Here is a 57,671-nt window from a genome sequence, read left to right as displayed (position 1 = left end):
CCTCCTGTTTAATTGGTGCTAAGTTTAAGCAGTCCACGTCAGGACACTTACCAAATATTCGCTTCATCCCAGCGATAATTAACTATAGAAACAGAATCATTTTTCAAGCAACCAGGCAGTTGAGAGCCGACTCAAGTAGAAAGACCCACCTATGAATCTAACGGAACTTAAAAATAAATCCATCAACGAACTTGTTGATTTAGCAACTAACATGGGCCTCGAAAACATGGCCCGCACACGCAAGCAAGACATCATATTCTCTATACTGAAAGCGCACGCCAAAAGCGGCGAAGATATTTTCGGTGATGGTGTGCTTGAAATCCTGCAAGATGGATTTGGTTTCCTGCGCTCGGCGGACTCTTCCTACCTAGCTGGCCCAGATGATATCTACGTTTCACCCAGTCAAATACGACGTTTTAACTTGCGTACCGGTGACACTATTTCCGGTAAAATCCGTCCTCCCAAAGACAGTGAACGTTATTTTGCCCTGCTAAAAATCAGCCAGGTTAATTTCGACAAACCCGAAAACTCCCGCAATAAAATCCTGTTTGAAAACCTCACACCATTGCATGCAAACGAACGTTTGCGCATGGAGCGTGGTAACGGCAGTACAGAAGATATCACCGCGCGAGTTCTGGATTTAGCGGCACCAATTGGTCGTGGCCAGCGTGGTCTGATTGTGGCTCCGCCTAAAGCGGGTAAAACCATTTTATTACAAAATATTGCCACCTCTATCTCAGCCAATCATCCCGAGTGTCAGTTAATCGTATTATTAATTGATGAACGCCCGGAAGAAGTGACAGAGATGCAGCGTATGGTAAATGGCGAAGTTGTGGCTTCAACTTTTGATGAGCCGGCGAGTCGCCATGTGCAGGTTGCCGAAATGGTAATTGCCAAGGCCAAACGTTTAGTTGAGCACAAAAAAGATGTGGTGATCTTACTGGATTCCATTACACGTTTAGCACGTGCTTACAACACCGTTATTCCATCATCAGGTAAGGTATTAACCGGTGGTGTGGATGCCAACGCGTTGCACAAACCCAAACGTTTCTTTGGTGCTGCACGTAACGTAGAAGAAGGTGGCAGCCTGACTATTATCGCCACAGCTTTGGTTGATACGGGTTCGAAAATGGACGAAGTTATCTACGAAGAGTTTAAAGGTACAGGTAACATGGAACTGCACCTGAATCGCAAGATTGCCGAAAAACGTGTATTCCCTGCGATTGATTTCAACCGTTCAGGGACTCGCCGTGAAGAGTTACTAACCTCGCAGGACGAACTGCAGAAAATGTGGATCCTGCGTAAAATCGTGCACGAAATGAGTGAAATTGACGCGATGGAATTCCTAATCGATAAGTTGCAAATGACTAAAACTAACGACGAATTCTTTACCGCAATGCGTCGCCAAAAAAGTTAATTTGCATTAGAAATGCAGGTAAAAAAGGCGCCAACCGGCGCCTTTTTTATTTTAGTTAACAGCTAAACGTGCTCACTATGCAGGTTATTAATGAGCTTATCTTCAAACTCAAAACGTTCTTCCAGTAACTGACCTAAATTTGATAACTCAACATCAAAATTTTGTGCATTGGCGTCACTGTCTAATTCTGCATATTTATCGTTAAATGACAGTGCTGCATCCGTTGACTCTGCAATCTGTGGATAAAGCTGATCAGCCAGCTCTTCACCTTCCGATAGCTTTTCATACACTTCAAAATATCCGGCAGACAGATAATCCATTAATAAACCACAAAATTCGGAAATGCGTTCTTTATCCGGTAAGGCGTTTGCAGCTTTATCGTAAGGAGGTAAACCAGCCAGTTCACAATACATCACCAGTAACAACTGCCTTTCAGCCAGCCAGTTATCTATTGCATTATGCGCGCCACCCCATTTTTGTTTTGCTTGTTCCACACCTGTTAACATCTACATCTCCTAAACTATGTTAGCGGCTAATTTTAAATTACATTGGAAAGTGAATATCAGTTTACAACATTGCGGGTTACTATCTGTTCTGACAGATTTTAATATTCGTGAATTCCTTTACCTTATATAAAGATAGCAGTAAGAATGATTATTCAAAATGTAAATATTCAAACCCAACAGCCTGCCTGGTGGTTTATTTTTTCTCACAATCAATTATTGCAAATAGAAACCGCCCCCGGCGTACCAAATTTACCCGCTTCATTACTTGATTATGCCAGTCATCACCTGGAACAGGTAACCCAAATTGGCGAATATCAGGGGCATCCTTGTTATTTAATTGATATGGAAGGTGAACAACCGGAAATTGAAGGTACCGAATGGTTATCTTTGCGCCACTTTCTTATGCGTAATGATCAGGAATTATTTCAGATTGCCGCCCGGGCATGGCAGGTGGCGGTTTTTCTCAGAACCCATCGTTATTGTGGAAAATGCGGTTCAAGAATGCATCGTATTGATTGGGAGCTCGCCACCCAATGTCCATCCTGTGAGCACCGATGTTATCCAAGAATATCGCCCTGCATTATTGTCGCAATTAAAAAGGGGAATCAAATTCTGCTGGCACAAGGTCGTCATCACCAACATGATATGTACTCAACTCTGGCAGGTTTTGTTGAAAGTGGTGAAAGTCTCGAACAGGCTGTGCATCGCGAGGTGATGGAAGAAGTGGGAGTGGAAATTGGGAATTTACGTTATTTTTCAAGCCAGCCATGGCCGTTTCCGCACTCATTAATGGTTGGTTATCTGGCAGATTTCAAGGCTGGAGACATTAAAGTTGATGGCCATGAAATAATCAAAGCCGATTTTTTTGACTTTGATAACTTACCCTATACTCCACCGCCTTTCTCAATAGCAGGACAGCTGATTAAAGCGACTATTGAAGGAAAATAATAAAAAGCCGGTGGAGTCACCGGCTTTGATTTGTTTTAAACATTATTTTTTAATTTTAACCGGACGTTGCCAGCCATCAATATTGCGTTGCTTGGCTCGAGCGATGGCCAGTTGTTCATCTTCAATATCTTTAGTCACAATGGAACCTGCTCCCACTGTAGCGCGTTTGCCCACTCTGACAGGCGCAACTAAAGCAGAGTTTGAACCTATAAAAGCGCCATCATCAATCAGGGTCTTAAACTTATTCGCACCATCATAATTACAGGTAATAGTACCAGCGCCAATATTTACATTTTCACCCACCTCGGCATCACCTAAATAAGTTAAATGATTTGCCTTGGAGCCTTCACCTAAAATGGCTTTTTTCATCTCAACAAAATTACCCACTTTGGCTCTGGCTCTCATTACAGCGCCAGGACGTAAACGGGCAAAAGGTCCGATCAAACAAGCTTCACCAATTTCTGCCTGTTCAATAATACTGTTGGCTTCAACGACTGTATCATCTGCAATAACACAGTCTTTTAAGATACAGTTAGCCCCAATAACCACGTTGTTACCCAGACTTACCTCGCCTTCGATGATGACATTAACATCAATAAAAACATCCTGACCTGCGCTAAACTTGCCACGCAAATCAAAACGGGCAGGATCAGCAAAACTAACACCCTGTGCCATAAGCTCATCGGCTTTACGCATCTGATAAGCCCGCTCAAGTACCGCAAGTTGCTTTCGATTGTTTACCCCCTCTACCTCAACAGCAGTATCCGGATGGGCCGCTTTAATCACTTTGCCTTCGCTGGCAGCCATAGCAATGACGTCGGTGAGATAATATTCACCCTGAGCGTTGTCACTTTTAAGTAATCCCAACCAACGTTTTAAATCACTGCCACGCATCATCATCATGCCAGTATTAATTTCATTTATCTGACGTTGCTGTTCACTGGCATCTTTATGTTCAACAATCGCAACCACCTGTTCACCGTTACGAATTATGCGTCCCATACCGCTAGGATCATTTAAATGCACGGTTAGTAGTGCCAGATCAGAGTTCTTTTTAGTTTCTATCAGACGTTTTAAAGTTCCCGCCTGAATAAGGGGCGCATCTCCAACCAGAATCAATACATCTTCACTATCAGAAATGGCATCTGCAGCTTGCTGCACGGCATGTCCCGTTCCCAATTGCTCTTGTTGTAAGCACCAGTTCAGTTTATTGCCACAAATACTTTGCTTTAACTGATCACCACCATGACCATAAACTAAATGAATATTATCGGAATCGAGTTGTTGCACGGTATCAATGATGTGTTGCAACATGGGTTTAGCTGCGATTGGATGAAGTACCTTCGGCAAAGATGACTTCATGCGGGTTCCTTTACCCGCAGCTAAAATAACAACTGAAAAAGACATGTTTTATCCTTTATAATAAAAGCGCCAGACTATTGTAACCAGCCAGCAAAATTGTACCAGCATCAGTTTTTATTGGTTCAAAGATTCGCTGCATTACGCTTATGGATAAGTAAAACTTGCAAACCAGATTCTTTTCCTTAAAACGCATTAGTATTATTTATGTGGTAATTATCGCAGCGGTAGTCGTTGCCGCGTTCTGGCTGCTGAAGGATATAGTCGCCAACCAGAGTTACAAACAACAACAAGCCTTTTCTCCCATATTAACTCTGGTGGATCAGGAAGTACTGCGACCTGTACATATAGCCAAAGCACTGGCAACCGCCAGTGTGTACCAACCTTACTTCGATACACAGCAATTCTCCGACACACAGATTGTTAACCGACTGGCACAGCTGCAATCGCGCTTTGATCTCGGTTTTTACATAGCTAATGAAAATACCCGTAAACAATACAACTCTGATGGCGCTATTTTCGATTTAATTGAAGGAAAAGTGGGCTGGTATTTTGAGATGCAACAGGAACCGTCCGACTTTTTAGCCGTACTTGGCAAACGTGAAGATGTTCATCTGTATATTGACGTAAAACAATACGATGAGCAGGGTAATTTTATTGGTTTTGCCGGCGTATCCAAGAGCCTTCGCGAGTTCTTACGGGCATTTAAACGCTTTAATCAGGCTTATGGTATTCAGTTTGTTTTTGCCAACAATAAACAACAAATTTTATTAGCATCAGATCCACACTGGGCCCCGGATGCACTCAACCTGCATAAAATTGAACAACTTCCCTGGTATACAGAGTATCAACGTCAGCAGCAGACGTATTCCGAACGTACAAAGCTGCTCAATATGCCAGACGGGGATATTCTGATATCACAAATCACTATCGAATTGCTCGACTGGCAGCTATACATCATTAGTCCCATGACCAAACGTCAGTCGGAACTCAATCGCACGCTGATTTATTATCTAATTGCGTTGCTGGTCATTATTTATCTGAGTTATCGGTTAGTTCGTTACATTGTACGTGACTATATTCAGACCATTGACCAAAAAGCCAATTTCGATCCTTTAACTAACCTCGCGAACCGCCACTATTTGCAAGAAAGTTTTAATCAGATGCGTAAACGCAATAAGCGCGTAGGCATCATCATCGTGGATATTGACTACTTTAAACAAATCAATGACCAATATGGCCACAATGCTGGTGATTTAGCCCTGCAGATGGTTGCCCAGTGTCTGCAAAATACCACACATGATTCAGGACTTGCAGGCCGCTGGGGGGGGGATGAATTTATTGTCTTACTTGATGATGCTGATCTGAATGAAACAGTCAGAATGGCCAATCACATTCAGCATTGTCTTCAACAGGAAAAAATCTATTTAAGCCAGTCCAGTTTTGAAATTAAAGCCAGTTATGGTGTGACCTCAACAGAAAAACCGGGAAGTTTAGAAGAGTTAATTGAAATTGCCGACCGCGCCCTTTATCAGGCAAAAAATGAAGGGCGCAACCGAATTTGTTATTTAGCGGTCTGAAGACGTTTCCTTTGCCATAATCCGGTGGTCAGGCTCACGCCAAGCAAGATAGTCAGACCGCCCATGATCATATCCACACTAATCACTTCACCTAAAAAAAGTGCCCCCCACACAATACCAAATAATGGCACTAAATAAGCCACCGACACCGCTTTACTAATACCCACATTGGCAATCAAACGAAAATACAGAATATAAGCAAAACCTGTGCAGGCAATGCCTAATGCACAAATCTGCCACCAGGCTTTTGAAGAAGGGGCGGTTTCAGGCCAGGTGAAGACTGCAAAAGGCAATAAGATAATGGCAGAAAACAGCTGACTGCCGGTTGCAATCGCTAAAGAACGCACACCGGTTAAATAATGTTTAGTCATACAAACAGCCAAACCATACAAGGCTGTCGCACCTAAGCCGGCCAATACAGGCAAGGCAATATTTTCAGTAAGCTGTCCGTGATCCCCACTCACCAAAACCACTACGCCGCTAAACCCTATCACCAAACCAACAATCGCAGAACGGGTTAAGCGTTGTCCGAGCCAGAAAAAGGCGATAATGGCCGCAAACATCGGTGCACAAGCATTAATAATCGAGGTGTATCCCGCCCCCAGAGTCAATGTTGCAAAAGCAAATAGACAAAATGGAATAGCGGTATTAACCAGTCCTACCATACAAATAGCTTTCCAGTGCAATACACAATCTTTAACCTGACGGGATACCAGTAAAAATGGCAACAAAAACAAAGTCGCTATTGCTGTCCTCAGCATAATCAGCGCCACTGGTCCAAATTGTGGCGACGCTTCACGCATAAATAAAAATGATGCGCCCCACATCGCAGACAATAAAATTAATTCCAGCGTGCTAATGGTGTTCATGCTTGTTCCAGGTTGAGTAAATAGGCTTTTCGTTCTAGTCCACCAGCGTAACCGGTCAGATTGCCATTAGCACCGATAATACGATGACAAGGCACAACTATCGATAATGGGTTTTTCCCGTTAGCAGCTCCAACAGCTCTCGCTGCTGCTGGCTTACCTATAGCGTTCGCTATATATGCGTAACTAACAGTATCACCAAATGGAATCGTGCTTAACGCCTGCCAGACGCGCTGCTGAAAATCGGTACCTTTGGCAGCTAAAGGCAAATCAAAGGTGCGTCGTTTTCCATTAAAATATTCATTTAATTGACGACATGCTTCATCAGTCAGGTTACTGGGAGATACTTTCTCTGGCTGGCTATCGACAAATAAAATACTATGCACGCCGGTTTCAGAGGCTTTTATTTCAAGTTTGCCAATTGGGGTCTGCAGAAAATCGATGTTCATGCCTGATTCCATAATTGTAAGGTTAAATAACTGCGCCAGGGCGCCGCATTATCCGCTTCAAACTGCATGTGTTCAGTTTGTTTCTTAATTACCAAATCACCGCCGAGATAAATATCGGGATTTGATAACCCACGCATTTTTGTGTAATCCACCGTCCAGGGACCGATTCCCTTAATTGAAAGCCATTGCTGCACATCCGCATCGGGCTGTTCAACGCAAAAACCCGCCAGCGCTTTTAAAGTTTCGCGTCGTGCATTAGGCATACGTAAAAAACTTAAATCGGCTTCTTTTATTTGCTCTGCTGTCGGGAAAAGTTTTCCACGGGCGGTTTGCTCACCCAAGGTGTCGACCAGCAAAATTAGTTGATTTATCGCCGCCGTTACCGATACCTGCTGCCCCAACACAGCACGGCAACCCGCTTCAAAAGCAGACCAAACACCAGGTAAACGTAAGCCATGTAATAACTTATCCACTGGAAAGCCCGTTTTTAATAATTGCTGTTCAATGACTGACATGTCTGCATCCAAATCAAATAGACGTCGTATATTGGCCAGCAGGGGTTTTAAACAGCTTAAATCCGTTAGCTCAATTTCAAGAGAAAAACTGTTCCGTTGTGGCTGATGTGTCGCTTTAAACCACCCCTGTGTTTGTGCAAATCGAAACAATCTTGCATAACTTTTTTCATCTACCCACTCACTTCCCGCTACCGCCCGGCGTGCAAGAAAATCACGCATGTGTGCCCAGCAATAAGGCGGACGATATGGCATTTCAAGAACAATAATTCCTGTTGGTACATTACTAGCTTTACGCCTTAATTGACGTGGGGTTAAACGTAGACTGCGTTGCATTAACTCCTGCAATCGCCTTGCTGATTGCAACCCCGTGCTTTGCGCAACCTGTTCAACCGACATAGTCGTTTCCTGCAACAATTTTTTGGCGAACAATAACTGCTGATTGAGCTGAAACTGTTTAGCAGTTAACCCTATTTTGCTTTTGAATAACTTGCGCAGATAACGATCGCTAATACCCAGTTTCTCCGCAATATTTTCAATGCTTAGATGTGGATAGTCCGACAATAATCTCAGTGCCCGTTCCACTGTGGTATCTATGCCTTTCCACGCATAAGAATGAGGGGCGCTGTCAGGGCGGCAGCGCAGACAGGGACGATATCCGTGCTCTAATGCCTGGCTGGCCAATTCAAAGTATTCAACATTCGACTCTTTAGGTAAACGTGCCGGACACACCGGCCGGCAAAAAATGCCGGTAGATTTCACCGCAATAAAAAATTGCCCATCAAATCGCGGGTCACGAGTCAATCTTGCTTGCTGATAATGAGATAATGCACACATAGGGTTAATCTAAAAAGACCATGTACATTAGTGTATCTGCTATTGCAGTAAAATATGCGCGTAAAACGGAACTGACTTCGAATAAATATAAAAAAGCCCTGTGCATTTGAATACACAGGGCTTTTCTTATTAAGAATAATTATTTTTTTACCGGTTTAAGGTAAGTGTAGCCAGCCAGACACGCTTCATAGAAGTCAGTCCATTTCACGCCTTCACGCGGTTTAATATCGCCACTGGCAACACGTTTATCAATCATGCGTTTTACATCCTGCGCCATGGCGGTGGGGTTATACTGCATAATCGATAACACATCTTCTACCGACGAACCACGCACAAACTCTTCAATATAAAAGTCTTCCGGATCATCATCATAACTGAATATATGAACTTCATTTAAGCGGCCAAACAGGTTATGCATATCACCCATTACGTCCTGATAGGCGCCGGTTAAAAACAGACCGATAAAATAATCTTCACCCGGATTCAACTTATGCATTGGGATCACATCAGCTAAACCGTTATCACTAACAAACTGATCGATTTTACCGTCACTGTCACAGGTAATGTCTACCAATGAACAGTTAACCGTTGGACGCTCGTTCATGCGAGTGAGTGGCACAACAGGTAAAACTTGATCTATCGCCCAGGTATCGGCGGCAGACTGGAACACTGAGAAGTTGCATAAATACTGTGACGACAGGTTGTAATCCAGCTCCTGCATTTCCTCAGGTACAAACTCCTGTGTACTCACTTTCATTTGTACCTGTTGCATTATCTGCCAGTAGAGCGTTTCTATTTTGGCTAGCTCTTCTAAGCCCAGTACACGCAATTTAAACGCATCAATTCCCTGCTCTTTATATTGCGATGCATCATTAAAAATTTCCTGAATATTATCGGCTTCCGGCAATGAATCAGCCAAATCACGCATGTTGGTAACAAATACGTGTTCATCTTCCTTATATGAGGTATCCAGATTACCGCTCGAACTTTTAATTTCGCCCACAATTTGTGTCACCACACAACTGTGGTGTGCGGTAATGGCGCGGCCACTTTCGCTGACCAAATTAGGATGTGGCACATTTTCCAGATCACAAACTTCTTTGATGCCGTAAACAACGTCAGCAACATATTCCTGCATGTTGTAATTACGCGATGAATCATTGGTGCTTTGACTGCCATCATAGTCAATGCCTAATCCACCACCGACATCAACATATTCCAGTGGCACACCCATGCGATATAACTCTGCATAAATGCGTGCACCTTCACTGACGGCTTCTTTGACTGAACGTATGTCAGTTAACTGGCTACCAATATGGAAGTGCAATAATTTCAAACAGTGCAACAGACCGTTATCACGCAAGTAACCGGCGGCATTGATAATTTCAGCAATCGTTAAACCGAATTTAGCGCGGTCACCACCTGAACTTTCCCACTTGCCACGTCCCTTGACTGTCATTTTTGAACGCAAGCCAATCAACGGCTCGATATCCAGCTCTTTGGAGATTTTAACCAGTGAGATTAACTCTGAGAATTTTTCTACTACGACAATAATTTTGCGACCCAATTTACGGCCTAACAAAGCAAGTCGCATAAACTCTTCATCTTTATAACCATTTAAAATAGTTAAAGAGTCTTCATTGGTATTGTAGGCAAGTGCCGTGATCAATTCGGCTTTTGAGCCAGCCTCTAAGCCATAGTTAAATGGTTCGCCCGCATCAACAATTTCTTCGACCACTTCGCGCATCTGGTTTACTTTAACCGGATACACCCCCATGTATTTGCCTTGGTACTCGGCTTCTTCAATATTTTCGCGGAATGCTTTGTTTAAACAAGCCACCTGAGAACGAAGAATGTCGTGAAAACGCACAACAACCGGAAACTGAATGCCTTCTTGTTTGATTTCTTCAATCACTGAGTTGAAATCAATACGAATATCCGGATTCGCCAGATCAGGTGTGATATGTAAATTACCATTGTCACCAATGGTAAAATACCCCGCCCCCCAGCGATTTACACGGTATATACGTTCAGCATCATCAATTGTCCAATCTGCCAAGATTTTATCTCCCCTTGGTCATGCACAGGATCAGCTCCCGTACAACTTTTGCAGCAAAAACAGCACTGTTACCTGATGAGTCAATTTCAGGTGACAGCTCAACAACATCGGCTCCAACAAAATTCTTTTCAGCCAGGATTTTTATTAACTTAATAAATGAATGGAAATCTTCACCACCTGGCTCAGGAGTACCGGTTCCCGGGAAAATTCCCGGATCAAAATAATCTAAATCAAAAGTTAAATAGACAGGGCGATTAGCCGGAATATCGCGTACAGACTGCAAAAAGTCCTCACGACTGGTGCGCACTGTCTTATTTTCACGCATCCATTGGTACTCTTCTTTGGTACCGGAACGAATGCCATACTGAATCAGCTCATGCCCTGAGCCAAAATGATCCAGTGCCCGACGAATAATCGAGGCATGTGAAAAGTGATAACCTAAATAACCATCACGTAAGTCGGCATGCGCATCCAGATGAATCAACACCATATCCGGGTATTCAGCCAGATAAGTTTTAATCGGTGCATAAGAAATCGAATGCTCACCACCTAAGGTAATCACTTTAATCTTGTTTTTTGCCAGTTCAGCAGACGCAAATAAACGTTCAAAATCATCACTGGCATGTTGCCACTGTTGTTCAGCGTCATCAGAGTCACCCAGACTCAAATTACCCAAATCATTGAATTGGCAATCTTCTAAATCCAGATTTTGGTAAGGTGAAAAGCTTTCTATATCTTCCGACACATCACGTAATGCATCAGGGCCGTGACGAGTACCTTTGCGAAAACAGGCTGTTCCGTCAAAGCCAAAACCAATTAAATACAAGCCATTTGCACTCAATTCATCGGCGGAATCCGCCATGTGATAAGGCATTGATGGAGCTTGTAAAGAAATGGGTAACATAACATTCATTCCGACTAAAAAATGTGGCGCCATTATAGTGCTAATCGCACACTTTCGCGCTAGTTAAATATGCAAAAAATGTAAGGTTTTATACGCTATCAGCTTAACATGACATCATTCAATTTTCCGCCATCACTATCACTCCCCGTCCACAAATTTGCAGCCTGATATTTGCTGAACTAGATTGAATGATTGAGATTAGGAATTTTTTAGGTTCAACAATCCAATTTATCGTAACGCCAAGGAGCACACTGGGTGAGTAAATGGCAGCAGCGCACGGCACCGCGCCAGATGCAGAAATTGGTTATGTTTATTGTCACATTTGTGGTTTTTTCCACGGCAGTGGTAATCAGTCATTTTCAATTCAGTAGTGAACGAAAATGGATATACCAACTGTTTAATCAACAGCTGGAAAGTAGTGCCGAAAGAGGTGCTGTTTATTTGCAGGACCAAATCAACAACAGCATTGAAGACTTAAATATGCTGACCGGTATCCCTCCGGTATCGGGTTACATACGCGCATTAAATAATAATGACCAGGATCCCATCCGCGGAGAATCAACTGAAGAATGGCTGACCCGAATGTCAACCATCTTCAGAGAGCTGCTAAGGTCACATCCGAGTTACACACAAGTCCGTTTTATCAGCGCAACCGATAACGGCAAGGAATTAGCCAGAGTAGACCGGATTGCAGGCCAGCTTACCCGGGTAAAAGACAGTCAGTTACAGAACAAAGGCCAATACAATTACGTTACCGAAACCCTGCAATTGCCCGAAGGCAATGTTTATATTTCTCCAATCAACCTCAACAGGGAATTTGGTCAGATTGAGATCCCAAAACGCCCGATGTTAAGGGTTGCTACCCCGGTGTTTGTGGAAAAAAACCTTATTGGTTTAATGGTAATCAATATCGATTTTTCTTATGTAATGCGCAATATGGCTAACATGTTTTCACAACCGGTTCAGGGATATTTAGTCAATCGCCGGGGTGATTTTCTGTGGCACCCGGATAACAGTAAAAGTTTCGCATTCGAAATGGGACAACCCTATCAATTAGATGATGAGTTTGGAGAGCTGTCTTTAATGAGTTCTCTGGACGGGTTCACTGACCAAAAAACCCATCTTATTGCTGAAGCCGACCATCATTTTGCCATTAATAAATTCCATTTAAATAATGATGCCTTTCAACAATATCTGGCTGTTATCGCTACCATTCCCGACGATAAAGTGGCGCCATTATTAACCCAAAAGCGCCAGACATTTTTAATTACCCTGTTTTTAGGTACAGCACTGGTGTTACTTATTCTGTACTGGGTCATTCAACGAGTATTTCGCCCATTGACCCGGCTTACACAAATTGCAGAATCTATTGCCCAAGGCGATTACAACACCCGACTGCCTGACGTTTCTGGCGCCGAAATGAATGCACTTAAATCCGCATTTGCCTTTATGCAGTCTAAAGTCGCCAAACGCGAAGGAGAGTTACAGCAACATCAGCAAACCCTGCAGCAAAAAATAGCGATTGCCACCAAAGAGTTAAACGCCATTGTCACTTCAACGGTAAACGGTGTCATTAGTCTGGATCAAAATGGTTCCATTCTGACCTTTAATCCAGCAGCCGAAAAAATGTTTGGTTATACGTCCGAATCCATGATGAATAAAGAGTGTGACCTATTATTTGAACGTACATTTTATGCCTTACTGAAGCAGAATATTCAGCGTGTTATTGAATCATCTGCCAGCGATACAATATGGCAACAAGGAGCCGAAACTCTGGCCAGGACAGCTTCTGGCGAGACTTTTCCAGTGCTCATTACTCTTGGACATGCAAAAATATCCAGTGAAAAACACATTTTTGTATTGTCTGTGGTTGATATCACCGAACAAAAACAACGTGAACATGATCTGGTAGATGCCAAAGATATTGCTGAATCGGCAGCCAGTGCCAAAGCTGAATTTTTGGCCAATATGAGCCACGAAATCCGCACGCCAATGAATGCCATTCTGGGGTTATGTTATCTGCTGGAAAAACAGGAAAATAACCCTGTTTCTCAGGGCATGATCAAAAAAATCCATGCGGCAGGCCGTTCTTTACTCAGCATAATTAATAACATTCTCGACTTTTCTAAAATTGATGCACGCCAACTCACCATTGAAAATATTCCGTTCAGATTAAGCGACATCCTTGAGAATCTGGCCAGCATTCTGGGTTCTTCGGTAGGTGATAAAGATATTGAAGTAGTAATAGGCTCAGTGCCCGATGGTGCTGATTTTCTAAAAGGTGATGCTCTGCGGTTAGGTCAGGTATTAATCAACCTTGCATCAAACGCGATTAAATTTACTCAGCATGGTGAAGTGGTGTTGAATATCACTAATATGACGCCTTGCGATGACGAGAAGATAAACCTTTGTTTTACCATTACAGATACCGGAATAGGTATTCCTGAAGAAAAACTCAAACAAATATTTAATGCTTTTACTCAGGCTGACACCTCAACCACACGTCATTTTGGAGGTACCGGCCTGGGGCTTGCTATCAGTAAACATCTTATCGAAGCGATGGGAGGTGAAATTGGCGTGCAAAGTCAGGAAGGCAAAGGCAGTGAATTTTCATTTTGCCTTGAATTCGAGCGCAGTCTGCCGTCCGATTCCTCCAGCCCACAAATGCGTAACCAGCGTTTAATGATTGCCGATGATCAGGACTCCGCATTAAACGCGCTGGTCGATATCACCAGCAGTCTTGGCTGGTCAAGCCAGGCATTTACCTCTGGCGAGAGCTTGGTGTCTCATTTGCAGGAACACCCCGATAACCCGTGTGATGTGATTTTACTCGACTGGCGTATGCCAGAGCTTAACGGATTGGAAGCAGCTAAGATCATCCGCGAAAATTCTACCGCTGAACAGCGTCCAATCATCATCATGGTCACTGCCTACGACAGAGAAGTACTACAAAATGAACCGAACAGTGATTTGGTCGATCTTATCATGACCAAACCCATTACCAGTTCGTCTCTTTACAACGCTGTACAGGGAGTCAAATCTCAGCGCGGAGAACTTACACCAGAACAACAGGTTGAAACCCAGAACCAACGTTTAAAGGATATTAACGTTCTGGTGGTCGACGACAGCGACATTAATCTCGAGGTTGCTAAACGTATTCTGGAAGGCGAAGGCGCGTCGGTGATTACTGGAACAGATGGTGAAATCGCGCTGGAGATTCTGAATAAAAATCCGGATAACATCGATATTGTGTTAATGGATGTGCAAATGCCGATTATGGACGGTTATACCGCCACTCAGCGCATTCGGGCCAGCCAGAAATTGCATCATTTGCCAGTCATAGCACTTACCGCGGGGGCGTTTAAAATCCATCGCCAGCAGGCATTACAGGCAGGGATGAATGATTTTGTCGCGAAACCCTTTGATGTAGAAGAATTAATAAAAGTAGTGCTGCAACATGTGCATGGTGAGGTTGCCTATACACCGCAACCACAACAAGCTAAAAAACGTGATAGTCAGCGACTGATTGATACAGAGCAGGCGTTAATTATCTGGAGTGATGAAGCGGCTTACCACAACTATCTGCAAAAATTTCTGGATGACAATCAAGGGTTATGGCCAGATAAGATTGACAGCAATAACACACATCTCAAAGAACAGTTGCATAAGTTAAAAGGGGCATCGGCCAATCTTGGTCTTAATCTTTTATCGAACTGCACTGAACAACTGGAAATGGGTCTGGACAATGAGCATAAATGCGAGCAGGAATACTCGGCATTTATCAAAACCTTCAGGCAAACCTGTGACGCCATCTCTGATTTATTAAATCAACACAAAACTGATAATACCGGGCTGGACATAACAGCTTCTTCACAAGATTTGCCTGATCTATTGCAACAAGCCTGTCTGGCCTGTGACAACAATGACCCTGAACCATTAGAAACCGCATTAATTGAACTTAGGAAGATTGTAAAATCAGAGCAACTTCAAACGCTGAAAAGTGCGATTGATGGCTTTGATTTTAAGTTAGCCAAAATAGCTATACTTGAGCTTGCTCACAACATTGAAATTCAGCTGGATGAATGATTTATGGATAGTGAACTTATACTAATTGTTGATGATGAACCGCAAAATCTGGCCGCCATGCGCCAGGTTTTAGCCAAAGAGTACCGATTGGTATTTGCACTGAACGGCCATGAAGCGCTGGAAGTGGCTAAAAAACAAAAACCAGGGCTTATTTTGATGGATATCGATATGCCGGTAATGAATGGTTATCAGGCTTGTCAGGCATTAAGTGAACACCCCGATACCGAACATATACCGGTTATATTTGTGACCAGTTTATCCCAGGTAGGCGACGAGGCGACCGGTTTAAATATCGGTGCAGTTGATTACCTTACCAAACCAATTTCTCCGCCAATCGTAAAAGCCAGAGTCAGGATTCATCTGTCACTGGTTCGTGCCAGCCAGTTAAAACAGTCTTATCAGGATGCCATTTACATGCTCGGAACTGCCGGGCATTACAATGATCTGGATACGGGTGTACATATTTGGCGAATGGCCGCTTATGCCCGTGCAATTGCAATAGCCTGTGGCTGGGATGTTAATGATGCAAGACAACTTGAGCTTGCCGCCCCAATGCATGACACCGGAAAAATGGGTATACCCGGCTCTATTTTACGTAAACCGGCTAAGTTAAATGCGTCTGAATGGGCCGTGATGCGCACGCATACCACTATGGGTTATAACATTCTAAGCAAAAGCCGGGCGCCGGTGTTTAAACTGGCTGCCGAAGTCGCACTGCGTCATCATGAAAAGTGGGATGGCAGCGGCTATCCGGACGGACTTGCAGGTGAAGACATTCCTGAATCAGCGAGGATAGTCGCTATTGCTGATGTATTTGATGCACTGACCATGAAACGTCCATACAAAGAAGCATGGAGTGTTGAAGAGTCAGTCAAAACTATTCAGGAAAGCGCCGGTAGTCATTTCGATCCAAGATTAGTCAGTATTTTTATGCAAATCCTGCCTGAAATCAGAGCAATCAAAAATAGCTGGGATGCACATGAGGATGATGAAGAGATGGAAATAAATATTCATAAAAATGAGCGATTTTAATAATAATTTGTTATTTATTCTATGATATTCATGTTTCTTTGATTGATTTTAGCGGCTCTCATGTCATCATGTGGGCCAGCTAAAACTGAACCGAAACCGAATATGAAAAAAGCACGACTCCTTTATCTGACAGGCCTGTCATTTATCTGCATCTCACTATCGGGATGTGGCCAGAAAGGTCCTCTGTTTTTGCCTGAACCGGCAAAAACCAATCAACAATCACAGCCGCCAACAACAGAAAACAGTGATAAAAAGGAATCATAGTCGTGGATCATTTTACTTATAAAAACAATCAGTTAATGGTCGAAGATGTTTCTGTGAAGGACATTGTCGGTCAACACCAGACACCATGTTATATCTATTCCCGCGCAACGATTGAACGTCACTGGCAGGCATTTGATCAGGCAGTGGGTACCCATCCGCATTTAATTTGTTATGCCGTTAAAGCCAATTCCAACATTGGCGTATTATCGGTTTTGGCTAAATTAGGCTCAGGTTTTGACATTGTGTCTGGTGGCGAATTAGCACGCGTATTGGAAGCAGGGGGCGATGCCAGCAAAGTGGTTTTCTCTGGTGTAGCCAAAACCGAACAGGAAATTGCTTACGCACTGGAACAAGGAATTAAATGCTTCAATGTCGAGTCGATTCCAGAACTGGAACGCATTAATAAAGTCGCTGCACAGCTCAATAAAGTTGCGCCCATCTCACTGCGTATCAATCCGGATGTGGATGCCAAAACGCATCCCTATATTTCTACCGGTTTAAAAGCCAATAAATTTGGTATCGCCCGCGAGCAAGCCATTGCCACTTACCGCCAGGCTGCAACCATGAGTCATTTAAAAATCACTGGCATGGACTGTCATATCGGCTCACAGCTAACCAGCACAGAACCTTTTGTTGATGCACTGGATAGATTGTTAGTATTAATTGATGAACTTGCTGCGTCTGGCATCGTCATTTCTCATCTGGATGTAGGTGGTGGATTAGGTGTGACTTACAACAATGAAACGCCACCAAGTCCTGCAACTTATGCAGCGGCATTAACTGAACGCATGCAAGGTCGGGAATCATTAACACTCATATTTGAACCGGGACGCGCCATTATGGCCAATGCCGGTATTCTGGTCACTAAAGTCGAATTCCTTAAACAAGGTGAAGAAAAGAATTTCGCCATTGTTGATGCCGCCATGAACGATTTATTGCGTCCGGCTTTATATTCCGCTTGGCAGGAAATTATTCCGGTATCCACTGAACAGCAACGTGAAAATGCGCTATACGATGTGGTGGGCCCTGTTTGTGAAACCGGTGATTTTCTGGGTAAAGACCGTGAATTAGCCATTGCACCAGACGATTATCTGGCGGTACGCAGCGCCGGCGCTTACGGTTTCACCATGTCCTCTAACTACAATAGCCGCTGCCGTGCAGCCGAAGTGTTAATTGATGGTAAGCAAATTCATTTGGTCAGAGAACGAGAAAATCTAAAAGATCTCTGGAAAGGAGAGCATAAAATTCCGTAGACTACAGAAAACCAGATATATATGTAGTCTCGATGCAAATTCATTTTTCCAAAATGCATGGACTGGGTAACGACTTCATGGTGGTGGACAACGTTACCCAGAATGTATTTTTCTCGAAAGAGAAAATTCAAAAGCTGGCCGATCGTAATTTCGGCATTGGCTTCGATCAACTATTAATGGTCGAACCTCCCTATGATCCTGAACAGGATTTTCACTACAGAATATTTAATGCTGATGGCTCTGAAGTATCACAATGTGGCAATGGTGCGCGCTGTTTCGCGCATTTTGTTAAGCTCAAGGGTTTAATCAATCGCAATAAAGTTGTGGTTAGCACTAAAGCCGGTAAGATGGTGCTTTATCTGGAAAAAGACGGACAGGTTACCGTCAATATGGGCAAACCCATATTTGAACCTTCGCAGATTCCAATGAAAGCGGGCAAGGAAGAAGGCACCTATATTATTCGTGCCGACGAACACACGGTTTTTTGTGGCGCGGTATCCATGGGTAATCCGCATTGTGTGTTGGAAGTCGATGACGTTGATACTGCTCCGGTAGAGTTACTTGGCCCCTTACTGGAAAAACATGAACGTTTCCCTGAGGGGGTAAATGTGGGTTTTATGCAGTGCATTTCTCCCAACCATATTAAACTTCGCGTGTTTGAACGCGGAGCTGGTGAAACACTGGCCTGTGGCAGCGGAGCCTGCGCAGCTGTTGTTGTTGGACAAAGTCAGGGTAAACTGGGCAACGATGTCATAGTTGATTTACCGGGTGGCAGTTTAAAAGTTCGTTGGCAAGGACGCGATCAGGTGGTTAAAATGACCGGACCTGTTGAACATGTATTTGATGGTATAATTACAATATGAACGAGACATCAAGAAAGGAAGACAACCTACTCAGTGACGAGTTAACGTTAAACCATGTGTCACGTCAACAGGTAGAAGAATATCTAATCTCCAATCCAGACTTTCTGGTTTCTCATCCAAATATTCTAAATAAAATCAAAGTACCCCATCAGGTACATGGCTCAGTATCACTAATTGAACGTCAGGCCGAGCAACTGCGGGAAAAAGTAAAGATACTGCAAAAGCAATTATCAGAACTGATCGAAGTGGCCAAACAGAATGAGCGGATTTACCGCATTTATGCGGATTTAAACCTGCGTTTATTTAAATGCCGTTCGATTGTTGAAGTTCAACAAAGTTTAACTGATGTTTTACTGAACCAACTGGAACTGGACGAAGTATCACTCAAATTATTTGGTTCCGATAACGATTTGCCCGAAACCAGCAAACATCACTTGCTTAAAAAACGTTTTAATAATCGTTTTTATTATCTTGGCCGTTTAAGTCATGCAGAAATGAACATGGTATTTGAAAAGCAAACCACCGGTTCGGTGGCCATGATGTTAATCGGTGAACAAGGCGAAATGGGCTTGTTGGCCATAGGTTGTAAGCAACCGCACCATTTCCATCCGGGAATGGACACATTACTGATTACCCAGCTGCAACAGTTTTTAACACTGGTTGTGCCGCAACTCGCTGAGTTCTGACCATGTCAAAACCAGCCCTGATAAAATGGCTGGATGAATTTCTCGCCTATCTGCAATACGAACGTAATCTCGCCATTCTGACCCGCGAGAATTATCAGCGCCAGTTGCTGGCAATTATTGAATTTCTGCCGATTGATGACTGGTCTCAGTTAACCGTGGATCACGTGCGTCAGGTATTGTTTTATGCCAGACAACAAAAGCTCAGTCCGCGTAGCATTGCCTTGCGCCTTTCTGCCTTACGCAGCTTTTGTCAGTATCTGGTTAATCAGGGACAACTGGATATTAATCCAGCTAAAAATATACAGGCGCCCAAACAGGGGCGTCCCTTACCCAAAGCATTAAATGTCGATGAAACCAATCAGTTACTGGATATTGATGAAGATTCGTTACTGGCGTTGCGCGACAAAGCGATGCTGGAGCTCACCTATGGCTGTGGATTACGTTTATCGGAACTGACCAACCTTAATTTAAGCCATATAGAACAACATATGGAGCTATTAAGAGTTCGTGGTAAAGGCAGCAAAGAGCGTATGGTGCCAGTGGGACGTAAAGCCAAACACGCACTGCAGGAATGGTTAAATGTACGAGATCAGTTAGCCAAAGAAGACGAACCCGCGGTATTTCTCAGCATGCAGCAAAAACGCATTAGCTCCCGGCAAATTGCCAAACGTATGAAGTTATGGGCGCAAAAACAGCACCTTTTTCAGCCACTCAATCCACATAAACTGCGCCACTCGTTTGCTACGCATATTCTTGAATCATCGGGTGATTTACGTGCCGTGCAGGAATTATTAGGTCACGCCAATATCAGCACCACACAAATTTATACCCATCTGGATTTTCAGCATTTAGCCAGTGTATATGACAACGCCCATCCCCGGGCGAAAAAACAAGGCAACAAATCATGATTTTTTACCGCCGCTGGCAACCGGTTAATGCCATGTCTTTCGATTTGGACGATACCTTGTACCACAATCAGCCGATCATTGAGAAAACGGAAGCAAAGCTGGTCGAGTACTTGCAAAATAAACACCCGGAATGCGGCGATACAGACTTTCAATTTTGGCAACAAAGCAAACGATTGGCCATAAAAGCCGATCCCACGCTAAAACTGGATTTCACCCTGATGCGTCGTGGTTCATTGCATTACGGCCTTAGCCAATGTGGTATCAAGGAATCCAGATTACATCATGCAGTTGAAGAAGCCTTTAACGAATTTTACCGCTTGCGTAGTGACTTTAAGGTTGCGCCGCACATAATTCACACTCTGGAAACGCTGGCCGACAAAATTCCTTTAGTTGCGATCACGAACGGCAACGTTAACGTCGATCAAATCGGTATTGGGCACTGCTTTTGTCATCGCTTTCATGGTGGCATTAAACAAACACTTAAACCGCACAGAGCCATGTTTGATCTCACTGTCAATGCACTCAATTTGTCACCTGAAAAGATATTACATATAGGTGATGATTTTACTAACGATGTCATGGGAGCCACCCGCGCCGGCTTTAAAACCGCCTGGTATGCTGAAGGCCGCACCATGCAACTGCAAAACGAAACAATTAATCTGCTACCTGATATCCAGTTTAATCATCTAAAAGATTTAATTTGTCTGCTGTAACAGCCATTTAATCGGCATGAACTGTAGATATAAACAGTAGTACTGGTATACTCGCGACTAATCATTTCCCGGCAATTTTGGGCATTGCACTATGGATGTAACCTCTTTACTCGATCAACTTAATGAAAAGCAGCGCGAAGCGGTTGCCGCACCGGCAAAAGACATGCTGGTACTGGCCGGAGCCGGCAGCGGTAAAACCCGCGTATTGGTGCATCGTATTGCCTGGTTGATGGAAGTAGAAGGTATCAGCCCGTTTGGGATTTTAGCGGTAACCTTTACCAACAAAGCAGCCCGCGAAATGCGAGGGCGCATTGAAAAACTGATGGGCACCCAATTACAGGGATTATGGATGGGCACCTTCCACGGTATCGCTCATCAGTTACTGCGCCGGCATCATACTGATGCCGGGTTACCCGACAGTTTTCAAATCCTCGATTCGGACGATCAATACCGCCTTATCCGGCGGGTACTTAAGGCGCTTAATCTCGATGAAAAACACTGGGCGCCTAAACATGTGCAGTGGTATATCAACAGCAATAAAGACGAAGGGTTACGTCCGCAACATATTGATACTCATGGCGATTATCAGCAGGGCAAAATGCGTGATATTTATCAGGCTTACCAGCAAACCTGTGACCGTTCCGGTTTAGTCGATTTTGCTGAATTATTGCTACGCGCTTATGAACTATGGGCCAACAATCCGCACATTTTGCAGCATTATCAGCAACGCTTTCGTGCGGTGTTGGTGGACGAATTTCAGGATACCAACAACATCCAGTATGCCTGGCTGCGCTTATTATCCCACCCAAAGAATAACATGATGATAGTGGGCGACGATGATCAATCGATTTATGGCTGGCGCGGCGCGAATGTGGAAAATATTCAGCACTTTTTGCGTGACTACCAGGGTGCTACCACCATTCGTCTTGAGCAAAACTACCGCTCAACCAGCACTATTCTCAAAGCCGCCAACTGCGTTATCGAAAATAATCAGGGTCGTTTAGGTAAAGAACTTTGGACCGAAGGCAGTGAAGGTGAACCAATTTCTTTATATGCCGGATTTAACGAACTGGATGAAGCGCGTTTTATTGTCGCGCAAATTAAACAATGGAATGACACAGGTGGCGCCTTAAGCGATTGCGCCATTTTATACCGTAATAACGCCCAGTCCCGGGTACTGGAAGAAGCCATGTTACATCAGGGCATGGCATACCGTATTTACGGTGGTACGCGTTTCTTCGAGCGTCAGGAAGTAAAAGATGCCATGGGTTATTTACGCATGATTTCACAACCGCTGGACGATGCGGCTTTTGAGCGTGTGGTCAATACCCCGGCTCGTGGCATTGGTGAAAAAACCCTGCTTGGCTTACGTGAACAAGCCAGAAACAGCGAACAAACTTTGTGGCAAACCACCAACCGTTTATTACAAAATAAACAACTGACTGGCCGTGCGGCCACCACGCTCACCAGCTTTGTAGAACTGATCCAGTCGTTACAGCAGGCAACTGAAGAAATGACACTGGAACAACAGGCCGATTACGTGATTAAAGCCTCAGGTATTCGTGCTATGTATCAGGCTGAAAAAGGTGAAAAAGCGCAGAACCGACTGGATAACCTTGATCAGTTAATTACCGCCTGTGAACAGTTTGAAATGCCGGATGAAGCGGAAAACATGACGCTACTGGCTGCGTTTTTGGCCCATGCCTCCTTAGAAGCAGGCGAAAATCAGGCTGAATCTCATCAGGATGCGGTTCAGATGATGACGATTCATACTGCTAAAGGTCTTGAATTTCCTCAGGTATTTTTGGCAGGCGTAGAAGAAGGTATGTTCCCCAGTCAGATGACCAACGAAGAACCGGGGCGCATGGAAGAAGAACGTCGCCTGTGTTACGTGGGCATGACCCGCGCCATGCAAAAGCTCACCATTACTTATGCAGAAAGTCGCCGCCTGTATGGACAAGATAAATACCATACCCCTTCACGTTTTGTGCGCGAAATCCCGTCTGAATGTGTTGAGGAAGTACGCTTACGCACCACGGTAAGCCGCCCGGTACAAAATCGCTTTAGCCCGGCAACCTCACATTCCGCGTTTGAATCCACCGGTTTCCAGTTGGGGCAGGCTGTGCTGCATCCTAAATTTGGCGAAGGTACAGTGTTAAGTTACGAAGGTAACGGTGACCACGCCCGCGTGCAGGTTAATTTCAGCGACGCCGGCACTAAATGGCTGGTTGTGGCTTATGCACGTTTAACCCCGCTATAGCAGAGCAAAAACAAATATTTAACTTTGCACTAAAAGCGCGCATGATTGTCAAAATCATTAACTTATAAATAATTTTTAAAACAAGTAGTTATGCCAACCAAAGTTCTGGTTATTGAAGACAGCACTACGATCACACGGGTTTTACAACGCGTGGTTGAAAAAGCCGGTTATGAGGCCGTGTGTGCATCCAGCCTGTTTCAGGCCAGGCACCTGTTTGATCAGGATATGCCAGAATCGTTTTTGTGTGCCATTGTTGATTTTCATTTGCCCGATGCTCCAATGGGTGAATCAATCGATTTCACCATCGAATCTTATATCCCCACCATAGTGGTTACGGGGCGTGAAGACGAAGAAACCCGTGAAATTATCGTGAGTAAACCCATCGTTGATTATTTCACTAAGGGCAATAATCAGTTTTATGAGTATTTGTCGCGCCTGTTAGTTCGCCTGCAAAAAAACAAACAGATTGGTATTTTGGTGGCAGAAGGCTCCCGCCAGCAACGCAATAAAACACTGGCTTTATTACAACGGCATAACTTTGTCACTTATGCAGCCAGTACTGCCGAGGATGCACGCAACCAACTGGCGCAACATAAAGATATTCGTTTACTGATTACCACCAATGACTTACCCGACGCTTCAGGCATGGAACTGGTTGATGAAATGCGTGTGCGCTACAGTAAAGAAGAACTGTGCATTATTGGTTTGTCGGATCGTGATCACCGTAAACAGTCGGCTAACTTTATTAAAAGTGGCGCTAATGACTATTTAACCAGGCCGTTTTATCTGGAAGAATTTTTCTGCCGGGTAATGCAGAACATCGAATACATAGAGAATATTGAAGCACTGCATCGTGCCGCTAACAGTGATTACCTGACAGGCCTGTTTAACCGCAGATATTTCTTTCAGAAAACCGAGAACCACGCCCAGCAATCGAATGAACCTGCCTGCATAGCGTTAATGGATATCGATTACTTTAAGAATATTAACGATACCTACGGCCATGATGCCGGCGATATGGTGCTGAAAACCATCGCCAACCTTATTATTGGACACTTTGCCGCTTATATTCCTGCACGAATGGGAGGCGAAGAGTTCTGTGTTTACCTGCCACAAATAACGATTGAACAGGCAAAAGATCTGATTGAGCAGTTCCGTATGCAGGTGGAATCACTCAGTATTCCTTTTGCGGGTAATCAATTGTCCTGCACCATCAGTATCGGGCTTACGGATCAGTTTAATGGTTCGGTGACCGATATGCTGAGCCGAGCCGATGCTTTACTGTATCAGGCCAAGGAAGCTGGCCGTAACCAGCTGGTTTGTGGCTAAGGGTTGTTGTTAGCACCATTCGGCTTACGTGGTCTGAAACGACGGCGTTTTTTGGCAGTCGCCTGAGTTTGCTCAGCACCTTTTCTGGCACTGTTATTATTATTTTGCGGCTTAGGCTGAGTTCTCTCACCATCATTCTGTGATTTTTGCTTAGGCTTTTTCGGTTTCTTTGGTTTTTTAACTTTGTCACTCAGTTTAGACGCCGGTAACACTTGCTGCGGCTCAAAACCTCTCACCTGTTTCCGTTCAATTAGTTTGCCAATTAAATTTTCGATGCCTTTTAAATTATCAAAATCATCTGCGGTCACCAAAGATAACGCCTGTCCACAGGCACCGGCACGCCCTGTTCGGCCAATTCGGTGCACATAATCCTCGGACACATGCGGCAAATCGTAATTGATAACATAAGGTAGTTTATCGATATCCAGTCCGCGAGCGGCAATATCGGTGGCCACCAAAATACGTACATCATTTTGCTTAAAGTCTGCCAGCGCTTTTGTGCGTGCGCCCTGACTTTTATTACCATGAATGGCAGCCGCACTGATGCCTTTGGCTAAAAGCTGTTTCACCAGTCGGTTGGCACCGTGTTTGGTGCGGGTAAACACCAAAACCTGTTGCCAGTTACCGTCCGTGATTAGGTGAGTCAATAACGGTGATTTTTGACTTTTATCCACCGGATAAACCCATTGCTCAACTGACTCTGCGGTGCTGTTGGCTGGTGCAACAGAAACTTCCAAAGGATTGTTTAACAAACCCTTGGCTAAATCACGGATCTCATTGGAAAAGGTGGCCGAGAACAGTAAGTTCTGGCGTTTTGCTGGCAATATCTGCAGAATTTTTTTGATGTCGCGGAAAAAACCCATGTCTAACATGCGGTCCGCTTCATCCAGCACCAACACTTCAAGATGATCAAAACGTACTGCATTTTGTTGGTATAAATCTAACAAGCGCCCCGGTGTTGCCACCAGAATATCCGCACCTCTGCGCAACCGCATCATTTGTGGATTAATTTTGACACCGCCAAACACCACTTCACTGTTTAATCCGGTGAACTGCCCGTAGTTAGTCACATTTTCTGCGACCTGGGCCGCGAGTTCACGGGTCGGCGTTAAGATTAAACAACGCACCTGATTGGCCCGTGCTTTGTGTCCCTCTGCTAATAAATGCAAAACAGGTAAGGTAAAACCTGCGGTTTTCCCCGTGCCGGTTTGTGCGGCAGCCATAAGATCGCGTCCGGCCAGAACAGCCGGAATAGCCTGTTGCTGAATAGGCGATGGGGTATCATACCCTTGCTGTTTAACCGCGCGTAAAATAGGGGCAGACAGCCCAAGAGACTCAAAAGACATGGTATATTTACTTATTTAAAGGTCAGGTGAAGAAGCAAAAGGGGGCGCAGCATACAGCAACACCCTTAAACAGGCTATATTTTATTCAGCTGCCAGCGCTGCGCGTTGCAATTTACGTTTCTGACGAAACTGAGCATAAGAGTCGTAACTGAATAACGCTAATGCAGTCCAGACAAAACCAAAGGTAATCAATCGATCCATTTGCAAACCTTCGTCATATACAAACACCGCTAACAAAAACATGATGCTGGGGCCGATATACTGGAAGAATCCTAAGGTTGAATACATCAAACGTTTGGCCGCTGCGGTAAAACACAATAACGGCGCGGTAGTCACAATACCTGCACACGCCAACAAAACATCATGCGACACGGTATTTTCAGCAAAGTTACTGGTAGAACCGGCAAACCAAATCCAATAAGCAATGGCAAAGGGGGTCATCATGCAGGTTTCGATAAATAAGCCAGGTAACGAATCCACCGCCACTTGTTTGCGCAATAAACCGTATACACCAAAACTACCGGCCAGCACGAGTGCAATCCACGGAAGCTGACCGTAAGAAATCACCAGATAACTCACTCCAACCAGTGCAATAGCTACGGCAATTTGCTGATTGCGGCGTAACCGCTCCCCTAAAAACAAATAGCCGAGCAAAACGTTGAGCAACGGGTTGATGTAATAACCCAAACTGGCGTCGAGCAAATGATTTGAATTAATGGCCCAGATAAATAACAGCCAGTTACCCGCCAGCAATAGCCCTGAAATCAGCAGTATTTTTAGCACTTTGGGGCTTTTAAGTGCGGCTCTAACCCGATCTTTATGCCCCATAACTACCACCAGCGCCGCCAAAACTACCACTGACCAGATAATACGGTGCATCAGGATTTCCACTGCTGGAACAGCCTGAATCAACTTGAAATACATGGGAGCAAATCCCCACATGCTGTAAGCGGCGATCGCCATCAGAATGCCGGCTTTGGCTGAATTATCTTGCATTTAATGCCACCAGAAAGGTGTAAGAGGAAACAGGTGTCAATGATACACACCGGCAGGATTTAACTCAAAAAATTAACCCTTTCACTGGTTATAAAACCGTCAAGCTACTTGTACTGGTTTTTACGTTAATTCAACAAGTTAGACTCGTGTCCTATATCCTTTAACTAATCATATAAGTAGCAGTACCAAAAGCTATATGATCACCATCGGTGTTGTGTAGTTCCATACGGCAAACGGCCACTCTTGCGCCCTTACGAATCACTCTGGCGGTGGCAATAAACTCGTCCCCTTTACCCGGCAACAAATAATCCACGCGCATATCTATGGTACTCATTCTGGAAATACGTTTTTTAAACTCATCCAGCGTAACTTGTGGCATATGGCGCACCGCTTCGATAATCGCCATCAAACCACCAACGGTATCCAGCACAGCCGCAGTCACCCCGCCATGCAGAATTTTTTGGATGGGATTGCCCATCAGTCCGTCATGCCATGGCAGGCGTATTTCCACTCCCTGCTGATTAAACTGACTCACCTGCATACCAATTAAACGATTAAACGGCATATGCTCACGAAATACGTCCGCCACATAGTTTGCCAATTCATCTGGTGATAGAATCGTGTCAGATTCTTTACTGCTCATTGTATTTTCCTTAATTGGTTTAATGCCGTTTGAACAAGTGACAGTAACCTTACTTTAGCCATAGTTGATAATTTACCCGTTTTGTCCATCGCTGAGAATAACACCATTAATACTGATGCCAATCCCGCACTAAACCAGCTTAAGCAGGTTTTTGGTTACCACGCGTTTCGCGCAGGGCAACAGGAAGCGATTGATGCAGTCATGGCTGGACAGGATACACTGGTATTAATGCCAACCGGTGGCGGTAAATCGTTGTGTTATCAAATCCCTGCACTTTTACTGCCCGGATTAACTGTGGTGGTCTCACCGCTTATTTCATTAATGAAAGATCAGGTCGATGCCTTGCGTGCCACCGGAATTGCGGCTGCTTATATCACGGGTAATATGCCGGGTCAGCAAATTCAGGATACCTATAAACAACTGCACGACAGGCAAATAAAACTGTTATATCTGGCACCAGAAAGATTACTACAACCGGATTTTATCTATCGTTTGCAACAACTTGATGTAAGCCTGTTTGCCGTCGATGAAGCCCACTGCGTATCTCACTGGGGTCATGATTTTCGTCAGGACTATTGTCAGTTAGGTGTGCTTAAACAGCAATTTCCGCATGTACCGGTAATGGGTTTAACCGCAACCGCCGATTTAGCCACTCGCCGCGATATTCTGGTACAGCTCGACTTACAACAACCTTTTGTCTATCAGGGCAGCTTTGATCGCCCCAATATTCGCTACAATCAACTCACCAAATATCAGCCAGTTAAACAACTTAAAGATTATCTTTCACAGCAGGATGGCTCCGGCATTATCTACTGCGGGAGTCGCAGGAAGGTAGATGAACTGACCGATGAATTACGCAAAGCCGGGGTTAATTGTCGCGGTTATCACGCGGGAATGGATGCCATGCTGCGTGATCAGGTTCAGCAGGATTTTATTCGCGATAACGTGGATGTGATTATCGCAACCGTTGCCTTTGGTATGGGCATCAATAAACCCAATGTGCGTTTTGTGGTGCACTTTGATTTACCACGTACGATAGAGGCTTATTATCAGGAAACCGGTCGCGCCGGACGTGACGGGCAAGCGGCTGAAGCCCTGTTGTTATTTGATGAAAAAGATGCGGCACGTATTCAAAAGTGGATCAGCATGAATGACAACCCTGAACGTCAGGCGGTTGAACTTCAGCGCTTTGCGGCCATGCATGCGTTTGCTGAGTCCCAAACCTGTCGTCGTCAGGTATTGCTCAATTATTTTGCTGAATACAATGCACATACCTGCGGTAACTGCGATATTTGTCTCGACCCACCCAGACGTTTTGACGGCAGTGTTGAAGCACAAAAAATCCTTTCCTGTATATACAGGTTAAATCAACATTATGTCAGTCAGTATGTGATTGATGTATTACGCGGCAACATGCTGGATGTGATTGTTAAAAATGAACATCATAAACTGAGTACCTTTGGCATTGGCCGCGATCAGTCTGATGCATACTGGCACAATTTGATTAATCAACTGATCCATCAGGGATTAATTCGGGTGGATATCACCCAGAATGCCATTCTGAAACTGACAGAAGCGGCCAGAACGGTACTAAGTGGCAAACAGCCAATTACGCTTGCCGTGCCGCGCCTGAGCCTTAAGGTGAAAAGCGACAATGTACTGGGTAAACGCTATTACGACAGAGAGCTATTTGCCAAGCTTAAACACTTACGCAAGAAAATTGCCGAAGAAGATCAGGTTCCGCCTTACGTGGTATTCAGTGATGTATCGTTAGCGGAAATGGCCGAACAAGTGCCAGAGAATCAAGGCGAATTTTTGGACATTAACGGGGTAGGCCATACTAAATTGGAACGCTATGGCGAGCGTTTCTTAGCCGCCATTCAAAAACACTTGTATGGCTAAGAGAGTGTTTTTTGCTGATACAGCTCTAATAACTGTTGCGGCAAACTCTGTAAGACAATGCCGCGTTTAATTTGGCCAATCACATTCATACCCTGACATTCACGTGGCCTGACTACATCATAGATAACAATCGGTAAGTTCGCATGTTGCTTAAGCCCGGACAACTGAGACCAAAATAACGATTGTGAAATAAGTAATAAATCCATGTGCGGAACAGACTGTTGTGCTGATTTCGATATGCTGCCAAAAGATTTAACACTGAAGCCACCTGTAGTCACAAGTAGTAGCTCCAGTGCCTGTCGTTGTTTTACATCTTGTTCAATCAGACCAAGTTTAACGATACTTATTTGCCCGGCTCCAAACTTGCAAAATAAGCAGCCAGATTAGCAATATCATCGTCACTTAACGGGGCTGCCATGCCTGACATTACGGGATCCTTACGTACACCATCACGAAAATCTTTAAGCTGCTTGGCTAAATAAGCTTCTTTTTGCCCCGCCAGATTTGGGTAGGTTGGGATCATGGATACACCGGCTGGTCCATGACAAGCTGCACACACGGCAGATTTAGCCTTACCTGCTTCAATATCACCGGCAGATACCCCAAAGCTAGTTACAGCTAACACGGCTACACCCACTAACTTTTTCATTTTTTTCTCCTGCGCATAAAAACATTAATTAAAATCATAGTGCCATCTGCACAATAAAAGTGCATTGACTAACATCAATGTAGCTGAAAAATCAGGTTCCACAGAATGTTTGGTAGTGTTTATCGCCATCCGCCGGACTGTCCTGATATTTTTCAGTGGTAGTTTTTTGCGTGTAAGGCGTTATTAATGCGTCTAAAAAGTCATGAACCGCCTGCATATCCCGCGTATCAATACTGTGTTGCAATACCGCTTCTACATGATGATTACGCGGGATCACTACCGGATTGGCCTGTTGCATCTGATCCACAGCTGTAGTGCGATCTGTATCTATCTGCTGTAACCATTCTGCTGCCCATTCATGTAAGGCTACAGGTAATGCTGTTACCGTTATTTTTTTATCTGCCAGTCGGGTCAATTGATTGAAGGTGCGCGTGTAATCCAGCTCATGTTCGGTCATGATATCCAGCAATTTCTCAACCAGCTGTACATTCTGCTCTGTGATCTGTTGCAACCCTGTTTTTTGCATCAGCATTTGTCGGTACTTAAATGAGAATACATCTGAAAACTGATTCAATACCTCAGTTAATTTTTCGACCGCCCTTTTTTCATCTTTATCAGTCAGCGGAATCAGGGATTCCGCCAGCCGTGCCAGATTCCAGTGTGCAATTTGCGGCTGGCGCCCATAGGCATAACGACCTTCACTGTCGATAGAACTGTATACGGTACCTGGATGGTAAACCCCCATCATTGCGCAAGGGCCAAAATCAATCGTCTCACCACTAATAGCAGTATTGTCGGTATTCATCACGCCATGAATAAATCCAACCCGCAACCAGGCTACTATCAGTTCTATTTGTTTATGCATAACAGCGTTTAAGAATGCTTCCGGGCTTTTTTCAATATGCGGAAAGTGACGCTCAATACTGTAATCCAGTAATTTAGTTAACGCGTCGGCATTTTTACGCGCGGCGAAATATTCAAATGTCCCCACTCGAATATGACTACTCGCAACCCGGGTAACGACTGCGCCCGGCTCAGGTTGTTGGCGAAATACCGTGTCACCTGTTGCGACCACAGCCAAACTTCGGCTGGTTGGTACACCCAGGGCATACATGGCCTCACTCATAATATATTCACGAATGGCGGGCCCTAACGCACAACGCCCATCACCTCGCCTTGAGAACGGCGTAGCCCCCGAACCTTTAAGTTGTATATCCCAACGGCGGTGGTGCGAGTCCAGCAGTTCACCCAGCAAATGTGCGCGTCCATCGCCTAATTGTGGATTAAAATGACCAAACTGATGTCCGGCGTAAGCCAGCGCCACCGGCTGACATCCACTAATCAGTTTATTACCACTAAAATATTGCGCTGCGTGCTGAGTGATATCGCTTTGTAGACACAATTCTTCAGCTAAAGGTACGTTCCATAACAGTAGCTGGGGAGAAGAAACTTTCTCAGGCACAACAGACTGGAAAAAGTCATCGCCAAGATCAGCATAGCTGTACTCAAATTTGGGGGACATAACGAACCTATCATTTTCCCACTTTGTAATGGGAGAGTTACTCAAGCAATTAACACTACTATATCAGCTTTGAAACAAGAGTTTTTGCTGGTTTGTATGAGATTATAACCTGCTAGTTAACCCATTGATGCTAATACAAAAGCCCTATAATAATAGTTAAACACTTATGCTATATTTTTTGCTGATTATTCGAGTCGGGTGTAGGGTGTGATGTGTCAGATTGCATAGTGCTGTTTAGCACACTTAGTCATTGGCAAATATGGCGCACACACAGCGCCAGATAGAATGCACACCCTATCACAAACAGGAGCGTTACAATTTGAGGTTGCAGTTAAGACGTTTAATTCAATTATTCTGGTTAGGCCTGATGTGTTTTTACACTTCATATACGGCCGCGTCAGTATCAATTGATGCGTCTACCAAACAGCTTAACTTGTATACACATGTAAGTGTGATGCGCATCGGTGACAACCTGCAATTATCACATGCAGTCTCCTCTTCAATGTGGCATTCGCCGGATAATATATCCCCCCTTGAAGACCAGCAGGCATTATGGGGCAAGTTAGTTATCAATAATGCCGCAGCCCAAACGATTGATGCCTATATTGTTATGGCTAACCCCGGTGTAAATAAACTCGACTGGTACCTGATGGACAGCAAATCACGTATCCGTTCATCACATTTTACCGGTACAGATCGGGTTGATGAGTTACATCCACTGCAAAATGGTCAGTTTTCGCTACCGGTGAGCTTTCAGCCCCATGAGCAGTTGACCCTGTATTTTAAGCTGGTAGACGACGGACCTATGGTACTGCCGCTATCTTTAGTATCGGCTGAGCAATGGGCTAAAAATCAATTACTGAATAAACTGATAACCGGATTTATCAGTGGTGCGTTATTGATACTGTCTGCCTATTTTATGGTGGCCTACGTATTACGCCGCAGTCCGGTACGTTTCTGGTTTTCTGCCAGTTGTCTGGGTGCCTGGTTATTATTAATCAATCTGCAGGGATTGCTCACCCAATGGCTGGGCTTAGTTCCTTACTTATCCTCATTTACCAGCGGCTTGCTGGCCTTTACTCTGTTGTGTCTGGTCAAAGTATCTCACTCTGTTTTGCAACCGGTAGCTGCTTACTGGCGTTATGCCGCTTATGCGCTTTGTAGCGGATTATTGTTGGTTAGCTTTATTTTAAACGCATACTGGCAACTGGTGTTTGCCACCAGTATTTCTTCCGCCATTTTAGTGATCCAGCTGTGGCTGACATTTAATGCGGTACGTCAGGGCAACAAGCTGGCACCACGTTTATTTATCTGTGGCTGGCTGCTTATTTGTTTTGTCAGCATTGGTCAAAGTAGCCTGTTCCTTAATGGCATTATTGTGGATAACCATATCAATCACATCATGCTGCTACTGGTATTACTGGGTGGGTTGTTTATCGCCTTTGCCAATGATGCGGCAGAGCAACAAGCGCGCCTGAGCCTTTACTCCGAACAAACTCAGGTTATCGAAGATTTAAAGCAGTTTTATGATCTGGTGCAACACACGGTCGACGGGTTATACGTGTCGTCACAGGATGGACAGCTACTAAACGTCAATCCGGCATTAGTGCAACTGTTTGGTTATGAGTCCCCTCAACAAATGTTGAGTGAAGTAAAAACCACCGAGCATTTGTACCGCAATCAGGAAGACAGACAAAAACTATTAAAAGAGCTGCATCAGCACGGCTTTGTGATTAATAAGGAAGTACAGGGTAGCAAACGCGACGGTACGGAATTCTGGTTTTCCACTTCTGTTCAGATTAAGCAGGATGAAGGTGAAAGCCTGATGTATGGCTCAATAACGGATATTACCGAGCGCAAACATAATCACTTAAGCATGGCTTATTTAGCCAGCCATGATCCGATAACGGGTATATACAACCACCGTGAATTTGATCGTCGTTTGCAACATGCGATGCAATACAGCCGTCAAAACCAGAGCGGACTGTGTTTGTTAATTATTGCCATCAACGATTTTGCCCGGGTTAACGAAAGTTGCGGTTACGAAGCAGCCAATATTCTGCTACGCCAATTATCTCATCGTCTGCATCAGGCCATTAGTTCCAGAGCATTACTGGCGCGTTTAAATAACGATCAATTTGCGGTATTACTTGAAGGTGAGCTGGCATCGGATTCACTGAAAATTGCTGAGCAACTGCAATCGGTTGGTAATCAGTTTCGCTTTATGTGGGAAAAACGCCGTTTTGATTTGGGTTTAAGTATAGGTATCGCCTCCAGCAATCTTATCGGGGATACCCAGCAAAAGTTACTCAGCAAAGCCAGCTCTGCCTGTGATAGTGCAAAACAAAAAGGGCGTAATCAAATTCATCAATACAGCGATGAAGGTGAGGAAGTGACCCATTTTCAAACCGATCAAAACTGGTTAACTATGTTAAATCAGGCATTGGAAAAAGATACATTTGAGCTGTATTTTCAACCTTATCACCCGCTAAAATCGACTGATTCTCCGGCGCAATACGAAATTCTGTTACGCATGAAATCAGACTTGCAGGACAACTTGATTAGTCCGTCATCATTTTTACCCTCTGCTGAGCGACATAATCTGATGGCGATGATTGATGCCTGGGTAGTCAAAAACTATTTTGAATGGCTAAATCAACATCCACAACAACTGGAATCACTGAGTTTATGCCATATCAATATCAGTGGATTCTCGATCGCGGATAACGAACTAAAACTGTTCCTGTTAAATGCCTTTGAACAGTATCAAATACCACATCATAAAATCTGTTTTGAGCTCTCAGAAACCGATGCCGTCACCCATCTGGATGAAACCCGCAAATTCATTAAAACCTTTGCCAATCTGGGTTGCAAATTTGCTCTGGATGATTTTGGTAATGAATTTTCATCTTACAATACGTTAAAAAATCTGGCAGTGAACTTTGTAAAAATCGATGGCGGATTGATTAAAGATATTCTGATCGACGCTGTCGATAGTGCCATGGTGCGTTCGATTCAGGATATATCCAATACACTAAACATTCAGACTATTGCAGAATTTGTTGAATCAAAAGACATTATGGTGGAACTGGGCAAGCTGGGCGTCGATTACGCACAGGGATATGCGCTTTCCAAACCTCAGCCCCTGAATAATTTACTAACCTCACTTGTATAAACAACTTGTATCCCTCACATGACTTTGCCTGACGGCATGGATTCGATATAGTGGTGCCAGCACAATAATTACAGGAAATAACTGTGTCTCCGCTTTTATATATTGTTGTTTCTCAGGGCCTTATCTACTTTATATTTGGCTGGGTCATGCTACATATCTGGCAAAAATGTGACCAGCATCGCCATATATTATTCTGGGGAACCGGCTTTATTTTTGGTGGTATCGGCTGGCTGGTTAACCTGATTCCTATTTCGCTATTTTCTTCCGAAGCCCTGTTCTGGCTGATGGATACCATGGTTACTATGATATCCGTGTCCTGCGTAGTATATGGTTTTGTGGTACGTGCCGAACGTTCAGTGCATATGATCTGGTTTGTTATAGCAGCCTTTGTCGCGTTGAATTTTATGGTGTATTTCTCATCTATATTCAGCAGTAACGGGCTGCGAATGGCAATAAGCCCTATTTTTGTATCCTTGTGTCTACAGTTGGGCGTTATTGTATTGTTGAGACGCAAAGGCGGAATATCTGCCTCAGATAAAGCCATGGCGCTGATTATGCAAATCTCAGTGCTTATTCACGCCAGTCGTGCATACCTGACGATTCAGCAACACCTGACTCAGAGTACCGAACTAAAACAATATCTGGACTTCATTTCCTTTATGTTTTTGCCGGTAGATTACACCGCAATTGGTATTGGTATTCTGATGATAGTGGTGGCAGATCTGGCGCGCCGTAACAGTGAGTTATCCATCACAGATCCGTTAACAGGCACGCTTAATCTCAATGGTATTGAGCAAACTGCCGAAAAACTGATGGCACATTGCCAGCGCAGCGAACAGTGGATCAGCCTGATCCTGACCAATATTGATAATCTGCATTCCATCAATGAACAATACGGCCATCATGTGGGTGACATGGTATTGCGCACCTTTGCCAACACGCTGGCGACCAACTTACGCACCGGCGACTACATTGGCCGTATTGGTGGCGAGGAGTTTATCCTGTTAATGCCAAACACCTCGGACGACGGCGCTTTACATATGGCAGAACGATTACGCTTATCAACCGGACAAATTTGTTTAACTGACAGAGGACAGGAAATACGATTTACCGCCAGTTTTGGCGTGGTTTCCAGTCGTCACGAATACCATTACAACAAGTTACTGTCCCGTGCTGAACACGCGTTATATCAGGCAAACCTGAGTGGTCGCAACCGGGTAGTCACCCCTGATCAATATTAACAGTCGAGGAATTTAAACACTCATCGGAACCAATCACCGGAGATTAAGATGGCAAACTGGCAACAAGCAACAGTATTAAGTAATCACTTTTGGACTGATAATTTATTCAGCCTCAAAGTAGAATTGCCACCGCAGAATTTTATTGCTGGTCAGTTTGTTAAACTCGGGCTGGATATAAACGATAAACGTATTCAACGTGCCTACTCACTGGTGAATCCACCTAACACCAGCTATGCAGAGTTTTATTTAACCAATGTGGCCGATGGCTTGTTATCGCCAAAGCTGGCAGCCCTGCAACCAGGTGATTCAGTGCAGGTGTCATCACCTGCGACCGGCTTTTTTACTTTGGAGGAAGTGCCTGATGGTGAATGTTTGTGGTTATTATCAACGGGTACCGGCATTGGTCCTTTTCTATCGATTCTGGGTACAGACGCGCCGTGGCAACGCTTCAAACATATTGTGCTGGTGCATGCCGCCAGATTTAGTGCAGATTTGAGTTATCAGGCATTGATTGAGTCAATGCAACAACAACACCCGGCACAACTACGTTATATCCCTGTCGTCAGCCGCGAAGCTTATGAACAAGGATTAAACGGCCGTATTCCGCAATTAATTCAGCAAAACGAATTACAAAAAGCCGCTAACCACACGATTGATAAACACAGCCAGGTTATGATGTGTGGTAATCCGGACATGATTAAAGAATGTAAAACCTTGCTTGAATCGATGGGACTGACAAAAAACCTAAGACGTCAACCGGGTCAGATTACCGTAGAGCAATACTGGTAATCAGTACTGACGTTTACGGCATAATTATGCGACAGCATGCCGTAATTTATCGTCTAAGTTATTCCAGGGAGTGACTGTATATTAGTCGTACAACTTATTGTTTTTATGATAAATTTTCCCTACTGAAACAGGGGAACTATGCATGCAAAATCACATTCAGTTTGACGCGATATTATTTGATAAAGACGGCACTATATTTGACAGTGAAGCATTGAGTTGTGAAGCATGGGTAGAAACCGCAAAACGTTTTAATGTCGAATTTACGCCAGAGATGTTTCACGAATTTATCGGTGTGCCGACCGATGAATGTTACAGGATGGCACATCGCCGCTTTGGTGCAGATTTTCCAATGCAGGATTTTATCAAATATAACCGCGCTTATATAAATGACGCCAAAGCCAAAGGACTTCCGCAAAAAGCCGGTTTCAGTCAGTTTTTCGACTTTGCCAAACAGCTGAATATCCCGTTAGGTCTGGTCACATCAGCAGGTAAAGAATCAACCATGCTGAGCTTTCAGCGCACAGATTTTGCCCGCTATTTCGATACCATGATTACAGTGGAAGATGTGAAAAACCCCAAACCTGCAGCGGATTGTTATTTACTGGCGTGCAAACAACTCTCGGTTGATCCAAAGCGAACTGTTGTTTTTGAAGATTCTAATCCGGGTATAGAGGCGGCTATCGCAGCAGGCTGTTATACCGTCGCAATACCAGACACTTTGCCGGTAAGCCCAGAATTAGCCGGACAATGCCAGCATATTCTGAGCAGTTTTGATGATGCATACCAAATTTTCAGATAATCAGAATATCAGGCGTCAACCAGGGTAATTTCGATGCCTAAACGTCTCAGCCCTTCATAATAATCCTGTGGAATATTATTATCGGTCACAATCCGGCTAACGTTCATCGGCTCCAGAATTTTGTGCAAACACACATGGCCAAACTTGGAAGAATCGGTTACCACAATCACTTCGCTGGCAACCTTACACATCAGACGATTAAGCTGGGCTTCTGCTTCAAAATGCGTGGTAATGCCCTGCTGCATATGAAAACCATCCACCCCCAAAAACAGCTTATCAACGTGTAAATCTCTGAGAATATTATGTGCACCTGTGCCAAAGAAAGACTGGCTTTTGCGACGTAATGTGCCACCAAGCAAAATAACATCAAGCTGCTCATAACCCATCAGCTGCTCAACAATATTAAAACTGTTAGTGACAACCGTAATGTCTTTAGCAGTATGCAGATGTGACGCTAATTGCAATGTAGTGGAACCCGAGTCGAGGATGATTGAATCACCATCTTTGATTAACTCGGCGGCGGCTTTGCCAATATTGCATTTTTCTTCAACGTGCAGCACTTGTTTACGGTCGAAGGTAGTTTCGGTTTCAAACAGACTTTTATCGTTGAGGATAGCACCACCATAAGAACGGGTAGCGATTCCCTGCTTTTCCAGAAAGTGCAGGTCTTTACGAATGGTCACACCCGTCACATCGTACATGCCCGTAAGAGTGGATACCTGTACACTTCCATTTTCTTTCAGCATTCGAGCTATTTGCTCACGTCTATGACTGGTATCGCGCATTGAATTCCTTTAACTTTCAGTTTGTATAGCAGTTACGGTTATTTTAATCAGATCGAAACTTAGAAACAATTTCGACTTTCATTTACTAAACAATTGTTATTTTTAACAAATCTACCTTAGTTGATGCGTTCAGCCAACAGCTTATCGATCACAGCAGCAAGAAATTGCTGATGTTTTTGCGACATGCCTATTTGAACCAGCCGGACAATTCCTTGTGCATCGACTAAATATCCACTTGGTAAAACCTGCACACCATAGTCGTGCGCCACGTCGCCGTTTTGATCCCATAAAACCGGATAGTTGAGAGACTGTTTTTGCATCTCAGCCAGCGCTTCCCGCTGATGTTCATCAATATTCACCGCCAGGACTTCAAATCCCTGTTCACCAAATTGCGCTTTTAACTGATTTAACACCGGCATAGTTAAACGGCAGGCTACGCAATAAGAGGCCCAAAAATCCACATAAATAACCTTACCGCGATACTGCGCAAGGTTTATGGCTTGCTCCTGTTGCAAAACAGGTAATTCAAAATCCGGGGCAATCTGGCCACGTTCTGTTGCTGACGCTGCTGTTATCAGACTAAACAGCAGCGTGCAAAACAACCAGAATTGTAAATAGGATCTAGTCAAGCGGGATCAATTCCACTAACAGGTATTGTTTAAACTGCGTTGCCAGCGTTGCAGTACCCTTTTGCGGATCGGCACTGACGGTTGCCAGTTCGCGATTATTTACATAATCAACAACACGGTATTTCTGCGGCTGTAAACCACGGAATTCAACAGTTCCATCAAAGTCCGGAGCATAAAAAGCATAAAACATTTTGCCGTCTTTTCTGACCACATGTGTTTCCGGGTAGTCAAATCCAATGTCGTAAAGATCACCCAGGTACTCACCTTTTGGCAGCATTAACTTGTTATATAAATCAAACCAGTGTTGCCAGGTTTTCTCTTTTTCAGCATCTAAGACAAACGCCGCAGCCGCTTTGTTATTCGGTGACGGCAAAGTAAATTTACTGCCAAGCACGGCACCAATACCAAATGAGGACGCAAAATCACTGGCGTTATCACTCAATTCAACGTGATCACCATAATAGGGTGCAGATGGCCCCATTAAACCTTTAAGCGTTTTACCTTTCGAACGCACCTGCCAGGATGACAGCGGATCAGAACTGACGGTTTGATTCATATAAGGCAGATTGTGGAAAGCGTATGACGTACCACAGGGGCAGATTTCCACCACAGCATCAGGATTAATCTCAATGGCGGTGTCGTATATGAGCTTCCAGAACTCTGCCAGCTCATTGACTGAATCTTGCGGAGATGCGTGATGATGCGCCGGATTATAACAAGGAGGAACACCATTCAGATGCTGTCCATCAATTTTCAGACCAGCATATCCCCACTCTCCAATAATCTTTTTGACTAATCGAACCGCATTTTCGCGGGTTTTTGAATAGGCCGGACATAAATAGAAGCTGTTCCACCAGGTAATATCCTGTACCGCACCATCCTGATCGAGCAATAACATATCGCTATGGTCATGTAATAAATCAGTACCAGGATCAACCGCCAGAGGTGCCCACCATAATTTGGCTTTTAAACCTGCTGCTTTGATTTTATCTACCAAAGCCTTCATATCCTTATCGCCATTGGGGAACTTGTTTTTATCCAGATACCAGTCACCTTCCGACGTTTGCCAACCATCGTCCAGTACCGCCCATTCAAGGCCAAGCTGTTTGGCTTTAGGCAGGGTCTTCTCTACTTCTTCAACGCTAAAGTCACGCTCGTAGCCCCATGCACACCAGATAGGTTCATAGGCTGCATCTGGTACATCTGCCATCACCAGACCTTTTTTAGCCATGACTTTTCGATAATCAACCAAAGTGGCGTAATAATCTTTGTGGTGCACAGCAACAAAGGTATCCAGTGTTTGCAAGGTTTCACCTGGCATTAACTTAATGTGTTTTTCAAATTCCACCGCCAGACTCGCGCCCTGCTGCAATGCAGGATAACTTACGGGTAAAGAAACTAACTGCGGGTCCAAATCCAGATGACCTACAGCCAAACCCACGTCTTTACGCCAGACATCGATAAGCGGCGTACCGCTGCCATAGTCAGAGGCATTCATGCCCATGTAGTTTTGTTCACTATAACCTGGAATTAATGGCATCACCCAGTCACGACGATCAGCATGGGATGCCCCCTGAAATGCCCAGAACGCTGGCGCATCAGAATCCACGCCCGACAACAACGAATTAACCTTTAACTGATAAGCATTCTGAACCCATTGCGTAATAACAAGTGGTTCGGCATTGGTATTGGTATAACTCACCTTTACAAACAACATATCCGGATAGTCCGGATACGACTGCACACTAACGCTTTTGCGAATACCTTGTGCAGACTGACCGGTAAGTAAGGTTTGCTGCCCATGACCTAACTCAGAGTCGACTGTGCCAGTGGTCACGTCGGTCACATTAAAATCAGTGATTTTTTCTCCGGAAGACAACAGCACGTATTCACTGTAACCAAAGTCACCAAGTGATTTGCCTTCCTGATTAAGATGACTAATGACTCTCGATTGTAAGCTCTGGTTAAATTCCAGTGTTACACCAGCCTGACCCACTTTATAGGTGTCACTCTGGGTTTCAGATGTGGTGGCACATCCACTTAAAAAAAGTGGTATGCCTAAAAGCATGGTCATCCACAGGTGAAATTTGTTTTGCATGTCACTCTCCGTCAGTTACGTTCGGCTCTATCGGCTGGGGTTATAGGGTTCATTTACTGAATATTGAAAAAGCGCTGTGCGTTCTGATAATAAATTTTATCAATCACAGTTTTAGGCAGCGCCAGCCCATTAAACTCTCCATCTAAATCGGAAACCTGCAGCACGTCGTCAGTATTAAGATAACGCCAGTGAGCAAGCCATACCCGATGCGCTTCAGCACTAAACTGTGCGTCATCAGCTTCAGGTGAAAAGGTCAGGTCAGTGCCGTATAAAATACGATCCTGATAATCGATCATAAACTGACGCACTTTTTCACGGTCTTTCTGTGACTGGGCTTGTAACTGACCCATTCTGGCAGCCATATCAATTACTGCCTGAGGAAAGCGGTCGAGAAATTCCGCCATTTTGTCAGTGCTCCATTCAAGGCTTGCCATATGTGCGCCCATGAAGGGTAATTGCGGATTTTTAGCCAGCATTGCATCTCGCACACCCATTTGCTGTTCGTAGGATGGCATTTCAGGGTGCAAATACATGTGATACTGAGGGTGATTGCTGAAATATTCCTGATCGTTTTTCACACTCATTTTTTCAACGGGTAGCCAGCAATTGTAAGGCTCTCCCTGATGACCAATCAGAGGCATATGCTGTTGCGCAAGATGTTCGAAAATAGGATCAAAACCGGGGTCATCAATCATTACCAGTTGATTGTTTTTATCCCTGAATTGCATGCCAATGTTTTTCCACACTTTTACCGCAACAGCGCCCTGTTGCTTTTCTTTGTCCAGCTGTTGATTTATCTGCTTTGCCCAACCTTCAGTTCCCCAGCCTTGCATGGAAAAGGTTGCCGCGTAATAAACCGTTTTCGGATAGTCGTGAATGAGGTTTAACGCTATCTCATTCTGCTTATCGATGGAGGGGAAGTCCGGATAATCAACATTGATGGTTAATAATTGGAAGCCATCCTTCTGAGCTTGTAAAGCAAAGGCCGGGTCGGACTTATTGGCGTGTACATGCACATCGATTTTCTTCACACTGGAAAAATCCTGCATGCTGTAGTGAGCGTCAGTTGAAGCACGAACGGATTCACCTTCAGTCGTACAGCCAGCCAGCAATCCACCCACAATCAAGCTTAAATAGAGTTGTTTATTAATTTTCATGTTCAGTATCCTCTGGTTCCATTGCCAAAATAACGGCGGCGATGGTGGCTAAAATAATGCCGATAATTTTGACTGTGGTGGGAACAACGCTTAACAATAAAATGGTTAAAACCGTTGAAATAAGAGGTGCACCGGCATTAGCCAGCGGCGCAACAACAATGGCTTTACCGTAGCGAAATGCATAAACCAGGCATAAGGCACCAATTGAATTAAGTACTTGAATAGCTGCCGTTTTAAGCAGGGTATTGGCACTAAAATCCAAAGAGCCATCAAAATTAGTCATGGCAACAGCAACCGGAATCAACGCCAATGCGGTAACCGTCATGTAAAAGAAAATGCTTTCGGCGCTCATATGGTTATTTGAAAACTTCATGCAAAACGCCTGAATCCCCCAGGCAAACAGCACAGCTAACGCCAGCACAAACCATAAAACACCGTAATGCTGATGATCATTGGTTGGAGAATATTCAAATAGTGGTAACGCCATTAAGGCTAAAACAATACCGGTGATACCTAACCAACCTGTACGTTCTTTAAGCAACATAAAGGACAGGATAATGGTCACAATCGGTGAGAGCGATACGATAGGAAAAATCAGATAAGCCGGACCACTGTTAACTGCATAAAACAACAACATTTGCCCGCCGCTACCGAGAAAACCAATAGCGCAACCCAAAAATATTGAGCGGCCATCAACCTCAAGTTTCCAGCCAATGCGTTTCAGTGCCACGATACAAGGCACTATCATAGTGACAGCCCAAATACTGTAAACCACAGTAGAAGGCACGGATTCGGACGCGAAAACCGCAGTAAGTGCGCCCCACAATCCCCAGGTAAGGGTAGTTATAAGGGCATAAACCAACCAGCGTTTTGATTGCATAGCGTTTTTCCTGTTACAGCAATAAATTTTATTTTTATGATTTGTACTGCTGTTATAACAATGCAACTTAAAAAGCGGAACAGCAGGGTTTTAGTGGGAGTATTAACTCATGTGTGGGTTTGAATGATTTCAAGCCAAACGATGAATAACACTACCCCGGTACTGAAAACAGCACCGGGGTATTCAGGCACAATTAAAAATTGTAACGGAAGCCCGCTTTAAATGTGCGTCCATAAAGCTGTAAAGACGCAGGGATATCAGGTCTGCCCTGGAATACCCGGTTAGACTCATCCAGTAAGTTCTGTCCTTCAAGGAAAATCTGACCATTCTCAATCACATTGTACTTAACAGATGCGGTAACAATGGATTGTGCTTCCATGGTGGTGTGATAATCATCACCTAAAGGACTGAAGGTATCAGTCACCAGCTCACCGGTATAATCAAGGCCCAGTTGTGCACTAAGGCGGTCTTTCTCATAAATAAATGAAACCGAGAACGACTTATCTGCAACACCAGGAAGTGCACCTGCATCTTCACCATCAACCACTGTGCTGGTGTCTGTATAGGCGTAGCTAGCATTAAAGCCAAAACCATTATCAAACAGTTTCTGAATACCAACTTCCAAGCCCAGCACCTTAGCCGAATCCCCATTGATAGGCTGCGTTACCTGGAAGCTCTCGCCGGCAATTTCTACACGCGTGGTATTAGAGGTAATAAACCCTTCCAGACTTTTCCAGAAAACGGTACCACTGATTAAACCACCTTCTTCAAAGTACCATTCAAGCGCAATATCTGCCTGATCAGAATACACAGGTTTAATATTAGGATTACCACTGATGTTCATGGTAAACAGACCCGACTGCGCATTATCAGTAGTTAATGGCGCCAGTTGATCCAGCGTTGGACGCGACAATGATTGTGCCGCTGCCGCACGTAGTAATAAATCTTCCTGTAAGTAAATCCCGACGTTGATGGCCGGTAGTAACTTATTGTACTGACCGTTGGCTTGTTGTGCCGCGCTGTCTGAATAAGTTACATCCCACGACGGGTTAGAGGAATTAGGATTAACAATTTCGATAGATTCGATATTGTTATAGGAATATAAGGACGTCACTTCAGTTTGGATCCAGCGCAAACCAGCATTGGCAAACCATGTATCGCCTTCCAGATTCGCTTGTACATACAAGGCAGTGGTATCTTCTTCGATATCGTAAGAATTCACCGGGTTGTAAACAGGCTCCCATAAGTCAGATTCATTTGGTCCGAAAGTACGTTCATTGCCATCAAAATCAACTAATGTTTTGCCATCAGCTGCAGCCAGACCCGCAGCATAGTCCGGAATACTGAAAATAGGGAAAGAACGCGGCACATTGGCAGAGTCACCGTCAAATAAATTATCGTAAGGGAAAGGGCGTACTACATCGGCACCCACTTCGCCAAAGGTAAACGGATAACCACAATAATTACACGCGCCTAGCTCATCATTATCATAAGCTTTGTTGGTTTTATTACGGCTGGTATAAGCGGCACCAAATGCAAATACGGTCGTAACATCATCAAAATCCAGCCCATAGGTTCCATCTAAGGTGTAACCTGTGACCGTATCTTCGATATCGCTTCCATAACGCTCCGCCCAGTGCGGAGAAAAGTCGTCGTTACCAAAATCATCCGAAGTACGTCCACCTGTCCAGTTTGGAATATAGTCAGGCAAACCACCTTTATTCAGTTCATAGTGACCACTATGCGCCCCGGGAGATCCCGCAACAACAAAGGTATCTTTACCACCCGAATCACGCTTGGACTGAGAACGATATACATCTGCTTCTAAGTCAAAATCTTCGTTAACCTGATATTTGGCGTTTAAACCAAACAGGCTGGTATCAACTGTACGGTGTTCGTCCAGTGTTACCACTTCCATGGCGACATCAGCTACATCCATTGCAGTAACAACATTACCGTCCAATACCATATTAGATAAACGATTCTGAGCTTCACTTTCATCCGCCATATAGAAAGATTCGGTGTAGCCAGTCGCATCAGCCTGTAAACGAGTTACCATTACATCCGCGGCTAATTCAAACTTATCACTTGGTCGCCACTGAAAACTGGATGTCACCCCGGTTCGCTTAAAGTCAGTTGCATAGGCACCTAATGCATATGAGCCCGGAATAACCAGATTTTTTTCGTTATCCCCGATAACACCATCACGGTTAACGTCATATTCCATTTCGTCCTGAACACCAAAAAAGAAGTTATCGATCATGTCATCTGAACGTTCAACACCTCTGGCGTGGGTCAGTCCAACAATAAATCCAAGCTTATCGTCGTCCCAGCTATTGCTGTAAATTCCGTTAAACTTCTTACCTACTTCTTCGGATAAATCATTGTAATCACCGGTTAACGACACTACCGCATGTTGACCGGGATTATCCAGTGGACGAGCTGACTTAAGGTCAACCGCACCACCAATACTACCTTCAATATTCTTAGCCTGAACGGTTTTCCATACATCGGCGCCGTTAATCATTTCAGACGGGATAACATCAAAGGCAAAGTTTCTGCCGCCGTCATCAGTAGCAAGAATACGATTATTTAAGGTAACTATGCTGAATTCCGGACCTAACCCTCTGATATTAACGTATTGAGCCTCACCTCCACGCGTTCTGCTAACCGTAATACCAGAGATATGTGATAACGAGTCTGCCACGTTATCATCAGGGAAACGCCCCAATTCCTCAGCGGCGATTGAATCCACCAAAGACTTCGCGTTTTGTTTGATATTTACCGACTTTTCCAGACTCCCACGCACGGCGGTAACTTGAATAACTTCGGTATCTGCACTGGGTTGTTGTGCTGCAGAGTTGTCCTGCGCATAAACAGAATTTGAAGATAAACCAACTAATACAGCATAACTTAGTGCTGATTTCTTAAAGGTTTTAACTGTGTTCCTTAGCATAAGTATCACCTTGATTTTATTGGCTCATTTAATAGAGCATTTTATATGTAATTGAAAGATTTCACTATCGCTTTACAACATAATGTATAGCAAATAATCAAAAGTCAACACTTAAGACAACCTAAAGAAACAAAATAAACACAAACAAAAACCACAACAATATTAAAAACGCCCTCAAAGCCCGCAAAAACAACCATAAAGAAACATAATGAAACTTTATTGGTTTACATTGTACATTTTATATCTCATAATCCGCTCAAGATAATAGTTAAGGAATGAAACATCCTGCACAGGAGGGTTAATGAAAGAACTACTTAATAAAGTTAAACAGCATAAAAATGGCGCACATGTTGGTATTTATTCTGTGTGTACAGCTAACACATTAGTAATCGAAGCGGCCATTTCACATGCCTTGAAACATAACGAAATATTATTAATCGAAGCAACATCCAATCAGGTAAATCAGGATGGCGGTTACACTGGTATGACACCCAGCGACTTTGCCAAAATGATCTATTCAATGGCTAGCGAACAAGGTTTATCTTTAGAGCGAGTAATATTGGGGGGTGATCATCTGGGTCCAAATTGCTGGCAGGATCTGCCTGCCGCAGAAGCCATGGCAAAATCTGAAGTACTGATTGAACAATATGTTGCGGCAGGATTCCAAAAAATCCATTTAGATTGTTCCATGTCCTGTAAAGGCGATCCCGTACCTTTAACTGATAATCAGGTTGCAGAAAGAGCAGCCACTTTATGTGCAGTTGCAGAACGAACCTGGCAAAAAAACAAACTGGATGCGCCTGTTTACGTTATTGGTACTGAAGTTCCGGTTCCGGGCGGCACGTCTGAAGATGAAGATGAATTGGCAGTAACATCTGTAAGCGCGGCAAATCAGACCATAGCAATTCATCAGCAGCAGTTTGAAAAAGCCGGATTATCCGATGTTTGGCCACGCATTATTGGTTTAGTTGTGCAACCGGGTGTGGAGTTTGGTACACATAAAATCATCCATTTCGAACCGGAAAAAGCTAAAGAACTAGGTGAATCTGTTGCAACTCAACCCAACATGGTTTTTGAAGCGCATTCCACAGACTATCAGTCGCAACAACATCTGACAGATTTAGTTAGCAACCACTTTGCTATCTTAAAAGTCGGCCCCTGGTTAACGTTTGCATTACGTGAAGCCTGCTTTGCACTGGAACGAATTGAACAGGAGTGGGTTACCCAGGGCCAACTTAGCGAACTTCGGGACACCTTGTTAAAGGCAATGCAGGATAATCCTAAATACTGGAAAAAGTATTATTCAGCAGATGGATTAGCTCAATTGATTGACTGTCAGTACAGCCTTAGCGACAGAATACGTTACTACTGGCCGGATCCTGAGGTAACAAAATCTCTGTCCAGACTGATAAGCAATCTGGATAAAAATCCGCCTCCATTAACTTTAATCAGTCAATACATGCCGGAACAATATCATGCTCTGCAATCCAATGAGCTTGAATACTCCTGTAAAGCACTGATTTTACATAAAATATCTCTTGTGCTTAAGCAGTACTCCATTGCTTGTGGTACAACAATAGCAGCGATATAAAGGACCCCAGTTATTTATGACTTATTTAACCTATTCAGATACACAACTAGAACAACTGGATGGCTATTGGACAGCGCGGGAAATTAGCCAGCAACCAGCCAGCTGGCTGACGGCGGTGCAGAATTTGGAGCAGATGCAGGCCGAACTGGATGAATTCCTCAAACCGATTTTATCAACACCAAATATGCGCATTATCTTCACAGGTGCCGGCACCTCTGCTTTTGCAGGACAATGTGTAGCACCACTTGTGATGAAACATCACAATATTCGTGCCGAAGCGATTGCGACTACCGATTTGGTTTCCAACCCGCATGAATATTTCCAGACTGATGTTCCCACTTTACTGGTGTCATTTGCCCGTTCTGGTAACAGCCCTGAAAGTGTGGCGGCGGTAAAAATCGCTGAACAGTTAGTAACAGATTGCTATCAACTGGCACTGACATGTAATGAAGAAGGATTGTTGGCTAAACATTGCAACGGAAACAAACGTAAAACAGTATTAATGCCAACTGAAACCAATGACCGTAGTTTTGCTATGACATCCAGCTTTAGCTGTATGTTACTCAGCGCTTTATATTTATTTTGTCCTGCTGAAAACTTCAAAACTCAGTTACAACAATGTATCGATGCCACCAGTTCATTATTTAACACTCAGGTTGATAAACTAAACAACTTGTCTAAACAACAGTTCAAACGTGTCGTTTATCTCGGCAGTGGTATTTTTAAAGGACTCGCTCAGGAAAGTGCTTTAAAACTGCTGGAACTAACCGATGGCAAAACGTTAGCTGCATTTGATAGTCCTTTGGGCTTCCGCCACGGACCAAAAACCATGGTGGACAATCAAACGTTAGTGGTAGTTTTTATTGCCAACGATAGCTACACCAGAAAGTATGATGTGGATCTGCTGTTAGAACTAAATAGTGATGCAGAAGCAGGCCATGTATTAGCGATCACGACCTCCACAGATGACATACCCAATTTACCGGATAGCATTAGTATGGTTGAACTGTCACAACAGAGTGATTCGTTATTATTGCTACCCTATATTGCCTGTGCCCAGATGTATTCATTCTTTAGCGCAATCAATGTTGGCAATACGCCAGACAACCCCAGTGCTTCCGGTACCGTTAACCGAGTTGTGCAAGGCGTTAATATTCACCCTCTAAAGTAACAGCGGGAGACAATAGATGTATTTAGGCGTAGATGGCGGTGGAACCAAAACCGCCTTCGTTTTACTTGATGACGATAATAAAATTGTCAGTCAGCATTTAGACGGCACCTGTTATTACATAGAAGTGGGAATTGAAGGCGCACAAAAAGTATTGCATAACGGAATTCAGGCTGTGTTTACCAAGGCGGGCATCCCAATTCAGCAACTCAAATATGCTTTTTTTGGTTTGCCTGCCTACGGCGAAGACTCCAGCATGCTGGAAACCCTAAACGCCATGCCTGGTAGGCTGTTACCCACCCAGAAATACCAGTGTGGCAACGATATGATCAACGGCTGGGCGGCGGCATTTGGTGGTGGTGATGGCATTAATATCATTGCTGGTACCGGCTCAATTGCTTACGGTCAGCGTCAGGGCAAATCAGTTCGTTGTGGCGGCTGGGGCGAACTCTTTAGTGATGAAGGTTCCGCCTACTGGATTGGACGTCGCGGTTTAGAGCTGTTTACGCATATGAGCGATGGCCGGTGTGAAAAAGGGCCGTTATACGACATCATCAAACAAAAACTGAATATTCAACAAGACCTGGATATTTGTGCTTTGGTGTTATCGGACTGGAAAGGTGAACGTGGTGCTATTGCTAATGTTTCAACCTTGGTTTATCAGGCTGCACAGCAAAATGATATCGCCGCCAAAACAATATTCAATGATGCAGCACTACAACTGGCTAAGATTGTAGACGCAAGTCGCAAGCAGTTGGATTATGTGGCTGGCGAGCCGGTAAATATTGCTTATTCTGGTGGTGTGTTCAAAGCAGGGGAATTAATTATGACCCCATTTAAACAAGCTATGGCGCATTTTTCTGATGACTATCAAATCCATCAGCCACAGACCACACCAGATGTGGGGGCGGCATTATATGCACGCCTGTTATCGGCTCAATAACTCATCATTTTTAAATACCAGTCTTATCAACATGTTCAATAGCTCGTTGTTGAACATGTTGCATAAGTGCAGGGAAAAAATTTAAAAACACCTCTTCAAGCTCAACATAATTGGGCTCTATTTCATCCACTATGCCAACAAAGTCATGCTCAAACCGGATGCGCGACAACGTTCTCTGCAACGCGTAAGTTACGCCATTTATTTGCTGATAACTTTGTAACCACTGGTGCTCAACCATGCTTGTCACCACACGTTGCATTCTGGCTGGCATTTTGTTTAGCTCAACAGCGAGTAGTGTGTAGGCCTGCTGACAATAGGAATCACAGGATACCTGTGCATACTCAGACCAGTGTTTAATTAAAAAATGGTCAAACAATATATCAAGCGCAATACCGGCAACACGCCGATATTCGGGACTAAACAGCTGTTTAGCTAATCTTATATCCTTATGATTATCAGTAAATTTGTCTACCAAACGATGATTTTGCAAACCCGCAACCACCGAGTCTGAATATTTCGATACATCAATGCCACGGCTAAAGTCCCCCAGCAAATTACCAAAATGAGAATCTGAGGTCGGTTGGGCTAAAAATAGATGTGCCAGATAATTCATTTTTCTGAAAATAAGTCCATGCCGGTGCGTTAACGCATTCTAATATACAGATGTTACTAATGGAGTGTTTTATGATTGGCGCCTCATTTACACCGGGTTTTAGGTATACTGCCTTTATAGGCGTAATGCGTTAGCTCAGCAAGATTGTGTCAGGAGTACACTATGGCAGTAAAAGAAATAAAACATCCACTGGTTCAGCATAAGCTTGGTTTGATGCGCGAACAGGGCATCAGCAGCAAAAACTTTCGTGCGCTGGCCAGTGAAATTGGCAGCCTGTTAACCTACGAGGCCACTCGTGACTTAGAGAGTGAATCGGTTGAAATAACCGGCTGGCAGGACACCCCGATTACCATTCAGCAACTTAAAGGTAAAAAAATTACCATAGTACCGATTCTGCGCGCAGGACTGGGAATGCTGGATGGTGTTATGCAGTTAATCCCCAGTGCGCGCGTGAGTGTTGTGGGTTTATACCGCAATGAAGAAAGTTTGCAGCCAGTTGCCTACTTCGACAAAGTGGTTAAAGATGTCGAAGACAGAACCGCACTGATTGTTGATCCTATGTTAGCCACGGGTGGCACCTTAATTGCGACCATTGATTTGTTAAAACAAAAGGGCTGTAAACATATTATGGGCTTGTTTTTAGTGGCGGCTCCCGAAGGCATAGAAGCTGTTACAACGGCTCACCCGGATGTGGATATTTACACCGCATCGATTGATGAAAAGCTCAATGACCAAGGTTATATTTTACCTGGTTTAGGTGATGCCGGTGACAAACTATTTGGTACCCGATAAATACAAAAGCCTGCAATTTGCAGGCTTTTTTAATCATCATCAGACCCAACTACAGCATTTTCCAGTTAACTGTCTGGCCCGCATGAAATGGCACAATATCGTTGCCATTAGGTAAAACAATTTTTTCAGGCACAGTCCATTCTTCTCTGACCAAAGTAACCGTCTGCTCATTACGTGGTAATCCGTAAAAATCAGGACCATGCAGGCTGGCAAAACCTTCGAGCTTATCGAGCGCCCCTAAATCTTCAAATACTTGTGCATACAACTCCAGCGCACTCCAGGCACTGTAACAACCAGCGCAACCACAAGCGCTTTCTTTACGGTGTTTTTCGTGTGGTGCAGAGTCAGTACCAAGGAAAAACTTATGTGAGCCACTGGCTACCACTTCACGTAAACGCTGCTGGTGAGTACTGCGTTTTAATACCGGCAAACAGTAATTATGCGGGCGAATGCCTCCCACCAATAAATCATTACGGTTTAGCATTAAATGTTGCGGGGTAATAGTCGCGGCAACATTATCCGGGCTTTCACTCACAAAATCAGCCGCATCGGCAGTTGTAATATGCTCAAACACTACTTTTAGCTGTGGGATCTGCGCTGTTATGCGACTTAAGTTTTTTTCTATGAAAACTTTTTCACGGTCAAAAATATCGATATGACTGTCGGTAACTTCGCCATGAACCAGCAACAACATGCCTTGTTCGGCCATGGTTTCAAAAACAGGAAACATGGCGTCCAGATTAGTTACTGCGGTGTCAGAATTAGTGGTCGCACCAGCCGGATATAATTTAGCGGCTACCACACCGGCTGCTTTGGCCTTAATAATTTCTTCGCTGCTGGTGTTATTGGTCAGAAAGATGGTCATCAAAGGTGTAAAGCTACTGCCTGCAGGCCGCGCTGCCAAAATACGGGACTGGTATTGCATTGCCAGTTCAGTGGTTGTCACCGGCGGTACCAGATTTGGCATCACAATCGCGCGCTCAAAACAGCGAGCCGTGGCGGCGACTGTTTCAGTGAGAAGTTCATTATCCCGAAAATGTAAGTGCCAGTCGTCTGGTTTTCGTATCGTAATTTGCTTCATAACAATCCCCTGCCAAAATCTGGAGAGGGATTGTATGTATTGCTAATTAAACAAGCAACCGACTTAAGCGATCGCCTGTTCTTTTACAGACTGTAAATTATGCTGTTCAATTCTTTCGAGCATCTGGGCGAACTGCTCAGGAAGATTCTGCATAAATTCACTGGCATTGATATAACAGGGCTGGCGTAATCCCTTGTGCGACACATAAGAACCAATACGTTGCATATTTATACCAATAATACGCAAGTATCGAATAAACTTAGGTTCACACAAAGTAAATACATGTGGGCGGCCTAAGGAAGCTGCATGCTGTAACGCAGAAAAAATAAGATATAAACGAATGTAGGGGTAAGTTTTGTATTCTTGTTCTGGAACTCCCGGCTGATGACAATTAAATTGCTCTTCCACAGTTAAGCGTGAGATCTCACAAATTGAATCACGAGTAAAATTTAATGGATGTAACTCACCTTCAAATAAGGCAGCCTGTCCAAGCTCTTCTACTGGAAGCAGTTGATTTTGAGCTTCACTTTTCACTACCCGACAACAACCTATTGTGCTTTCCGTTTCATAATGGGCAACAGAAAAATAGTCACTACGCCTATCATAAAGATCTTTTTCCATCGACGATTCTGAAGCAGGTTCAAATCCCAATGCCTCACAATAAACACGGTAACGTAAGTGAAAAACATCCTGACATAACTGGGGCGAACAGTTGAAATTGAACCCTGTTTCCAACTGAAAAAAATCAAAAAAACGTCTTAGGTGCTGATTTTCAACCACTGGTAAAGTACGAGTACTCTTTTTAGTATCGAGACTAACCAGATTGTTGTCCGCATGCATAAAATTACTTTCCAAATTGCGAGCCAAAGATAAACACCTATCCATGTTTTTGATATTCACTGCGCCTCTTGCTCAGCAATGTTACAGCACGACTACAAAACAAGTATCGTGCCAAAAGAAATATTTGTATAAATTTCAATGTAATACATGTATTAGAATGAAAAATAAACATCAATTTAAATAGTAACTGTATGAATTAAAAGACTTTTCAGTCCTGCTTTATATTTTATTTAACAAATTCAATTAGTTAAACTGTCGCAAATCACATACACATTAAGTTAAATCATGTTATTCAAGGCTTTCTGCCCGATTTTTACCTAACGCTTTTGCTTCATACAGCGCTTTATCGGCGCGGATAAAGACAGTATCAAGACTATCACCATCTTTAAAGCGTGAAACACCAATACTACAACTAATTTTTTGCACAGGAGTAATATTTTGTTCCATAACCGCTTCACAAATTCGGTTAGCCAGCATGGTGGCATCTTTGAGCGAGGTGTTGGGCAGCAAGATAATAAACTCTTCGCCTCCCCAGCGGCCCACAATATCGATGCTTCTAACCTGCTTTTTTAGTACCTGCGCAGTTTCAATCAGGACTTTATCACCCTCACTGTGTCCGTATGTATCATTAATCGCTTTAAAGTTATCCATATCAATCAACAGTAAACTTAACTGACTGTTATGCCGGACCGCCCGATTTAACTCTTTTAGTACCGTTTCATTAAAAAAGTGACGATTCGCTAAAGAGGTTAGTGAATCATGCGTAGACAAGTATTCGAGTTTCTTATTGCGCGCCCGCAATTGCTCCTGTAAATCCAGCAACGCCTTGTTTTTTAAGTCCAGTTCAAAGTTTTTTGAGTCCAGCATCAAACTATGAAGTGCCAGGGTGTAATAACGGTAAGCCAGGAACAACGCCACCAACACAAAGGTTGCTAACCAGAACCAGAAATAGTCAAAAAACCAGTGGCTTTCCTCAAAACGAGTATCTGTATCCACATTATTATTAGCAACATTTGCCAGAATATCTGCGACCGGTGACAAGGATGGCGCGATCCCAATCGCTAATGCCTCATCTTGATAGATAACAAGTTGCTGAATAAATGAATTGGGTGCGATCGCCGTTAGTTCAGGTGACAACAGCATGCAATCAAGCACGTCATCATTTTGTGACTTAATACGTTGTTGAGTTGGTATAGCCAGTTTTCGACTTAACTCGCCAATATACTGTTCAAATGAATGCGACGTTTCGCTACTGGTCAGGCAATATTTTATCGGACTATTTGCCTGAAGAATTTTAGCCTGAGTTGTACTTAGCGCTGAATGAGTATGGAAACTAAACAAAAAAAGCCCCATTCCTCCAATTAAATGGAAGAAAAATACACTTTTACTACTCAGATAATGCTTTTTAGTGTGTTTCATGCCAGTTTTTTGGTGCTTAGACCTAATTTATAGTTATGCTATCGGCAATTTATTTTTATCGGTTATTCCGCTTAATACTGCGTTGTATAACAACATCCACAGCCCAGATGATTGAACTTGCTGTGCTCCCTTTTTACACAGCCAACCACCTTATGCGTATTTTTACACGACTAACCTCAACTGTATATTATTTGTACCACTTAAAATATGATTATCAGCAGATCTTTAGCGGCCAAAGCTCATACAAAAAGAGGATTTGTTTAAATAGTCCGCAACTAAATAAGAAGGTATTGAAATTACGGATGAATTTTTCCAACTAATTGATTAATCTGTGGTCTGAATTGATGAACAGCAGAATTAAGGCAAAAATCATGACAGAAGAAAATCCGGATACTTCTCCATCCCGCTCTCCTCTTCCTTATATAATTATCGCTATTCTAGTGGTCATTTTGATTGCAGGACTTTTCATCTGGAATTCTCAACAGCAGGAAAAAACGCCCCCACAAGTCAGGGATGTCATCCCGGTGAAAGTAAAAGAGCCGGAACCACAACAGCCGGTAATGCAGGTTGAGCCGGAGCCAGAAGAACCCGCCGAAGCACTGCCAGAGGTTAATACTGAAGAATCCATGGTGCCGGAGCCAGAGCCTGTTAAACCGGTGGATACGTCTGATTCCGCCATCAAACAGCAAATCACTGCAACGTCAGACTATGAAGCCTTAGCTCAGGTACTGGTCAATGACGATTTGCTGGAACGTTTTGTGGTTTTTACCGACAACCTTGCCAATCGTCAGATTGCCAGTGGTCACCGCTTATTAAAACGTCCGCAGCAAAAATTCAAAGTCTACCAGCAAGCGGATCGCTGGTGGATCGATGCCTCCAGCTTTAAACGCTACAGCCTGTATACCGACATATTCACGTCAATGGATTCAGAGCAGCTGGTAAAACTGTTCGAACGTTATATGCCTGCGATGCAAAACAAATATATGGAGGTAGGCTCTACTCAACAACCTTTCGATATGATTGTAGATGAAGCGATTGAACACCTGTTAAATACGCCTGAAGTGCCAACACCAATTGAGGTAACCACCGACAGTGTTATGTATAAATATGTAGATCCTCGCTTAGAAGAATTATCTCCGGTACAAAAACAGCTACTACGTACTGGCCCGGAAAATATGCGTCAGATTAAAACCAAACTTCGCGAAATTAAGGCGCTACTCGACGCCCAATGATATGAACTTAAATGATCTGCGTGACAAACTAAAGCAGGCAGATAACTCGCCGCAGCAGTGGGATCCACCGCTGTGCGGTGAGATTGATTTAGTCATTAAATATGATGGCAGCTGGCACTATCAAGGCTCCGTTATATCCCGCCCCGAAATCGTCAGGCTTTTCGCCAGTGTATTACGACGCAAGGAGCAGCTTTATCTTTTGGTTACACCGGTAGAGAAGTTGATTATACAGGTTGAAGACGCGCCCTTCGTTGTTACTCAATGGAACCAACTACAAGGATTAATTTATCTGACAACATCTGTGGGTGAAGAAGTTTGTATATCAGAACAACATCCGATTAAATTATTACCGTCCCCTCATACCGGAGAGGTTTTGCCTTATTGCGAAATACGTGAAAACTTAATGGCACGTATCCATCAAAACGTATTTTACCAACTGGCGGCTTGCGGACAGATTGAGCAACATCAAAATGCATCTTGCCTGATGCTGCAAAGTGGCGATTATAAATTTTCCCTGGGTGAAGTATAAAACCGACTTTCGAAACCTTATGAAACAATTGAATGTTTCTATCGGTCTGTTACTTATCGCTAAGATGTGGAATTGAATGAAAGTATTGCGCTGTCAGGTAAGAAAAATAAGTGCATCACTTTAATAAGCAGAACATTAACTGGCCAGGGCGTGTTGACCTTTGGAGTGTGTTTTTGCAGCAGTTAGTCTGCCATTTATACAAGACAGAGCGAGTGTGGTGTAGTTATTCTACATGAGTGAGCGATAACGCCGTAGAAATGGCAGACAAATACTGCCCAGAGGGTTCAACTCAAAGCCTTTTGCTCTTTGTTACCGGATTTGGACTTAGGCCCCTTTATTTTAAATATGAGGTGCTGCAACCCGGCGTCGCGATCAAAAGACTTTGAATTTGAACAAAATCCATAAACCAAAGATCAACACGCCCTAACAACAAGGACACAAGATGAAATTGTTCAGCAAGATATCAATCATTAGTTCGGTCGCGCTTTCGCTTTGCAGCCCTTTGGCAATGGCCGATCTGGATAAACAAACCGCAGCCGCTATTGATGCCGCTCTAAGCAGTGCCAAACGCTCTGACGACAACAAAGCACGCGACCAATACCGCAAACCGAAACAAGTATTAGATTTTTTAGGTCTGCGCTCAGATATGACAGTAGTGGAGATCTGGCCGGGTGGCGGTTGGTATACCGAAGTGTTAGCACCGGTTTTAAAAGATAAAGGTAAGTTCTACGCGGCACATTTCAATCCTAATACCCATACCGGCTATATGCGCCGTAGTCTGGGTTCTTATTTAAAAATGTTGGGTAGTGATGCCGAGCGTTTTGGTGAAGTTGAAGTGACCACTTTTGATTTCCCTTATTTTCTGAATATTGCGCCAAAAGGCAGTGCCGATATGGTACTGACATTCCGCAACGCTCATAACTGGATGATGCCGTCCAATGGTGGTGGTAAATACAATGATATTGCCTATCAGGCAATGTTTGATGCATTAAAACCTGGCGGCGTATTAGGTGTCGTAGACCATCAATGGGATGACCCTAAAACTGAAGATGAAATGGATCGTAA

General features: G+C 43.9%; 48 protein-coding genes (1 of these 48 only partly in view). 25 read left to right on the top strand and 23 right to left on the bottom strand.

Annotated features, from left to right (window positions below; all coding sequences use genetic code 11):
* Nucleotides 1-151: 151 nt before the first annotated feature.
* The gene (rho, locus tag H8B19_RS11815) at nt 152-1,417 is read left to right on the top strand and encodes a transcription termination factor Rho (RefSeq protein ID WP_186507094.1); all 1,266 of its coding nucleotides are present in this window, start codon (nt 152-154) and stop codon (nt 1,415-1,417) included.
* 62 nt (nt 1,418-1,479) lie between these two features.
* Here the strand turns inward: rho and rsd are convergent, their stop codons facing one another.
* On the bottom strand, nt 1,480-1,923 hold the full coding sequence (gene rsd, locus H8B19_RS11810) for a sigma D regulator (RefSeq protein ID WP_186507093.1): 444 nt from the start codon (nt 1,921-1,923) through the stop codon (nt 1,480-1,482).
* Between the two features lie 144 nt (nt 1,924-2,067).
* Between rsd and nudC the strand changes: the two genes are divergently transcribed.
* The gene (gene nudC / locus H8B19_RS11805) at nt 2,068-2,871 is read left to right on the top strand and encodes an NAD(+) diphosphatase (protein WP_186507092.1); all 804 of its coding nucleotides are present in this window, start codon (nt 2,068-2,070) and stop codon (nt 2,869-2,871) included.
* Nucleotides 2,872-2,913: 42 nt separating this feature from the next.
* On the opposite strand, the gene glmU is transcribed toward nudC, so the two are convergent.
* Nucleotides 2,914-4,278, bottom strand: a complete 1,365-nt coding sequence (glmU, locus tag H8B19_RS11800) for a bifunctional UDP-N-acetylglucosamine diphosphorylase/glucosamine-1-phosphate N-acetyltransferase GlmU (RefSeq protein WP_186507091.1) — start codon at nt 4,276-4,278, stop codon at nt 2,914-2,916.
* Nucleotides 4,279-4,394: 116 nt separating this feature from the next.
* Here glmU and H8B19_RS11795 point away from each other — a divergent pair, with 116 nt between their 5' ends.
* A complete protein-coding gene (locus H8B19_RS11795) occupies nt 4,395-5,810 on the top strand; it encodes a GGDEF domain-containing protein (protein WP_186507090.1) in 1,416 nt (471 codons plus the stop codon).
* Here H8B19_RS11795 and H8B19_RS11790 read toward each other — a convergent pair.
* The 5 genes from H8B19_RS11790 to speB form a co-directional block, all read right to left on the bottom strand.
* Complete coding sequence (locus H8B19_RS11790; protein ID WP_186507089.1) at nt 5,795-6,679, bottom strand: DMT family transporter; 885 nt, start codon at nt 6,677-6,679, stop codon at nt 5,795-5,797. The two genes, H8B19_RS11795 and H8B19_RS11790, sit on opposite strands and share 16 nt — an antisense overlap.
* A complete protein-coding gene (locus tag H8B19_RS11785) occupies nt 6,676-7,125 on the bottom strand; it encodes a methylated-DNA--[protein]-cysteine S-methyltransferase (RefSeq protein ID WP_186507088.1) in 450 nt (149 codons plus the stop codon). Before H8B19_RS11785 ends, H8B19_RS11790 begins: the two co-directional genes overlap by 4 nt.
* Nucleotides 7,122-8,474, bottom strand: coding sequence for a DNA-3-methyladenine glycosylase 2 family protein (locus H8B19_RS11780; protein WP_186507087.1), 1,353 nt, complete (start codon nt 8,472-8,474; stop codon nt 7,122-7,124). The genes H8B19_RS11785 and H8B19_RS11780 overlap by 4 nt, the downstream gene beginning before the upstream one ends.
* Before the next feature lie 139 nt (nt 8,475-8,613).
* Nucleotides 8,614-10,533 (bottom strand): biosynthetic arginine decarboxylase, encoded by a 1,920-nt coding sequence (speA, locus tag H8B19_RS11775; RefSeq protein ID WP_186507086.1) that lies wholly within the window; start codon nt 10,531-10,533, stop codon nt 8,614-8,616.
* A gap of 4 nt (nt 10,534-10,537) precedes the next feature.
* Nucleotides 10,538-11,437 carry an agmatinase gene (speB, locus tag H8B19_RS11770; RefSeq protein ID WP_241737588.1) on the bottom strand — a complete coding sequence of 300 codons (900 nt, stop codon included), beginning with the start codon at nt 11,435-11,437 and terminating at the stop codon, nt 10,538-10,540.
* A gap of 255 nt (nt 11,438-11,692) precedes the next feature.
* On the opposite strand from speB, the gene H8B19_RS11765 reads away from it, so the two are divergent.
* The 10 genes from H8B19_RS11765 (at nt 11,693) to H8B19_RS11720 (ending at nt 24,831) form a co-directional block, all read left to right on the top strand.
* Entirely contained in the window at nt 11,693-15,523 is a 3,831-nt protein-coding gene (locus H8B19_RS11765) for a response regulator (protein WP_186507085.1), read from the top strand.
* 3 nt (nt 15,524-15,526) lie between these two features.
* Complete coding sequence (locus tag H8B19_RS11760) at nt 15,527-16,555, top strand: response regulator (protein WP_186507084.1); 1,029 nt, start codon at nt 15,527-15,529, stop codon at nt 16,553-16,555.
* Between the two features lie 60 nt (nt 16,556-16,615).
* Nucleotides 16,616-16,819 carry an LPS translocon maturation chaperone LptM gene (lptM, locus tag H8B19_RS11755; protein WP_338401523.1) on the top strand — a complete coding sequence of 68 codons (204 nt, stop codon included), beginning with the start codon at nt 16,616-16,618 and terminating at the stop codon, nt 16,817-16,819.
* A 2-nt stretch (nt 16,820-16,821) separates the two neighbouring features.
* Complete coding sequence (lysA, locus tag H8B19_RS11750) at nt 16,822-18,072, top strand: diaminopimelate decarboxylase (RefSeq protein ID WP_186507082.1); 1,251 nt, start codon at nt 16,822-16,824, stop codon at nt 18,070-18,072.
* 32 nt (nt 18,073-18,104) lie between these two features.
* Entirely contained in the window at nt 18,105-18,935 is an 831-nt protein-coding gene (gene dapF / locus H8B19_RS11745) for a diaminopimelate epimerase (protein ID WP_186507081.1), read from the top strand.
* On the top strand, nt 18,932-19,621 hold the full coding sequence (locus tag H8B19_RS11740) for a DUF484 family protein (RefSeq protein WP_186507080.1): 690 nt from the start codon (nt 18,932-18,934) through the stop codon (nt 19,619-19,621). Before dapF ends, H8B19_RS11740 begins: the two co-directional genes overlap by 4 nt.
* Before the next feature lie 2 nt (nt 19,622-19,623).
* On the top strand, nt 19,624-20,529 hold the full coding sequence (gene xerC / locus H8B19_RS11735) for a tyrosine recombinase XerC (RefSeq protein ID WP_186507079.1): 906 nt from the start codon (nt 19,624-19,626) through the stop codon (nt 20,527-20,529).
* Nucleotides 20,526-21,242: an HAD-IA family hydrolase gene (locus H8B19_RS11730; protein ID WP_186507078.1), complete on the top strand. Its 717-nt coding sequence runs from the start codon at nt 20,526-20,528 to the stop codon at nt 21,240-21,242. Before xerC ends, H8B19_RS11730 begins: the two co-directional genes overlap by 4 nt.
* Before the next feature lie 91 nt (nt 21,243-21,333).
* Nucleotides 21,334-23,502 (top strand): DNA helicase II, encoded by a 2,169-nt coding sequence (gene uvrD, locus H8B19_RS11725; protein ID WP_186507077.1) that lies wholly within the window; start codon nt 21,334-21,336, stop codon nt 23,500-23,502.
* A 90-nt stretch (nt 23,503-23,592) separates the two neighbouring features.
* A complete protein-coding gene (locus H8B19_RS11720; RefSeq protein WP_186507076.1) occupies nt 23,593-24,831 on the top strand; it encodes a GGDEF domain-containing response regulator in 1,239 nt (412 codons plus the stop codon).
* Here the strand turns inward: H8B19_RS11720 and H8B19_RS11715 are convergent.
* The 3 genes from H8B19_RS11715 to H8B19_RS11705 all read right to left on the bottom strand — a co-directional run bounded on the left by H8B19_RS11715 (nt 24,828) and on the right by H8B19_RS11705 (nt 27,816).
* Nucleotides 24,828-26,177, bottom strand: a complete 1,350-nt coding sequence (locus H8B19_RS11715) for a DEAD/DEAH box helicase (RefSeq protein WP_186507075.1) — start codon at nt 26,175-26,177, stop codon at nt 24,828-24,830. The genes H8B19_RS11720 and H8B19_RS11715 overlap by 4 nt on opposite strands.
* A gap of 81 nt (nt 26,178-26,258) precedes the next feature.
* Complete coding sequence (rarD, locus tag H8B19_RS11710; protein WP_186507074.1) at nt 26,259-27,173, bottom strand: EamA family transporter RarD; 915 nt, start codon at nt 27,171-27,173, stop codon at nt 26,259-26,261.
* 160 nt (nt 27,174-27,333) lie between these two features.
* Complete coding sequence (locus H8B19_RS11705; RefSeq protein ID WP_186507073.1) at nt 27,334-27,816, bottom strand: thioesterase family protein; 483 nt, start codon at nt 27,814-27,816, stop codon at nt 27,334-27,336.
* Between the two features lie 81 nt (nt 27,817-27,897).
* Here H8B19_RS11705 and recQ point away from each other — a divergent pair, with 81 nt between their 5' ends.
* Nucleotides 27,898-29,718, top strand: coding sequence for a DNA helicase RecQ (gene recQ / locus H8B19_RS11700; protein ID WP_194362712.1), 1,821 nt, complete (start codon nt 27,898-27,900; stop codon nt 29,716-29,718).
* On the opposite strand, the gene H8B19_RS11695 is transcribed toward recQ, so the two are convergent.
* From H8B19_RS11695 to H8B19_RS11685, 3 genes are all read right to left on the bottom strand, one after another.
* Entirely contained in the window at nt 29,715-29,996 is a 282-nt protein-coding gene (locus tag H8B19_RS11695; RefSeq protein WP_186507072.1) for a hypothetical protein, read from the bottom strand. The genes recQ and H8B19_RS11695 overlap by 4 nt on opposite strands.
* Before the next feature lie 65 nt (nt 29,997-30,061).
* Nucleotides 30,062-30,367, bottom strand: coding sequence for a c-type cytochrome (locus H8B19_RS11690; RefSeq protein ID WP_186507071.1), 306 nt, complete (start codon nt 30,365-30,367; stop codon nt 30,062-30,064).
* A 91-nt stretch (nt 30,368-30,458) separates the two neighbouring features.
* Nucleotides 30,459-31,889 carry a protein adenylyltransferase SelO gene (locus tag H8B19_RS11685; protein WP_186507070.1) on the bottom strand — a complete coding sequence of 477 codons (1,431 nt, stop codon included), beginning with the start codon at nt 31,887-31,889 and terminating at the stop codon, nt 30,459-30,461.
* A 259-nt stretch (nt 31,890-32,148) separates the two neighbouring features.
* On the opposite strand from H8B19_RS11685, the gene H8B19_RS11680 reads away from it, so the two are divergent.
* From H8B19_RS11680 to H8B19_RS11665, 4 genes are all read left to right on the top strand, one after another.
* Nucleotides 32,149-35,064: an EAL domain-containing protein gene (locus H8B19_RS11680; protein ID WP_186507069.1), complete on the top strand. Its 2,916-nt coding sequence runs from the start codon at nt 32,149-32,151 to the stop codon at nt 35,062-35,064.
* Between the two features lie 83 nt (nt 35,065-35,147).
* Complete coding sequence (locus H8B19_RS19245; RefSeq protein ID WP_186507068.1) at nt 35,148-36,305, top strand: diguanylate cyclase; 1,158 nt, start codon at nt 35,148-35,150, stop codon at nt 36,303-36,305.
* Nucleotides 36,306-36,353: 48 nt separating this feature from the next.
* Nucleotides 36,354-37,094 (top strand): ferredoxin--NADP reductase, encoded by a 741-nt coding sequence (locus H8B19_RS11670; protein ID WP_186507067.1) that lies wholly within the window; start codon nt 36,354-36,356, stop codon nt 37,092-37,094.
* Between the two features lie 142 nt (nt 37,095-37,236).
* Nucleotides 37,237-37,893 carry an HAD family hydrolase gene (locus H8B19_RS11665; RefSeq protein ID WP_186507066.1) on the top strand — a complete coding sequence of 219 codons (657 nt, stop codon included), beginning with the start codon at nt 37,237-37,239 and terminating at the stop codon, nt 37,891-37,893.
* A gap of 8 nt (nt 37,894-37,901) precedes the next feature.
* On the opposite strand, the gene agaR is transcribed toward H8B19_RS11665, so the two are convergent.
* The 6 genes from agaR to H8B19_RS11635 form a co-directional block, all read right to left on the bottom strand.
* Entirely contained in the window at nt 37,902-38,678 is a 777-nt protein-coding gene (gene agaR / locus H8B19_RS11660; RefSeq protein ID WP_186507065.1) for a transcriptional repressor AgaR, read from the bottom strand.
* Nucleotides 38,679-38,794: 116 nt separating this feature from the next.
* Nucleotides 38,795-39,307, bottom strand: coding sequence for a TlpA family protein disulfide reductase (locus tag H8B19_RS11655; protein ID WP_186507064.1), 513 nt, complete (start codon nt 39,305-39,307; stop codon nt 38,795-38,797).
* Nucleotides 39,300-41,405, bottom strand: a complete 2,106-nt coding sequence (locus H8B19_RS11650) for a glycoside hydrolase family 36 protein (RefSeq protein ID WP_186507063.1) — start codon at nt 41,403-41,405, stop codon at nt 39,300-39,302. The genes H8B19_RS11655 and H8B19_RS11650 overlap by 8 nt, the downstream gene beginning before the upstream one ends.
* A 53-nt stretch (nt 41,406-41,458) precedes the next feature.
* Complete coding sequence (locus H8B19_RS11645) at nt 41,459-42,562, bottom strand: amidohydrolase family protein (protein WP_186507062.1); 1,104 nt, start codon at nt 42,560-42,562, stop codon at nt 41,459-41,461.
* A complete protein-coding gene (locus tag H8B19_RS11640) occupies nt 42,552-43,442 on the bottom strand; it encodes a DMT family transporter (protein WP_186507061.1) in 891 nt (296 codons plus the stop codon). The genes H8B19_RS11645 and H8B19_RS11640 overlap by 11 nt, the downstream gene beginning before the upstream one ends.
* A 193-nt stretch (nt 43,443-43,635) precedes the next feature.
* Nucleotides 43,636-46,398: a TonB-dependent receptor gene (locus H8B19_RS11635; RefSeq protein ID WP_186507060.1), complete on the bottom strand. Its 2,763-nt coding sequence runs from the start codon at nt 46,396-46,398 to the stop codon at nt 43,636-43,638.
* Between the two features lie 301 nt (nt 46,399-46,699).
* Between H8B19_RS11635 and H8B19_RS11630 the strand changes: the two genes are divergently transcribed.
* The 3 genes from H8B19_RS11630 to H8B19_RS11620 are packed head-to-tail and all read left to right on the top strand — an operon-like array spanning nt 46,700 to nt 50,100.
* Nucleotides 46,700-47,989 (top strand): D-tagatose-bisphosphate aldolase, class II, non-catalytic subunit, encoded by a 1,290-nt coding sequence (locus tag H8B19_RS11630; RefSeq protein WP_186507059.1) that lies wholly within the window; start codon nt 46,700-46,702, stop codon nt 47,987-47,989.
* Nucleotides 47,990-48,005: 16 nt separating this feature from the next.
* Nucleotides 48,006-49,160 (top strand): SIS domain-containing protein, encoded by a 1,155-nt coding sequence (locus H8B19_RS11625; RefSeq protein ID WP_186507058.1) that lies wholly within the window; start codon nt 48,006-48,008, stop codon nt 49,158-49,160.
* Nucleotides 49,161-49,176: 16 nt separating this feature from the next.
* Entirely contained in the window at nt 49,177-50,100 is a 924-nt protein-coding gene (locus tag H8B19_RS11620) for an N-acetylglucosamine kinase (protein ID WP_186507057.1), read from the top strand.
* A gap of 10 nt (nt 50,101-50,110) precedes the next feature.
* Here the strand turns inward: H8B19_RS11620 and H8B19_RS11615 are convergent, their stop codons facing one another.
* Nucleotides 50,111-50,713, bottom strand: coding sequence for an acyl carrier protein phosphodiesterase (locus H8B19_RS11615; protein WP_186507056.1), 603 nt, complete (start codon nt 50,711-50,713; stop codon nt 50,111-50,113).
* A gap of 162 nt (nt 50,714-50,875) precedes the next feature.
* Between H8B19_RS11615 and upp the strand changes: the two genes are divergently transcribed.
* Nucleotides 50,876-51,505, top strand: coding sequence for a uracil phosphoribosyltransferase (gene upp / locus H8B19_RS11610; protein WP_186507055.1), 630 nt, complete (start codon nt 50,876-50,878; stop codon nt 51,503-51,505).
* Nucleotides 51,506-51,554: 49 nt separating this feature from the next.
* On the opposite strand, the gene pyrC is transcribed toward upp, so the two are convergent.
* The 3 genes from pyrC to H8B19_RS11595 all read right to left on the bottom strand — a co-directional run bounded on the left by pyrC (nt 51,555) and on the right by H8B19_RS11595 (nt 54,845).
* On the bottom strand, nt 51,555-52,586 hold the full coding sequence (gene pyrC, locus H8B19_RS11605; RefSeq protein WP_186507054.1) for a dihydroorotase: 1,032 nt from the start codon (nt 52,584-52,586) through the stop codon (nt 51,555-51,557).
* A 63-nt stretch (nt 52,587-52,649) separates the two neighbouring features.
* Nucleotides 52,650-53,453: a PEP-CTERM/exosortase system-associated acyltransferase gene (locus H8B19_RS11600; RefSeq protein WP_186507053.1), complete on the bottom strand. Its 804-nt coding sequence runs from the start codon at nt 53,451-53,453 to the stop codon at nt 52,650-52,652.
* A gap of 261 nt (nt 53,454-53,714) precedes the next feature.
* Nucleotides 53,715-54,845: a GGDEF domain-containing protein gene (locus H8B19_RS11595; RefSeq protein WP_186507052.1), complete on the bottom strand. Its 1,131-nt coding sequence runs from the start codon at nt 54,843-54,845 to the stop codon at nt 53,715-53,717.
* A 371-nt stretch (nt 54,846-55,216) separates the two neighbouring features.
* On the opposite strand from H8B19_RS11595, the gene H8B19_RS11590 reads away from it, so the two are divergent.
* The 3 genes from H8B19_RS11590 to H8B19_RS11580 all read left to right on the top strand — a co-directional run.
* Entirely contained in the window at nt 55,217-56,077 is an 861-nt protein-coding gene (locus tag H8B19_RS11590; protein WP_186507051.1) for a DUF3014 domain-containing protein, read from the top strand.
* A gap of 1 nt (nt 56,078) precedes the next feature.
* Nucleotides 56,079-56,606: a DUF1285 domain-containing protein gene (locus H8B19_RS11585; protein WP_186507050.1), complete on the top strand. Its 528-nt coding sequence runs from the start codon at nt 56,079-56,081 to the stop codon at nt 56,604-56,606.
* Between the two features lie 442 nt (nt 56,607-57,048).
* Nucleotides 57,049-57,671, top strand: partial view of a class I SAM-dependent methyltransferase gene (locus H8B19_RS11580; protein ID WP_186507049.1) — the 5' portion only. Its footprint extends 223 nt past the window's final position; 623 of the gene's 846 nt are visible here — the first part of the coding sequence; the start codon lies at nt 57,049-57,051; its stop codon lies off the right edge, out of view.

The organism is Neptunicella marina (assembly GCF_014270035.1).
Taxonomy (GTDB): Bacteria; Pseudomonadota; Gammaproteobacteria; order Enterobacterales; family Alteromonadaceae; genus Neptunicella; species Neptunicella marina.
Note: the sequence above shows the minus strand (reverse complement) of the source record. Positions and strands in the feature narration are given on the sequence as shown.

What these genes read in the sequence shown, in the direction of transcription:
- rho (WP_186507094.1), top strand. Translation starts at nt 152, where the DNA reads ATGAATCTAACGGAACTTAAAAATAAATCCATCAACGAACTTGTTGAT.
- rsd (WP_186507093.1), bottom strand. Translation starts at nt 1,923, where the DNA reads ATGTTAACAGGTGTGGAACAAGCAAAACAAAAATGGGGTGGCGCGCAT.
- nudC (WP_186507092.1), top strand. Translation starts at nt 2,068, where the DNA reads ATGATTATTCAAAATGTAAATATTCAAACCCAACAGCCTGCCTGGTGG.
- glmU (WP_186507091.1), bottom strand. Translation starts at nt 4,278, where the DNA reads ATGTCTTTTTCAGTTGTTATTTTAGCTGCGGGTAAAGGAACCCGCATG.
- H8B19_RS11790 (WP_186507089.1), bottom strand. Translation starts at nt 6,679, where the DNA reads ATGAACACCATTAGCACGCTGGAATTAATTTTATTGTCTGCGATGTGG.
- H8B19_RS11785 (WP_186507088.1), bottom strand. Translation starts at nt 7,125, where the DNA reads ATGAACATCGATTTTCTGCAGACCCCAATTGGCAAACTTGAAATAAAA.
- H8B19_RS11780 (WP_186507087.1), bottom strand. Translation starts at nt 8,474, where the DNA reads ATGTGTGCATTATCTCATTATCAGCAAGCAAGATTGACTCGTGACCCG.
- speB (WP_241737588.1), bottom strand. Translation starts at nt 11,437, where the DNA reads ATGTTACCCATTTCTTTACAAGCTCCATCAATGCCTTATCACATGGCG.
- H8B19_RS11760 (WP_186507084.1), top strand. Translation starts at nt 15,527, where the DNA reads ATGGATAGTGAACTTATACTAATTGTTGATGATGAACCGCAAAATCTG.
- lptM (WP_338401523.1), top strand. Translation starts at nt 16,616, where the DNA reads ATGTCATCATGTGGGCCAGCTAAAACTGAACCGAAACCGAATATGAAA.
- dapF (WP_186507081.1), top strand. Translation starts at nt 18,105, where the DNA reads ATGCAAATTCATTTTTCCAAAATGCATGGACTGGGTAACGACTTCATG.
- H8B19_RS11740 (WP_186507080.1), top strand. Translation starts at nt 18,932, where the DNA reads ATGAACGAGACATCAAGAAAGGAAGACAACCTACTCAGTGACGAGTTA.
- xerC (WP_186507079.1), top strand. Translation starts at nt 19,624, where the DNA reads ATGTCAAAACCAGCCCTGATAAAATGGCTGGATGAATTTCTCGCCTAT.
- H8B19_RS11730 (WP_186507078.1), top strand. Translation starts at nt 20,526, where the DNA reads ATGATTTTTTACCGCCGCTGGCAACCGGTTAATGCCATGTCTTTCGAT.
- uvrD (WP_186507077.1), top strand. Translation starts at nt 21,334, where the DNA reads ATGGATGTAACCTCTTTACTCGATCAACTTAATGAAAAGCAGCGCGAA.
- H8B19_RS11720 (WP_186507076.1), top strand. Translation starts at nt 23,593, where the DNA reads ATGCCAACCAAAGTTCTGGTTATTGAAGACAGCACTACGATCACACGG.
- H8B19_RS11715 (WP_186507075.1), bottom strand. Translation starts at nt 26,177, where the DNA reads ATGTCTTTTGAGTCTCTTGGGCTGTCTGCCCCTATTTTACGCGCGGTT.
- rarD (WP_186507074.1), bottom strand. Translation starts at nt 27,173, where the DNA reads ATGCAAGATAATTCAGCCAAAGCCGGCATTCTGATGGCGATCGCCGCT.
- H8B19_RS11705 (WP_186507073.1), bottom strand. Translation starts at nt 27,816, where the DNA reads ATGAGCAGTAAAGAATCTGACACGATTCTATCACCAGATGAATTGGCA.
- H8B19_RS11690 (WP_186507071.1), bottom strand. Translation starts at nt 30,367, where the DNA reads ATGAAAAAGTTAGTGGGTGTAGCCGTGTTAGCTGTAACTAGCTTTGGG.
- H8B19_RS11685 (WP_186507070.1), bottom strand. Translation starts at nt 31,889, where the DNA reads ATGTCCCCCAAATTTGAGTACAGCTATGCTGATCTTGGCGATGACTTT.
- H8B19_RS11680 (WP_186507069.1), top strand. Translation starts at nt 32,149, where the DNA reads ATGGCGCACACACAGCGCCAGATAGAATGCACACCCTATCACAAACAG.
- H8B19_RS11670 (WP_186507067.1), top strand. Translation starts at nt 36,354, where the DNA reads ATGGCAAACTGGCAACAAGCAACAGTATTAAGTAATCACTTTTGGACT.
- H8B19_RS11665 (WP_186507066.1), top strand. Translation starts at nt 37,237, where the DNA reads ATGCAAAATCACATTCAGTTTGACGCGATATTATTTGATAAAGACGGC.
- agaR (WP_186507065.1), bottom strand. Translation starts at nt 38,678, where the DNA reads ATGCGCGATACCAGTCATAGACGTGAGCAAATAGCTCGAATGCTGAAA.
- H8B19_RS11650 (WP_186507063.1), bottom strand. Translation starts at nt 41,405, where the DNA reads ATGCAAAACAAATTTCACCTGTGGATGACCATGCTTTTAGGCATACCA.
- H8B19_RS11645 (WP_186507062.1), bottom strand. Translation starts at nt 42,562, where the DNA reads ATGAAAATTAATAAACAACTCTATTTAAGCTTGATTGTGGGTGGATTG.
- H8B19_RS11640 (WP_186507061.1), bottom strand. Translation starts at nt 43,442, where the DNA reads ATGCAATCAAAACGCTGGTTGGTTTATGCCCTTATAACTACCCTTACC.
- H8B19_RS11635 (WP_186507060.1), bottom strand. Translation starts at nt 46,398, where the DNA reads ATGCTAAGGAACACAGTTAAAACCTTTAAGAAATCAGCACTAAGTTAT.
- H8B19_RS11630 (WP_186507059.1), top strand. Translation starts at nt 46,700, where the DNA reads ATGAAAGAACTACTTAATAAAGTTAAACAGCATAAAAATGGCGCACAT.
- H8B19_RS11625 (WP_186507058.1), top strand. Translation starts at nt 48,006, where the DNA reads ATGACTTATTTAACCTATTCAGATACACAACTAGAACAACTGGATGGC.
- H8B19_RS11620 (WP_186507057.1), top strand. Translation starts at nt 49,177, where the DNA reads ATGTATTTAGGCGTAGATGGCGGTGGAACCAAAACCGCCTTCGTTTTA.
- H8B19_RS11615 (WP_186507056.1), bottom strand. Translation starts at nt 50,713, where the DNA reads ATGAATTATCTGGCACATCTATTTTTAGCCCAACCGACCTCAGATTCT.
- upp (WP_186507055.1), top strand. Translation starts at nt 50,876, where the DNA reads ATGGCAGTAAAAGAAATAAAACATCCACTGGTTCAGCATAAGCTTGGT.
- pyrC (WP_186507054.1), bottom strand. Translation starts at nt 52,586, where the DNA reads ATGAAGCAAATTACGATACGAAAACCAGACGACTGGCACTTACATTTT.
- H8B19_RS11595 (WP_186507052.1), bottom strand. Translation starts at nt 54,845, where the DNA reads ATGAAACACACTAAAAAGCATTATCTGAGTAGTAAAAGTGTATTTTTC.
- H8B19_RS11590 (WP_186507051.1), top strand. Translation starts at nt 55,217, where the DNA reads ATGACAGAAGAAAATCCGGATACTTCTCCATCCCGCTCTCCTCTTCCT.
- H8B19_RS11585 (WP_186507050.1), top strand. Translation starts at nt 56,079, where the DNA reads ATGAACTTAAATGATCTGCGTGACAAACTAAAGCAGGCAGATAACTCG.